The 56,175-nt window shown below is 42.5% G+C and carries 43 protein-coding genes (1 of these 43 cut by a window edge); 24 read left to right on the top strand and 19 right to left on the bottom strand.

Annotation, left to right across the window (positions count from 1 at the left end):
• The coding region (locus B2863_RS09100; protein ID WP_296209545.1) for an NADP-dependent isocitrate dehydrogenase at positions 1-212 on the top strand (212 nt) is incomplete at its 5' end.
• A 234-nt stretch (positions 213-446) separates the two neighbouring features.
• On the opposite strand, the gene icd is transcribed toward B2863_RS09100, so the two are convergent.
• Positions 447-1,706, bottom strand: a complete 1,260-nt coding sequence (gene icd / locus B2863_RS09095) for an NADP-dependent isocitrate dehydrogenase (protein WP_296209542.1) — start codon at positions 1,704-1,706, stop codon at positions 447-449.
• Between the two features lie 437 nt (positions 1,707-2,143).
• Between icd and B2863_RS09090 the strand changes: the two genes are divergently transcribed.
• Positions 2,144-2,758: a pseudouridine synthase gene (locus tag B2863_RS09090; protein ID WP_296209540.1), complete on the top strand. Its 615-nt coding sequence runs from the start codon at positions 2,144-2,146 to the stop codon at positions 2,756-2,758.
• Between the two features lie 213 nt (positions 2,759-2,971).
• Positions 2,972-3,835 carry a CopM family metallochaperone gene (gene copM / locus B2863_RS09085; protein WP_296209538.1) on the top strand — a complete coding sequence of 288 codons (864 nt, stop codon included), beginning with the start codon at positions 2,972-2,974 and terminating at the stop codon, positions 3,833-3,835.
• A 148-nt stretch (positions 3,836-3,983) separates the two neighbouring features.
• Here the strand turns inward: copM and B2863_RS09080 are convergent, their stop codons facing one another.
• A complete protein-coding gene (locus tag B2863_RS09080) occupies positions 3,984-6,014 on the bottom strand; it encodes a M61 family metallopeptidase (RefSeq protein WP_296209534.1) in 2,031 nt (676 codons plus the stop codon).
• Between the two features lie 324 nt (positions 6,015-6,338).
• Here B2863_RS09080 and B2863_RS09075 point away from each other — a divergent pair, with 324 nt between their 5' ends.
• Positions 6,339-6,824, top strand: coding sequence for an FKBP-type peptidyl-prolyl cis-trans isomerase (locus B2863_RS09075; protein ID WP_201568390.1), 486 nt, complete (start codon positions 6,339-6,341; stop codon positions 6,822-6,824).
• Between the two features lie 505 nt (positions 6,825-7,329).
• Here B2863_RS09075 and B2863_RS09070 read toward each other — a convergent pair.
• Positions 7,330-9,540 (bottom strand): carboxy terminal-processing peptidase, encoded by a 2,211-nt coding sequence (locus tag B2863_RS09070; protein ID WP_296209525.1) that lies wholly within the window; start codon positions 9,538-9,540, stop codon positions 7,330-7,332.
• Positions 9,541-10,004: 464 nt separating this feature from the next.
• On the opposite strand from B2863_RS09070, the gene nagZ reads away from it, so the two are divergent.
• A complete protein-coding gene (gene nagZ / locus B2863_RS09065) occupies positions 10,005-11,081 on the top strand; it encodes a beta-N-acetylhexosaminidase (protein WP_296209523.1) in 1,077 nt (358 codons plus the stop codon).
• 113 nt (positions 11,082-11,194) lie between these two features.
• Here nagZ and B2863_RS09060 read toward each other — a convergent pair whose 3' ends face one another.
• Complete coding sequence (locus B2863_RS09060; RefSeq protein ID WP_296209520.1) at positions 11,195-12,793, bottom strand: OmpA family protein; 1,599 nt, start codon at positions 12,791-12,793, stop codon at positions 11,195-11,197.
• Positions 12,794-13,108: 315 nt separating this feature from the next.
• Positions 13,109-14,743, bottom strand: coding sequence for a hypothetical protein (locus B2863_RS09055; RefSeq protein WP_296209517.1), 1,635 nt, complete (start codon positions 14,741-14,743; stop codon positions 13,109-13,111).
• Between the two features lie 414 nt (positions 14,744-15,157).
• Between B2863_RS09055 and B2863_RS09050 the strand changes: the two genes are divergently transcribed.
• From B2863_RS09050 to B2863_RS09025, 6 genes are all read left to right on the top strand, one after another.
• The gene (locus B2863_RS09050; RefSeq protein ID WP_296209514.1) at positions 15,158-15,766 is read left to right on the top strand and encodes a rhomboid family intramembrane serine protease; all 609 of its coding nucleotides are present in this window, start codon (positions 15,158-15,160) and stop codon (positions 15,764-15,766) included.
• A 103-nt stretch (positions 15,767-15,869) separates the two neighbouring features.
• Complete coding sequence (locus B2863_RS09045; RefSeq protein ID WP_296209511.1) at positions 15,870-16,826, top strand: metallophosphoesterase; 957 nt, start codon at positions 15,870-15,872, stop codon at positions 16,824-16,826.
• A 107-nt stretch (positions 16,827-16,933) separates the two neighbouring features.
• Positions 16,934-17,485 (top strand): 5-(carboxyamino)imidazole ribonucleotide mutase, encoded by a 552-nt coding sequence (purE, locus tag B2863_RS09040; protein ID WP_082624535.1) that lies wholly within the window; start codon positions 16,934-16,936, stop codon positions 17,483-17,485.
• A 197-nt stretch (positions 17,486-17,682) separates the two neighbouring features.
• Positions 17,683-19,059, top strand: a complete 1,377-nt coding sequence (locus B2863_RS09035) for a 5-(carboxyamino)imidazole ribonucleotide synthase (RefSeq protein ID WP_296209510.1) — start codon at positions 17,683-17,685, stop codon at positions 19,057-19,059.
• Positions 19,059-19,508: a YaiI/YqxD family protein gene (locus B2863_RS09030; protein ID WP_102093310.1), complete on the top strand. Its 450-nt coding sequence runs from the start codon at positions 19,059-19,061 to the stop codon at positions 19,506-19,508. Before B2863_RS09035 ends, B2863_RS09030 begins: the two co-directional genes overlap by 1 nt.
• A gap of 235 nt (positions 19,509-19,743) precedes the next feature.
• On the top strand, positions 19,744-20,385 hold the full coding sequence (locus B2863_RS09025; RefSeq protein WP_296209504.1) for an NAD(P)H-binding protein: 642 nt from the start codon (positions 19,744-19,746) through the stop codon (positions 20,383-20,385).
• 159 nt (positions 20,386-20,544) lie between these two features.
• On the opposite strand, the gene epmA is transcribed toward B2863_RS09025, so the two are convergent.
• From epmA to B2863_RS09010, 3 genes are all read right to left on the bottom strand, one after another.
• Positions 20,545-21,573, bottom strand: coding sequence for an EF-P lysine aminoacylase EpmA (gene epmA / locus B2863_RS09020; RefSeq protein ID WP_296209502.1), 1,029 nt, complete (start codon positions 21,571-21,573; stop codon positions 20,545-20,547).
• A 50-nt stretch (positions 21,574-21,623) separates the two neighbouring features.
• A complete protein-coding gene (locus tag B2863_RS09015; protein ID WP_296209811.1) occupies positions 21,624-22,733 on the bottom strand; it encodes a 4-phosphoerythronate dehydrogenase in 1,110 nt (369 codons plus the stop codon).
• 108 nt (positions 22,734-22,841) lie between these two features.
• Positions 22,842-23,969, bottom strand: a complete 1,128-nt coding sequence (locus B2863_RS09010) for an AI-2E family transporter (protein ID WP_201548554.1) — start codon at positions 23,967-23,969, stop codon at positions 22,842-22,844.
• Positions 23,970-24,828: 859 nt separating this feature from the next.
• Between B2863_RS09010 and B2863_RS09005 the strand changes: the two genes are divergently transcribed.
• Positions 24,829-26,520, top strand: coding sequence for an NAD+ synthase (locus tag B2863_RS09005; RefSeq protein ID WP_201548552.1), 1,692 nt, complete (start codon positions 24,829-24,831; stop codon positions 26,518-26,520).
• A gap of 213 nt (positions 26,521-26,733) precedes the next feature.
• On the top strand, positions 26,734-28,008 hold the full coding sequence (locus B2863_RS09000) for a hemolysin family protein (RefSeq protein WP_179798172.1): 1,275 nt from the start codon (positions 26,734-26,736) through the stop codon (positions 28,006-28,008).
• 46 nt (positions 28,009-28,054) lie between these two features.
• Here the strand turns inward: B2863_RS09000 and B2863_RS08995 are convergent, their stop codons facing one another.
• Positions 28,055-28,771, bottom strand: a complete 717-nt coding sequence (locus B2863_RS08995) for a YggS family pyridoxal phosphate-dependent enzyme (RefSeq protein ID WP_296209491.1) — start codon at positions 28,769-28,771, stop codon at positions 28,055-28,057.
• Between the two features lie 358 nt (positions 28,772-29,129).
• On the opposite strand from B2863_RS08995, the gene B2863_RS08990 reads away from it, so the two are divergent.
• Together B2863_RS08990 and B2863_RS08985 are read left to right on the top strand one after the other, a co-directional pair.
• Entirely contained in the window at positions 29,130-30,185 is a 1,056-nt protein-coding gene (locus B2863_RS08990; RefSeq protein ID WP_296209488.1) for a type IV pilus twitching motility protein PilT, read from the top strand.
• Between the two features lie 131 nt (positions 30,186-30,316).
• Positions 30,317-31,438 (top strand): PilT/PilU family type 4a pilus ATPase, encoded by a 1,122-nt coding sequence (locus B2863_RS08985; RefSeq protein WP_114701246.1) that lies wholly within the window; start codon positions 30,317-30,319, stop codon positions 31,436-31,438.
• 126 nt (positions 31,439-31,564) lie between these two features.
• Here B2863_RS08985 and fur read toward each other — a convergent pair whose 3' ends face one another.
• The gene (gene fur, locus B2863_RS08980) at positions 31,565-31,999 is read right to left on the bottom strand and encodes a ferric iron uptake transcriptional regulator (RefSeq protein WP_057758249.1); all 435 of its coding nucleotides are present in this window, start codon (positions 31,997-31,999) and stop codon (positions 31,565-31,567) included.
• A 317-nt stretch (positions 32,000-32,316) separates the two neighbouring features.
• On the opposite strand from fur, the gene B2863_RS08975 reads away from it, so the two are divergent.
• Complete coding sequence (locus tag B2863_RS08975) at positions 32,317-32,736, top strand: outer membrane protein assembly factor BamE (RefSeq protein ID WP_296209483.1); 420 nt, start codon at positions 32,317-32,319, stop codon at positions 32,734-32,736.
• 33 nt (positions 32,737-32,769) lie between these two features.
• On the opposite strand, the gene B2863_RS08970 is transcribed toward B2863_RS08975, so the two are convergent.
• From B2863_RS08970 to B2863_RS08955, 4 genes are all read right to left on the bottom strand, one after another.
• Positions 32,770-33,141 (bottom strand): RnfH family protein, encoded by a 372-nt coding sequence (locus tag B2863_RS08970; RefSeq protein ID WP_296209480.1) that lies wholly within the window; start codon positions 33,139-33,141, stop codon positions 32,770-32,772.
• Complete coding sequence (locus B2863_RS08965) at positions 33,129-34,262, bottom strand: hypothetical protein (protein ID WP_296209477.1); 1,134 nt, start codon at positions 34,260-34,262, stop codon at positions 33,129-33,131. The genes B2863_RS08970 and B2863_RS08965 overlap by 13 nt, the downstream gene beginning before the upstream one ends.
• Positions 34,263-34,616: 354 nt before the next feature.
• Entirely contained in the window at positions 34,617-35,285 is a 669-nt protein-coding gene (locus tag B2863_RS08960) for a c-type cytochrome (RefSeq protein WP_101205531.1), read from the bottom strand.
• Positions 35,286-35,603: 318 nt separating this feature from the next.
• Entirely contained in the window at positions 35,604-35,939 is a 336-nt protein-coding gene (locus B2863_RS08955; protein ID WP_296209474.1) for a c-type cytochrome, read from the bottom strand.
• A gap of 404 nt (positions 35,940-36,343) precedes the next feature.
• Here B2863_RS08955 and yihA point away from each other — a divergent pair, with 404 nt between their 5' ends.
• A complete protein-coding gene (yihA, locus tag B2863_RS08950; protein ID WP_102078084.1) occupies positions 36,344-37,114 on the top strand; it encodes a ribosome biogenesis GTP-binding protein YihA/YsxC in 771 nt (256 codons plus the stop codon).
• Between the two features lie 122 nt (positions 37,115-37,236).
• Here yihA and B2863_RS08945 read toward each other — a convergent pair whose 3' ends face one another.
• A complete protein-coding gene (locus B2863_RS08945; protein WP_296209472.1) occupies positions 37,237-37,944 on the bottom strand; it encodes an HAD family hydrolase in 708 nt (235 codons plus the stop codon).
• Positions 37,945-38,076: 132 nt separating this feature from the next.
• On the bottom strand, positions 38,077-39,087 hold the full coding sequence (locus B2863_RS08940; RefSeq protein ID WP_165598358.1) for an RluA family pseudouridine synthase: 1,011 nt from the start codon (positions 39,085-39,087) through the stop codon (positions 38,077-38,079).
• A gap of 1,186 nt (positions 39,088-40,273) precedes the next feature.
• Here B2863_RS08940 and B2863_RS08935 point away from each other — a divergent pair.
• On the top strand, positions 40,274-44,458 hold the full coding sequence (locus B2863_RS08935) for an Rne/Rng family ribonuclease (protein WP_296209467.1): 4,185 nt from the start codon (positions 40,274-40,276) through the stop codon (positions 44,456-44,458).
• 116 nt (positions 44,459-44,574) lie between these two features.
• Here B2863_RS08935 and B2863_RS08930 read toward each other — a convergent pair whose 3' ends face one another.
• Positions 44,575-45,516 carry a DUF808 domain-containing protein gene (locus tag B2863_RS08930; RefSeq protein WP_102090795.1) on the bottom strand — a complete coding sequence of 314 codons (942 nt, stop codon included), beginning with the start codon at positions 45,514-45,516 and terminating at the stop codon, positions 44,575-44,577.
• 405 nt (positions 45,517-45,921) lie between these two features.
• Between B2863_RS08930 and B2863_RS08925 the strand changes: the two genes are divergently transcribed.
• The 5 genes from B2863_RS08925 (at position 45,922) to B2863_RS08905 (ending at position 51,868) form a co-directional block, all read left to right on the top strand.
• On the top strand, positions 45,922-46,776 hold the full coding sequence (locus B2863_RS08925; RefSeq protein ID WP_296209463.1) for a DsbC family protein: 855 nt from the start codon (positions 45,922-45,924) through the stop codon (positions 46,774-46,776).
• 403 nt (positions 46,777-47,179) lie between these two features.
• Positions 47,180-48,520, top strand: a complete 1,341-nt coding sequence (locus tag B2863_RS08920) for a homoserine dehydrogenase (protein ID WP_296209461.1) — start codon at positions 47,180-47,182, stop codon at positions 48,518-48,520.
• A 109-nt stretch (positions 48,521-48,629) separates the two neighbouring features.
• On the top strand, positions 48,630-49,811 hold the full coding sequence (locus B2863_RS08915) for a thiolase family protein (protein WP_102090797.1): 1,182 nt from the start codon (positions 48,630-48,632) through the stop codon (positions 49,809-49,811).
• A gap of 398 nt (positions 49,812-50,209) precedes the next feature.
• The gene (locus tag B2863_RS08910) at positions 50,210-51,058 is read left to right on the top strand and encodes a DUF2382 domain-containing protein (RefSeq protein WP_191114655.1); all 849 of its coding nucleotides are present in this window, start codon (positions 50,210-50,212) and stop codon (positions 51,056-51,058) included.
• Positions 51,059-51,301: 243 nt separating this feature from the next.
• Positions 51,302-51,868, top strand: coding sequence for a YsnF/AvaK domain-containing protein (locus B2863_RS08905; protein ID WP_296209455.1), 567 nt, complete (start codon positions 51,302-51,304; stop codon positions 51,866-51,868).
• Positions 51,869-51,992: 124 nt separating this feature from the next.
• Here the strand turns inward: B2863_RS08905 and B2863_RS08900 are convergent, their stop codons facing one another.
• Together B2863_RS08900 and secA are read right to left on the bottom strand one after the other, a co-directional pair.
• Positions 51,993-52,526: a hypothetical protein gene (locus tag B2863_RS08900; protein ID WP_296209452.1), complete on the bottom strand. Its 534-nt coding sequence runs from the start codon at positions 52,524-52,526 to the stop codon at positions 51,993-51,995.
• 241 nt (positions 52,527-52,767) lie between these two features.
• A complete protein-coding gene (secA, locus tag B2863_RS08895) occupies positions 52,768-55,569 on the bottom strand; it encodes a preprotein translocase subunit SecA (protein ID WP_057758220.1) in 2,802 nt (933 codons plus the stop codon).
• A gap of 454 nt (positions 55,570-56,023) precedes the next feature.
• Between secA and mutS the strand changes: the two genes are divergently transcribed.
• Positions 56,024-56,175: the 5' portion of a DNA mismatch repair protein MutS gene (mutS, locus tag B2863_RS08890; RefSeq protein WP_296209449.1), read on the top strand. It continues 2,950 nt past the right edge of the window; only the first 152 of its 3,102 coding nucleotides appear in the window; the start codon lies at positions 56,024-56,026; its stop codon lies off the right edge, out of view.

Genomic DNA, 56,175 nt, shown 5'->3' with positions numbered 1-56,175 from the left:
TTGCAGCGCAAGATCAAGATAGCGAGCTAAAAGCGCAATTTACACCATTCGCGCAAAAGCTAAAAGAGAACGAAGAAGCCATCGTTAAAGAACTTAACCAAGCTCAAGGCAAGCCAGTAGACATCAAAGGCTACTACTATGCTGATGAAGAATTGGCTAAGAAAGCAATGCGTCCAAGCGCTTTGTTTAACGAGACGTTGGCATCGCTATAATTTTAAGCAACTGCTCTTAAACCATTAAGCCTAATCTCTTTTGGTTTTTATACCTAGCAGCGATTAAGCAAGTTTAAGTCTTAGTAAAAAACACCTCAACCGTCTTAGAACGTTGGGGTGTTTTTTTGTGCTGTATAAAGGCTCTATAAAGAGTGAAATAAAAAAAGCCACCTGTATAATCAGGCGGCTTTTTGTACATAATAATAAAATAGAATGATTAGAGTTTGAATAGTCTTATGCTTCCATATGCTCAATAATCGCCTTACCAAACTCCGAAGTACTCAGTAAGGTAGCATCTGGCATCAGACGCTCAAAATCATACGTGACTGTTTTATTGGCAATCGCCCCTTGGATACCACTGATGACAAGGTTAGCTGCTTCCGTCCAGCCCATATCACGAAGCATCATCTCAGCAGACAATATTAGTGAACCTGGATTTACTTTATTCTGACCAGCGTACTTGGGTGCAGTACCGTGCGTCGCTTCATAAACAGCGATCGCGCCGCCTTTATTTGCACCAGGTGCGATACCAATACCGCCTACTTCAGCGGCCAATGCATCAGAGATATAGTCACCGTTCAGATTAAGCGTTGCTACTACAGAATAGTCTGCGGGACGCATCAAAATCTGCTGCAAAAACGCATCAGCGATGACGTCTTTAATAATAATATCATTACCTGTTTTTGGATTTTTCATAGTCATCCATGGACCGCCATCTAATAACTCTGCACCAAAACGCTCTGCCGCTAGCTCATAGCCCCAATCCTTGAATGCGCCTTCAGTAAACTTCATGATATTGCCTTTATGCACTAGAGTCACGTTTGGCAAATCATTATCGATGGCATGCTGAATCGCTTTGCGTACCAGACGTTGTGAGCCCTCTTTTGAGACAGGCTTGATACCGATGCCGCAGTCTTCAGGGAAGCGAATACTGGTCACACCCATCTCATCTCTCAAGAAATTGATAACTTTTTTGGCATCATCGCTGCCCGCTTTCCACTCGATACCCGTGTAGATGTCTTCTGTGTTTTCACGAAAGATAACCATATTCGTCAGCTCTGGATGCTGCACTGGACTTGGCACGCCTTCAAACCAACGTACGGGGCGTTGACATACGTATAGGTCAAGGTTCTGGCGTACCGCAACGTTTAACGAGCTAAAGCCGCCACCCACTGGCGTGGTCAATGGACCCTTGATACTAATGACGTAGTCTTTTAGAATCTCTAGCGTCTCGCTTGGCAAATAGTCGCCGTCATATACTTTCGCCGCTTTTTCACCAAGATAAGTCTCCATCCAAATGATAGACTTCTTGCCGTGATACGCTTTATCAACTGCAGCATTGACTACTTTTATCATGATAGGCGTGATATCTACACCGATTCCATCACCTTCCACAAACGGAATGATCGGATGGTTGGGAACATTTAATGTTAAATCTGCGTTTACGGTCACTTTTTCGCCGTCTCTTGGCACGATAACCTTATCATATGACATCGATGATACTCCTTGGTTGTATGTTGGACGTCGCAAGCGAACTTAACACTTTGTTATGCTAACCGTTTTATTATAGTTGTAACGCTTTGGGCGCTTATCGGCTAAGCAAAGCTTTAATGAGTACGACACTTGCGGCATTGGTTTGAACAATGTTAAAAATAGCTCGAAGCTAAAAAATGAACATAAAGACCCAAATAATGATTGTCGCTTGCAGATAGTAGATATTTCTCTATCAAAAATATAAACACCACTATCGGAATGCGGATTTAGGATAACAGCAAATCTATACAAGCGCTGTCCTACTTTTGTAGCAGGTCATGTAGCATACAGCACATTAAATATATAGCCTTTAGTCTTGTCGCTTAATACTAGCTCTGCATCACAAAACATACGCTACAATGATTCATTGTCCATCAAAAACTAGGAAACACCTTTTTATGTCTACTTCTAGTCTCATCTTATTCAACAAGCCTTACGGCGTGCAAAGTCAGTTTAGAGATGACAGTAATAACGATCACACCACCCTATCGCAATACTTTACTGACAAGGCTTTACGAGTTGCTGGTCGGTTAGATGCTACTTCAGAGGGCTTGCTGATTTTGACCGATGATGGTCGCGTTAACAAAGCAATTACTCATCCGCCAAAAGCAAATGCAGGGCGCAAACAAGGTAAAACTTACTTAGTGCAAGTAGAAGGAATTCCTACTGCTGAGCAACTCAATAAGCTCAAACGTGGCGTGGTTTTAAAAGATGGTAAAACGCTACCTGCTGAGGTCAAACACGTCAGTGAAGATGAGCTGCCAATGATGCTTTGGCAACGTAACCCTCCAATACGTGAGCGTAAAAGTGTGCCGGACTCATGGCTAATGCTAACTATCTATGAAGGTAAAAATCGCCAAGTCAGACGTATGACGGCTCATGTCGGTCTGCCTTGTCTGCGTTTGATACGTTGGTCAGTTGCAGGGTTTGAGCTAGGTGAGTTAGCTGTTGGAGAGTTTGTACGCGTTCATTTGGATAGTGAGCGCTGTAAGCAGTTAGGTATTACTAACTAGTTTATATGGTTTTAAGTTTATATATTGTTGATTAATTCACACTGTTTGGCTATTTAGCCCCAAATATAAAGCTCTGACACTAATATATTACGACCTATTAAACATAGTGTCTCGAATGGGTAAGGTTTATCTGCTAACATTCAGCACGTAATTGATTATGTATAATAGGTATTGTCCATTTATCGTTTGGTTTTTTCGCAATAGGGATATGTCATGATTGCTTCTCGTCGTTTTCTTTCGTTGGTCACTAGCATTTCTGCGGCGCTTGTATTGAGCGCCTGTCAGCCAACGACTGAGGACAACCAATCAAATCCTGCGGAAGAAACCTCACCGCCCGTGACTGATATGCCACATGCTGAGCATGACGGTATGGCAGATGATACTCTAACAAATGACAGCGATAGCAGTGTCAGTGATGAGTCTCAAATGAGCGATATGCTCAGAGACTATACGAGATCGATGACTAGAATGCATGACGAGATGATGATTGGGATGGGTTATAACGATCCTGATACCGCTTTTGCTAAAGGCATGTTGGGACATCATCGCGGCGCGGTAGAGATGGCAAAAATAGAGCTCAAGTATGGTACTGATGAAGCGATGCGCCAACTTGCTCAAGATGTCATTACGGCCCAGCAAGCTGAAATCGATGTATTAAACAAGTGGTTGGCTAGCCATCCTGATGCTGCCAAACCTAAGCCAAATACTGTGGCAATGCAGCAAGCATATGCTAAAAACATGGAAAATATGCATGGCGAAATGACTTTGGGTGTGGCTGATCCCGTGCCTGATATGGCATTTGCACGCGGTATGCTACCGCATCATATTGCCGCTGTTGATATGGCAAAAGTTCAGCTCGAATATGGGACAGATGAAGAGATGCGTCAGTTGGCTCAAGACATCATTGATACCCAGCAAACTGAAATCGATGTGATGAAAAACTGGATTGCTGCGCTTGAGGCTGCAAGTAGCGAAAAAGACGATAGCTCTGTAGATGAAAATATTGAGTCCGAATTTACCGATGATAAGAACCTAGATAGCCCAGATAATCTAGACAACAGAGCCAAAGAGCAGTAATTGTATATCTCGCTAACCCCTGATTTGTTAATCACTTAGGTTGCTTAGACATATCAACAATATTATAGATTATAAAAAACCCTCTTCAAAGCAGTATTGCTCGGAAGAGGGTTTTTTGTATGGAAAGGTATTTTATATAGCATCGAGGCTATCGTTTCATAACATTAAGCCATGTCTCCCAACCTGCCTCACCTTTTAATTGCTCATTATCATTCTCTAAAGTCTTATCTCTTTTTGCTAAGCGTAGGCTTACTTTATGAGGAGGTACTGCTCCAGTCATGCCAGTTGTCTCATCTCGCGGCTCAACTTTAGTTGTCGTTTCGGGTTGAACCTGAACACACATCAGCTCATCACGACGGAATAAATAGCATTCAACAGGATGCTCTGTATTAACCAAGGTGGTAAGTTGTTTCGTATCTGCTTTGATGCCGTCAATCGCGATAATAACGTCATGCGCTGAAATACCAGCTTTAGCCGCAATACTACCTCGCATCACACGATTGACCTTGAGCCCAGCTGGCGTCTCATTACATCGCATACCCCAAGGCACATGCTTGTCAGCGGTTTCTTTGGTATTCGCCTGTATTTTGACACCGTTTGCCACTAGCAACGCTTCAATTGGCAGCTCTTCTACCCCATTGACGTAACGACGTTCAAAGTCTTCCCATTCTGCTAGCGGCATAAACTGCTCAATAACAGAGGCCATGTCATCACTACTGATACCAATCCGCTTACTATCGTTCTGCTTGGCCTGAGTATAAAAAGCTTTGACCACATCAAACAAACGATAACAACCATCACTATGCTTGAGTAAGATTAGGTCTAGACATAAAGCTACCAATGCGCCTTTATTATAGTAGCTGATACCCGCATTGCCTGTATTTTCATCGGTACGATACAGTTTAATCCAAGCATCAAAGCTCGACTCTGCCACGCTTTGATTGCCACGCCCTGGGGTTTGATAGTAGCGATTGATTTGCTCGGCTAGCAGTCGCAGATAATTGGCTTTATCAATCACGCCTGATGCTTGCAACATAAAATCATCGATATAAGACGTAAACCCTTCGAATACCCAAAGTAATGGCGTAAATGCCTCACGTCGTAAATCGACATCGATCATGACATCAGGACGTACCGTCTTCACCCACCATGAGTGAAAATACTCATGACTACATAATCCTAAAAATCGCTGATAATCTGTACTTGGTAACTTTGGCTCATTGGTGCTGGGTAAGTCATTGCGCGGGGTGATAAGGCTAGTAGAGTTGATATGCTCAAGCCCACCATAGTCTTGACCACTTGCAAAGGTCATAAACGTATAATCGTCAAATGGCGCATCGCCTAACCAATCTACGTAGGTCTGACAAATCTGAGTAATATCCTGCTGCAACCGACCTAGATTGGCATTCTGCTTACCTGACAGGTAAAAGCTATGATGTAGCGTCTGATGCTCATTATCATGAATAATAAAATTAAACTTTTCTTGTTCTGCGATTTCGAATGGATAATCAATCAGCTCGTGATAATTCGCTGCCTGTAACTTATAAATGTGCTGATGGTTCGATGGCTGACTGTCTTTTTGCTGCTGATCAATCTGCAGGTGCGTAGCGTCCAAACCACAGGCCAACAGTACTTTGCTACTTTCTTTGTCTGCAAAAAATGTCTCAGGAACGATTAAGCTAACTTGGGCAGGTGCTTGCTCTTGCCCTTCGATTGCAAGCGCAAGTGAAGTGAAATTGCCATAAAGTCGTTGCTGATCGACATAAGCTGTACGCACAGACAAGTCATAGCAATAGACTTCGTACTCGACGATGACCGTCTGCCCTGCTTGCACCGCTGGCAGCTGCCATGTATTTTTGTCAATTTTTTGTGCGCGATAAGTCGCTGGTTGCTTGTCACTATCCGCTGTTTTAGCCTCTAGTACTTGATAATGGACCGCCGTGATGTTTCGAGCAAACTCGCGCATCAGATAACTACCTGGTATCCACGCTGGTAACCAAAGCTGCGGCGCATCGGATACTGCTGTAAAGCTCAATGATACATCGACCAAATGCTCGTAGAAACGGGAGAAATCAAATTGATAGCTTATATCAGCTATCGTTTTAGCCTTAGTATCATGATGATTGGTTGAAACATCGCTCGCTGGTTGTTTAGTAGTGGTATTGGCAAATGCAGTCATCGTATCTCTCGTCCTTATTTTTATAATTATGCTAGAAGTCCTACTCTAAAAAAGCAACTCCTAAACCATGAATAGCCAATAGCTATGCATTAACTATAGAAAATAGCAGTTATTATTGTAAATTGTGGCATTAATTGGCATTTTTTATGTTTTTTGCCTTGAAAGTTATGTGGGCCATCTCAATTAAAGATGCTAACTGCTAAAGTTACTTTAATAAACTGATGATAATTGACTAATGACGTGGCCTTTTGGCTTGCAGATTGGCTTTTTTAGGTTTATTGCAACCGTATTTAATTTTTTACATAGATATATTTAGGATATTTTATGACTACTATCGCAAAAGACACTGCCGTCAAATTCAATTACACACTAAAAGACGACGAAGGCAATATCCTTGACCAGTCACCAGAAGGTCAGCCACTTGCTTATCTACATGGTCACAGCAACATTATCCCAGGCCTAGAATCACAATTAGAAGGTAAGTCTGCTGGCGAAAAAGTCAATGCAGTCGTTGAACCTGCTGATGGCTACGGCGAATACCAAGAGCAAGCAGTACAGCACGTACCACGTGACAACTTCCAAGGCGTTGATGACATTCAGCCTGGTATGCAGTTCCAGTCAGAAGCTGGCGGCCAAGTAATGTTGGTTACTGTGACTGCTGTAAACGATCAAGAAGTTACTGTTGATGCAAACCATCCATTGGCTGGCAAGCGTTTGACATTTGATGTTGAAATCCAAGAAGTACGTGCAGCAACTGAAGACGAACTAAACCATGGCCATGTACATGGTGCAGGTGGCGTTGAGCACTAATCTCTTCTAGAGTATAGTGAAAATAGTTAGATGGTAAGTTATTAGATTTATCATCTAATCTAAAAGGCCAGTAGCCGATCAGGTTACTGGCCTTTTTTATGCTTATTTCATGGTAAGTTTCGAATTAATATAAATATGATCAACTTGAGTACTATCTATTTAAAGAATCCGCTATAAACATTATTAATATCCAGACGTAACAAAGCCGCATAACGACAAGCGTCATGCGGCTTTTATTACCAACCATCCATGTTAGCGTTACATGATACCTAATCCCGGGGTATCTCATAACTGACAGGCATCCAGCCTTATCATCCTTAATCAGCAAACTACTTATCCCTAGTGCGACCTTTAAGATACCAATCCCTAGTATCAATGAACCGTTTCGTTCAATCGTGCCGTACAGTTATAGTCGCAGATTGACCCTTCGTTGGTAAGAGGTCTAAACGTCAATCTATGTAAGCATATGCTTACATAGATTACGTAACGCTATAATAACTTCACATTATAGCTTTTCTTCAGGGCTAAGCATTGTCTTAGGTTCAGCGCTGAGCATCAGGTAAGCTGCCTCATTGATAAACGCTTCATCCTCTGGTAATTCTGGACGTTCAGCTGCTTTCATACGGCTACGTTCTTCAAATTTTGCGTCCATCGCTGCTTGATAAGTATTCCAGTTAGAGTACGGACGCTCACCAGTTGCGATAAGGCGCTTGTTTTCTGCTTCTAATGAACGTTTTTCAATTAGTTGCATTTTAGCTCGGCGACTATTGATATCTAATCGAACAGGTTTCTTTTCATCATCCATGTTACGAATATCATTTAGCGTCGACAGATAAGTAAACTGCGGGTCTTGTTGTTGGCGAATCTTAGACTGTTGATTGAGCGTCGCCAATGTATCACTGGTAAACTTCCCTTCAGGCTTATATGGTGCTGTTCTGATAGTGTCCCAAGGCAATGCTTTTTTCTGAGCGCGCTCGCCAAAGGTCGCATCGTCATAGATATTGACTAGCTCAACGTCTGGTACGACACCTTTATTCTGTGTACTACCGCCAGTCACACGATAAAACTTACGCTGAGTTAAGGTGGCAGAGCCTAAAGCTAAGCTATCGAGCTGAATTTGCGCCGAGCCTTTACCAGTCGTCGTACTACCAACTACTAATCCGCGACCATAGTCTTGAATAGCTGCGGCAAAGATTTCACTGGCTGAGGCTGATGCTAAATTGGTAATAACCGACATTTTGCCATCATACAACTGCTCGCCGCCATCGTTGTCGCGATACACTTGAATGTTACCGCGATTATCACGAATCTGTACTAGTGGTCCACTCTTAATAAAGAAACCTAACATCTTGGCAACTTCATCTAATGAGCCACCAGGGTTATTGCGCAAATCAACCACTAGACCATCGATATTTTGTTTATTCAACTCTTTTAGTGCTTTTTCAGTATCGATACTGACGCTACGGTAGTCTTCACCATTACGACGTGCACGATAGTTTAGATAAAAGCTCGGTATCTCAAGTACGCCAATACGCTTTGGTGTCTTATCAATATTAGGACGCTGCACTTCTACCACTCGCTGAGTGACGCCAGATTCTTCTTGCTGAATAATGTCTCGTACTACCGTGACCGTACGGGCGCTAGCATCTGGCGTGTTGGGTTGACGTAGTTTCAGTGTGACCGATGTACCGCGTTTACCACGAATCAAGCTGACAATTTCACGCGTTGACCAGCCAACCACGTCCGTCATGGTTTCGCCATCTTTTGCGATACCAACGATCAAATCATTGGGCTTAATCTGACCTGACTTAGCGGCTGGACCACCATCGACCAAAGTCACAATACGGGTATAATCCGGATTTTTGCGATCTGGACGAATAGAGACACCAATACCTTCCAACTGAAGACTAGACTGGATTTGCAATTCCGTCGCTTGAATCGGTGCATAGTAATTACTGTGCGGATCATAGGTCAGCATCGCCGTATTTAAGATGGTTTCCATGATTTCATCATCTTTGAGACGCTTAAACTGCTCTTGTTGACGCGACAAACGATTTTGCAAAATTTCATTTGGCGTACGCTCATCGTTACGTACCAAGTCTTGTCCGCGAGTAATATCTGGGTTGCTTAAAAATACTTTCTCTTTGGCTTTTTCGTCTTCTTGACCCAGCGTAATGCTCATCAACTGAAACTTTAACTGACGTTCCCAGTAATCACGCTGCTCTTTTTTGGTTTTAAAATGACCGAGTTTTTCGCGATCAAGAATGATTGTGTCGTTACCTGTTAAATCAATGTCTGTCTTAAGCATCTTAGTGGCCATCGCAAAGTACTCGTTTGAGCGTTTGCGGTAACGATCAAACACCTCTACCCCTGCAGATAGATCACCTTGCTTTAGACGAGCACCAAAGTCTTCAGCGTGTTTTTTCTTAAGCTCGTCGACATCGGATTGTAAAAATAACGTATGATTTGGGTCAAGGCTATCGATATACATTGATAGGATTTCGCTACCAGTCTTACTATCTAAAGGCTGATTGAGATAATGACTGCGATCCAGCAAGGCGGCTACTTGGCGGGTGGTGACCTTTTGCTCAGGGGTCTGAACGAAACTTCCCGTATTGGTCTCGGCGACTGCAGTACCGTAGCTTTGGGTCAAGATAATACCGGCGATGCCCACTGACGCTGCACTGAGTAACCACTGTGCTGGTTGTTTTTTCATCATATGTACCTAGTTATTTGAAGTTAATAGTATTGGGTAATTCATCAGAATTAGAAATGCTCGAATCTGTTATGACCTATAAATGCTGTGTTTTTTATTCTTATACTTTATGCATCATTAAATACTGATATATAGTCAAAAATCAATCAATATTATCACGCGCATAAATACTGAACTGTCTCAAACTGTATAAGCAATCTTACACGCTACACCTGTACATACCAAACTTTCTATCACTTTTATCATACATAGCAATTGAGGGCTATCAACATCGATTTGATGACTGAATTTGATGGCTATTAGCAAATTGATTTGACCCTAATAATCTGCCACATTATGCTCAGTTAATAATAACTGTCATAATAAGACATCTGAAAAATGACTGATAAGCGATAAGACAGCCATAGATAGATAATCAGTCACCCTCATAATATAACCATATATAAAATAATAAGGAATACGCGATGTACGGCGTTTTAATGATAGATATCGATAGTACTGCTTTGACCGCTGAAGATGTCAGCTTGATTAAACAAGCACAGGTCGGTGGAGTAATATTGTTTGGTCGTAACGTCACAGATGCGACCCAAGTCAGAGCACTGTGCGACGATATACGTTATCACAATCAAGACATACTTATCGGTGTGGACCAAGAAGGGGGACGAGTCGCGAGACTACGTGAAGGCTTCACGCCCCTACCTGCTATGGGACGATTGGGTGAGCTATTCAATCAAGACCCAAGTCAAGCACTTAGCTGCGCCTACGATTGCGGTTATCTAATGGCAGCTGAAGTGCTGGCTGTAGGAATTGATTTGAGCTTTGCACCCGTACTGGATAGAGATGGTATTAGCCAAGTCATCGGTGATCGCAGCTTTCATCATGAGCCGCAAGCCATCACTGCGCTTGCAACACAGTTTATGCGCGGTATGAAAGCCGCTGGTATGGCAACCACTGGTAAGCACTTCCCCGGTCATGGGGCCATCGCTCCTGACTCGCACGTATCAGAAGCCATCGATACGCGTAGCTTGGATGAGATTATCAATAGCGACATGCAACCTTTTGCTCAAACACTACATAGTCTGGACGCTCTTATGCCAGCACATGTGATATTTTCGCAAGTAGACGACAAGCCAGCAGGTTTCTCCAAAATTTGGCTACAAGATATCATTCGAGATGAACTTAAATTTGATGGCGTATTATTCTCTGATGATTTATCGATGGCAGGTGCAAAGGCGGCTGGTGATGTCAGTGCTCGCGTAAAAGCGGCCATTGATGCTGGTTGTGATATTGCTCTCGTGTGCAACGACCGTGTGGCTGCTCATGAGGCTGCCAAAGCTGCGCAAGATCTGCCTTACCCTAACCAGCAACGTATCAAAACCATGCGCGGCAACATCCCAACATGGCAAGGCGATCTTGAATCTACCTGCCAGCAGTTTGAATACTGGCAGCAAGCCAAGCAAAATATTACTCAGACTTTTTTTAATGCGCAAGCTGATGCTCAAATTGCCAAAGAATCAACAGATCCTACTCTGTATAAGTAATAGCTTACTTAACTATCATCAAGCAGCATACGAAAAAACCGCACCTTTATAAGATGCGGTTTTTGTCATTTGGCTACTATAGTCTAACTATAATCAAAATAAGAACATGTAGATTAATTGGTTGGGTCTACCGCAGTACCTTGGGTAGCGTCATCGCCATCTGGTAATAAATCATCATTGTTACTATCTAATGGGTTCATATCTGGATCTAGCGAATCACCGTTTATCATCATGCCATCATTTGCACTGACAACTTCGTCATTGACCATAAACTCAATACGGCGATTGCGGAAGCGACCTTGTTCGGTTGAATTATCCGCGATTGGTTCTGATTCACCCATACCTTTGGTCGTTAGTTTACTGGCATCAACCCCTTTAGACACTAGATACGCTTTCACTGACTCAGCACGCTCCTGAGACAGCTCCATATTATAGGTATCAGAGGCTTGACTGTCCGTATGACCGACAATCATCAGCTTCATATCAGGTACGTTATTGATGATTTCTGCAGCACGGTCTAGCAGCGCCTTATTGACTTCAGGTATAACTGCTTCATCTACTTGGAAGTTAATCACCTGAATACTCAAAGCGCGGGCAACATCACGTGGATCTGGGTTTTCACCAAGATTGGTCATCGCCACATCTGCAGCAGCCAGACTATCATCAATCTCACCTTGCAAGTCTAATGGACCTTCAGCTTGCACGGTCATGGCAGGAGCAGCTGCTTGTAAGTCAGCAACCAACTTGTCCAATGCGGCTTTATCAGGAGCATTGACAGTGATGTTATCACCTTTAATAATCATACTCGCGTTCGGTACATTTTTAATAATTGGTAATATCGTTGCCAGTTGAGCAGATGCTGGCATATCTACTGCAAAGTTATCATCAACGTCAGCACGGCATGTATTGGCTTCATCACCAAATGCACCAGTCAAAGCATTCATAACATTGGTTTGTAATGTCTCATCACCTACGCTCATACGACAAGCATACAGCTCGCTATTTTCACCAGTTGCGATACTCAGTGATGCAGGTTCAATCGCGCCTGCAACCGCTAGTGCCTCATTACCTTGCACCCCTTGCTGCACTGTAGCCGCTGGTGTTGCTACCGGTTCAGGGTTTTCTTGACAGCCTCTGAGTAGAGCCCAAGCCAATGCACCCAAGATAATCAAACCAATAATAGGTAGCAGCGCTTTCATAAAGCTCTCTTTTGGCTCTTCTTCTTTTTGTAATGGCGCTGTACTGGTGGTATCAGAAATTGGTGTGCCAGCCGTAGTAGAAGTGGCAGCGACTGCACTAGCAGGTAAAACAGTACCCGCCCATGCAGGGATATGATGCTGGTAACTATTTAGGTTATCATTCAAAAATTGAGGAACGGGCGTAGTACCAGCCAAGCTTTTGATCTCATGAAAAGCCAATGGCGCTGCCATCGCAATCAGACCGCGTGAAGCGGTTGCATCGACATTATGCTTGCCTGCCAATTCGCGAGAGATTTGGTCGCGATGTGCTCCTTCTGTCCATACACGGTCATAAAAAGCATTGTCGTCACGGGCGATGTTTTCATTGGCAAAGCGGCTGAAAGTATCGTTGTCTGCAAGACGAGCAGCAAAAATGGCATAAAACTGCTCTAGTAGATTTTTCTTAGCTGGGCTACGGTCATCTTCCAATACGGCTGGGCTGACGGTGCGTGTCAAATGGCTAATAATATCCATAATATGGCTCTCCCCTTAATTTTTATTTATATCATTCGTTTGCTCAAAAAGCAGCTATATCATTCTTTTGTATTCAATCGTTATAGTAGTAGTCATGGTGGCGTAGCAGTCATGGTGACGATAAATTCATCAAACTACTTTATTTGGTTTTGATTATTATAAAATTCTTAAGCTGCTATTCACAGTCTGTACGTTGTTGTGCAAATGATACAGTAAGTAATGTTTCGGTTGGCACACGTAACTGTAGCTAAATTACATGAAAAGATAGGCCACATAAAAAAACACGCCATATGAAACAGCGTGCCTGATAAAAAACTACCTTACTTGAGCTGGTTCAGCAACGATGACTGTGTTTGCCATCTCATCCACTTCTGAAGGAGAAAAAGGGCCTGGCGGTCTGGTCGTTTGATTATTCGAAGGAAAGTTGTTGGGAGTATTGCTCGCGCCATTAGTAGGCAGATTGTTGGGCGCATTATTAAAGCTATTATTGTTAGGCAAAGGAGTTGGTATCACACGATCTCCAGTATCATCATCTGATGCTTGGTATTCGCCAGAGTTACTATTTAACCCATTATTATTGTATTGATTATTAATCCCCGCTCCATCATCTACAAACTGGTTATTTGCGTTTGCCATGTTGTTCGTAGCATCACCAATGTTGCTATTATCAGGCAATGGCAGTGGCGCTGTACTCTCGACTACCATTGCTGGTACTAAGCTTCGTATTTCTGTGACCAGTTTTTGCAGCAGCATATTGTCTGGCGCCTCCAGTGTAAGACGGTCATTTTGCACATGTAAACGTGCAAACGGTGTTGATCTAAGCATCGTCAATACATTGGGCAGTGTCTCCGCAGGCATATTAGCGATTGAGGTTGCTACCCCATCCTGTATGTTCAATTCACAAATACTTGCCTGCTCACCAAAGCTTGTATTGAGCGCCTGTTGCAACGTGCTTTGCAGTGCAGTATCGCCAACGGTCGCACTACAAGTGTACAAGTTTCCGCCGTTGTCTACACCGACAATAAGCTCAACAGGAGTCGTTGTTGGTACAGGAGGCACGGGTGCTGGCGGTGGTTCAACAGGTACTGTGGCTACAGGTTCTACTGGTATTTCATTATTGGGTTTCACTAATAATGCCCATGCTGCTAGTGCAAGCGCAGCCAAAGCTACTATTAATAAAAATACGCGTATTAGTAGATCGTTTCGTTGATTACGAGTACGCACTTGTGCATGCTTTAAATTACTGTTTTCTGCCAAATGGTAGGCTGCTGGATTGGCATGAATAGCATTACTATTGGCAGTCGTATCGTTATCTAACGCTTCAGTGCTCGTGCGCTCAGCAGTTGATATTTGCTCTATATTTTCTGCATCAGTGTTCGTTATTGGTGCAACTATGCCAGTATCTAAAATAGAATCATCTTGCCTATTCGATATGTCGTCACTTACTGGCACATGTACTTGCACATGGTCATCATCTGAATTGAAGCTTGTTTGTATTTGCTGACTAACGCCTTGAGTAGCCGTAATCACAGTGGCTGCCCAGATAGGTAAATATGGACGTAAAGCAGCCTGTTTGTCTTGTAGAAATGCTGGCAAGAACTGCCCATTGGCCAATACTTTTAGCTCACGATATGCCAACGGCGCGGCACTAATTAGTAATTGCTCAGTTGTCTGTTCATCAATATGATGGGTAGCTGACAATTCTTGGATGATAGTCTTTTGCAGGCTTTTATCTTGCCATATTTGTTCAAATAGAGGGCTTTCATTATTGCTGCTAGTAATTACTTGATCAGTACGCAGCAACTGTGAGTAAACCTGTGGCACAGCTAGGCGCGCAGCCAAAACAGCATAAAACTGCTCAAGTAAACTGACATAGGCGACATTATTGCTGTCATCATTACCCATTACAGCTGGGGTTACCGTTTGTTCTAGCTGGTCAATAATGTTCATATTCCACTGCCTCTATCAGCCTTATTTGAATGTGCAAAATTAAGCACTTATTTTATTTTTATCCATGTCACTTGTGTACGTTGCTTCTTTGTCTAAAAGATTCATTGCAGCGCGGATGAATGAACACTACTCTCGTCTTTAACCTTGCTTTAAAAGTTTCACTTATGTTGCATGGTACACTGCTACATTATTCACTATAACCGCATAAAAAAGCATCGTTTTGTCACACAATAGGTATTCGCGTTATCGCAACTGCTGTTAGTATTAGTCTATTGCTAATGGTTAGTACCTAATACGGATCAGACGTCAAACTTATTTTTTACTCAGCCGTAACGCTTAGGCTTTGAATATTGTCATTTGTAGCTTGACATTTGTAACATTGTCACATATCAGGCACGGCCTAAGGATTTTCCTTTGTTAAACCATACGACGCTTATTATCATTATTACCGTTATTGTCAGCTTATTGGCTTGGCAAAACAAGACGCTGTTTAATCGATTGATTTTTTACCCGCCAGCAGTCAACAATGGGCAATGGGATCGCTTTGTGACCCACGGCTTTATCCATGCTGATAGTATGCATTTGCTCTTCAACATGTTTACTTTGTATTTCTTTGGGCGTGCTATCGAAGGACTATATCAGCCGTTTTTATTCGGCTACGGTTTTGTGGTTTTTTATGTATTGGCGATTATCGTTGCCATGATTCCAAGTTACGTGAAAAATAAGAACAACGCCAGTTATTTGAGTTTAGGTGCATCAGGCGGTGTATCAGCTGTGCTATTTGCTTTTATCCTGCTAGCACCATGGGAGAGAATTTACCTCTTTGCCGTGATCCCTATTCCGGCGATACTATTTGCTGTGGCGTATATATTTTATAGTATCTATGCTGATCGACGCGGTGGCTCAAATATCAATCATATGGCTCATATGTGGGGCGGCGCATTTGGCGTCATAGCCACAATTGTTTTGGAACCAAAAGTACTACCGCACTTTGTCAATGCGTTGCTATCACCGGGATTTTAGACATTTTTACGTATAGTAAAGCTAGCACTTTAAACACAGCTATACTTTATAAACTCTATTTTGCGCAGGGTACACTTCTACATTTGAGATTTAGTAATACATTATGATTATAGATATTATCGGTGATATACATGGTTATGCAGACAAACTGGTCGGTCTGCTGCATCAGTTAGGCTATAAGCATAACGGTCAGCATTTCGTGCCACCAACAGGTCACAGGGCGTTGTTCATCGGCGATTTGATCGATCGTGGTTCGCAGCAATTAGCCACGTTAGAGATTGTCTTTGCAATGCTAGATGCCGATGTAGCCGATGCAGTGATGGGCAACCATGAATATAATGCATTGGCATATGCCACGCGCGATCCCGATAATACCAGCCAGTATTTACGCTCGCACAATGATATCCATAGACGCCAACACGAGGCGTTTTTGGCAGAGATACCATTTGGCTCAGAGCAACACGAGTACTGGTTGCAGCGTTTATACGAAATTCCATTATGGATTGAGACCGACTATGCGTGTTTTGTACATGCTTGCTGGGATACAGATAGCATGGCAATATTAAAGCCCCTTCTGACTGACGATAACTGTCTGACTCCAGCAGGTTTAATCGCGACGGCTAAAGAAGATACCATCGCCTTTGACGCTTTAGAGCGAGTGTTAAAAGGGGTTGAAACAGGCTTACCTGACGGCATTGTGATGGTAGACAAAGAAGGTACTGAGCGTACGCGAGTACGAGTACGCTGGTGGCTAGATGAGTTAAATACACGCACCCTGCGTGAAGTGTCTCGTGCTCCATCGTCCGCATTGGCACAGATACCGTCTGACGCGTTGGCTGAAAATATTGAATTTGCGCTAAAAACTCATAAACCTGTATTTGTCGGGCATTATTGGCTCACTGGTACGCCTGAGCCACTCAGTCCACAAGTTGCCTGTACTGACTACTCTGCAGCAGTAGATAGCGGCTATCTAACATGCTATCAGTTAGATACCGAACAACCATTACCATTGACGGTCAATCATTTTGTTCAGCATTATCACGATGAAAAACATATATAAAATCGTGATATCAATACAATTAGCGCCATACCAGTATTAAAAGTCAAACTTGGCTTTACGAGTGTAGCAAAATTTTTGTATGATGGTCTTTTTGAGGATATCCAATCATGAGCACCACGAATACTGCTGCTAACCAGAACGGTCCAATCACCTCCCCTGCTGGTCAGCCAAAAGTCGGCATTATAATGGGTTCGCAGTCTGACTGGGCAACTATGAGTGCTGCTGCGCAATTGCTTGCAGACTTTGACATTGCTTTTGATTGTGAAGTGGTCTCTGCACACCGTACGCCTGATAGATTATTTGATTATGCCAAAAGCGCAAAAGACAATGGTCTACAAGTAATCATCGCTGGTGCAGGCGGTGCCGCTCATCTGCCGGGTATGTGTGCCAGCCAAACGCCGCTACCTGTCTTTGGTGTCCCCGTAAAGTCATCTATGCTAAGCGGTTGGGATAGTCTACTGTCTATCGTACAAATGCCAAAAGGCGTAGCTGTTGGTACTTTGGCGATTGGTGCTGCTGGTGCTTATAACGCCGCCCTACTTGCAATTCAAGTACTGGCATTGCATGATGATACGATTGCTACTAAGCTCGATCAGATGCGCCAGTCTCAGACTGAGACCATTCTCGCTAGCCCAACACCAGGTATTATCAATCCTTAAGTAAATATAAAACGACCTACTTTTATAGCAGCGTCTTTTATATTTATAGCTTAACTATTGAAGCTATCACTGTATATTTTTAAGCAATTCCGAGTAGAGATAAGGTGCATACAGTGCACCTTTTCCTATTTTCACCCATTGAGTTTTAGATTTTCATATACTAAACACCTTATTCACTTTTATTCAAAGAGCCTGCCATGACTACAGCAAACGCTTATCCTGTTACCCAAACCATTCGTACCATCGGTATTTTAGGCGGTGGTCAACTTGGTATGATGCTTGCCGAAGCCGCTATGCCATTGGGTTACCAATGCGTATTCTTAGAAGACAATCCAGAATGCCCTGCCAGCTTATACGGTCGTGTCTTTCATAGCGATCAATTAGAAGACTTTATCGCAGCAGCGGATGTCTTTACGTTAGAGTTTGAAAACACGCCAACGTCTACGGTTGAGCAACTGGTTAGCTTGTCAAAATCTGGCAGCAAGCAAGGCATGTTCCCACCACTGATTGCGCTTGATATTGCCCAAGATCGTCTAAAAGAAAAGCAGATGTTCAACACGCTTGATATTGCAACCGTGCCATTTATGGAAGTCAATTCTGAAGCTGAGCTCAAGCACGCTTGTAAAGAATTGGGTCTACCTATCGTTCTAAAAACCAGCCGAGGTGGTTACGATGGCAAAGGACAGTTCGTTATCAAGAAAGACAGTGATATTAAGGCTGCTTGGCTAGATCTAAAAGACGCCATCAGCGGTAAAGGGTCACTCACGCCAACACCTGCGCCTTTAATTGCTGAAGGTTTTATTAACTTTAGTCGTGAAGTCTCTATTATTGCAGCAAGAGCGCAAAATGGTCAGGTACGCTGTTACGATTTGGTCGAAAATCATCATCACAACGGTATTTTGGCCAAAACTCAAGCGCCTGCTGTTGGCACGAGTCATCTGTTTCAACAAGCAACAGACGCCATTACTAAAGTCATGAACCACTTGGATTATGTCGGCGTTATGGCGCTTGAATTATTCGTCACCAAAGATGCTCGCGGTCACAACGCAATATTGGCGAATGAAATCGCACCACGGGTACATAACTCTGGACACTGGAGTATCGAAGGCGCTATTACCAGCCAGTTTGAAAATCATATCCGTGCCGTGGTTAACTTGCCGTTAGGCGATACAGATAACGTGCATCCTGCGATTATGGTAAATGTACTGGGTCAATATCCCGATATCAGTGCGGTACTAAATATCGATGGCGCTCATTACCATAGCTATCATAAGGCTGAGCGTGACGATCGTAAGATTGCTCATATCACCTTGATGCCTAATGACGTGACTGATTTAGAGCCTGCTATGGCAAAATTGGTTGCTATCTTGCCAAACAAGGTTGGCCTAGATAAAGAGTATGCAAGCGTGGATACTCAGCCTAGTAAAGCAGATGTCGATGCTAAGATTAATGCTAAAAACAGTACTCAGAACAGTGTTCAAAATGATGCCACAGCTGATGTTCTAGACAATAAAGACAGCCAAGCAGATAGCCTGTCTGCTCCTTCAGCAAAATCTGAGAAGGCCAAGAAATAATGCAGATTTGGGTGGACGCAGACTCGGTACCATTGATTGCCAAAGATTTGATTATCAAAACGGCTGAACGTACCAAGACCATGGCTATATTTGTGGCCAATCAGCCGATCAAATTACGCAAGTCGCCCTTACTTGTCATGACAGTCGTGCCATCAGGGTTCGACAAAGCTGATGATTATATCGTCGAGCAGATACAGGCTGGTGACTTGGCTATCACTAGCGACATTCCTTTGGCCAATGACATTTTGGATAAAGGTGGTATGGTATTGACGACGCGCGGCGTGGTCTACGATAAGAACAACATCAAGCAAAAGCTCAATATGCGCGACTTTATGGACACCATGCGCGGTACTGGCGTCCTAGAGTTACAAGAAATGAGCGGGCAAAAGCCCTATGGTGATCGAGATAAAAAAGCCTTTGCTGATGGTCTCAATCGCTTGGTTCGTTAGTGCTTTTTATCGTTCTATCTGACGCCTACCCATCCTGTCTTCTATTAAATAACATTATCTAGCCAATGTTTACTTCCTTGCAAACGGTATACACTCTATAACCAAACACTATTCAATCAGCACGCTTTATAACGAAGCGTGCTACCTATCTTTGTTACTCTATATTCGGTTTTTAAGATAAATAAACTTACTGAATAATTCAAACAATAGAATTTAAATAAAAATAGGAATGATTATGAAAATTTTAGTCGTTGGTGCAAGTGGTCGAGTGGGCGGTGATTTGGTTAAGCAGTTATTGACTGATGACCATCAAGTTATTGGCACGACTCGTCAGAAAGAAAAACTATTTGATAATGACAACTATACCCAGCTAGATTTAGATATTACAGCCAGTAAAGACTCTATTGAAAAACAACTGGATCAGGATATCGATGCCGTTTACTTTGTAGCAGGATCTGGTGGTAAAAACGTCTTAGAAGTTGATTTGCACGGTGCTGTGAAAACGATGCAGGCTGCACAAGATAAAGGTATCAAACGGTACATTATGCTGAGTTCGGTCTTCTCATTAGAAACTGACAAATGGGATGAAAACCCAGGTATTGCAGATTTAAAAGAATACTATATCTCTAAACACTACGCCGATCACTGGTTAGTGAATAACAGCTCGCTAGATTACACTATCGTACAGCCAGGCGCATTAAAAGAACGCGCTGGTACAGGCAAAATCACTATTAACGATACCAGCTCTGGCGAAAATGCAATCGAAGATGTAGCGACAACGTTAGCAGCAGTATTAACCGCAGATAACACCATAGGTAAGGTATTCAATCTACACAATGGTGACATTGATATTAATGAAGCAGTTGCTACCGTATAAATAAGTTTAGTATTAACAGAATTGGTTGTATCTGCTAAATTTTAGAAGCAGCCAATACAAAAGGTCGTTGTCGATTCGCCAATATCTAATTGGTAAATCAGTAACGACCTTTTTATTATGTATTTAGATTACAACTAATCCTAAAAAAAGCTCATTCAATTATGCTTGCCCACTGGGAAAAAGAATGACTTCTTCCAAGCTGCTTGCACCTGTTACAACCATTAGCAATCTATCCATACCGACTGCGATACCGCTACATGGCATCAAATCATTGGAGGCAGCTAATAGATGCTCATCGATTGGCATTTGAGGTAGATTATGACGCGCACGTAATTGATTGTCTTGTTCAAAACGGTCACGTAATGCTTGACCATCTGCTAGCTCATCATAAGCATTGGCGATTTCAATGCCATTGATATACAGCTCAAAACGCTTTGCAATTTTATTACCGTCTTTATCCCTAGCTGTCTTCGCTAATGCAGCGGTCGCAGGTGGATACTCTATAATTAATGTCGGCAAATCATGGCCTAGGTTTGGCTCTACGGCATGACTGAATAACAAATCTAACCAGCTCTGACGACGGTTTTCTTCGCTATCATCAGCATTATTAAAATCAAATCCTTTCAAACCCATATCTTCTGCCACGGCTTGCAATGCACTTAAACTCGCTGTCAACGGATGGATGCCCACAAAGTCCATAAAGGCATCGACATAGCGATAATGACTCATCACAATTGAATGACCATAAAGTGCCTCTAACAACTCATTAAGCTCAGTTGCCATCTCGTCCAGACTATAATTCGGTTGATACCATTCAAGCATCGTAAATTCAATATTATGACGCGTGCCTATTTCGTTATCACGAAAAACAGGACAAATCTGATAAATAGGTACTTGCCAGCTGGCTAATAAACGCTTCATCGCAAACTCAGGCGAGGTATGCAAATAATAAGTGCGTGGACGGTCTTGATAGGTCACATGAGCTGCTACAGACTGTAAAAAAGTGTCTGTATTGCCTGCTTGGGATAATAGCGGTGTCTGCACTTCTAGCACTTGTCGACTGACAAAAAACTGACGAATATTGCTGATAAATTGCGCGCGCTTTTGTGCCATCGCAAGTGTCATGGTTGGCGCGTAGCTAGGCTTAGAAGTAATAAGCTGCGAAGAAATGTTATTTGCTTGAGTCATTGGGCTCTACTGCGACTGATGAATAATTGGTTGCTCAGTATCTTGTTTAATTAAAACTGCCACTCACGACGCAAGTGGTAGTCACGTCTCAAACCGTCAAAGTCAGCACCGTTTACTTGCCCATCCACTGCTTTATTTCGCAACGAGGTATCATCCTGCATAATGTCATAAAACTTTGGCAGTCTATCTGGATATGATTTTAGTTCAGACCATAAGAACATATTTAGCGGTAGCAGATTGGACATAGATTGAGTGGGAGGTATCGATAATTTTTCACACAAGGCATTATAAATAATTTGTGTGCCACGTAGCTTACCTTCTAGCGTATAGCCAGCGATATGCGGTGTGGCAATAGCAAGTTTGGATAGCAAGCTTACTGCAATCTTTGGCTCATGCTCAAACACATCTAGCACCACTTGACGTCCAGTACGCTCAATATCTGCTTTAAGCGCACTTTCCTCAATTACAGGCCCACGTGCACTATTAATCAATATCGTATCGGCAGGCATCATTGCCAATGCAGCTGCATTAATCAGATGACGTGTTGGGTAGTCACTACCTTTAGGATTCGTCGCATTCTTTTCATTGGTCAAAGGTACATGCAGACTAACCACGTCACTTTGGCTAAGTACCTGCTCTAAGCTAGCATTGTTAGTTTTAGAGGTTGGTAACAAGGGATCATAACCTAGCACCTGCCAACCCAAATCATAGGCATATTGAGCAAGCGTACTACCGATATTACCAAGGCCAATAATACCTAAGGTTAATGACGCCGATTGCTGCCAATACTGCGGACGCAAAGTTAAGATAGCCGTCAATACATATTGAGCCACAGAATGCTTACTACAACCAGCCGCATTGGCGAAAGTGATATTGCGAGATGCTAGATAATCTTGATCTACATGGTCGGTCCCAATAGTCGCAGACCCGACAAACTGCACACTGTCATTATTAGCCAGTAAAGTCTTACCTACTTTTGTCACCGAGCGTATCAGCAATACATCTGGCTGCACATCGGCAAGTAGCGCTGCATCAATAGCTCGACCAGCGACAGTAATGATATCGACCGTATACTCAGTCAGCTGACCAAGCGTAGAATCATTAAAAAAATCATTCAGACTGGCGATGTTGCTGTCCGCTAAAATAGTGATATTTTTAATCGCGCTTAACTTATCGATCTTATTATTCGTCGATTCTGCCATATTTTTACTTGTCATTATTCATCGTCTCTATCGATAATTTTTTACATTGTATTTGCTAGTGACTCGTTATTCTGGTTCGTGCACAGGATCTATCGCACGAGAGTCAGAAAGCATCACCTCTTGCTGAGCAAATATCTCATTCTTATGCTGCGATATCCACTCGCGCCATACTGCAAGCCCGATAGCCAATACGACAGGTCCAATAAACAAACCAACAAAGCCAAACGCTGTCAGACCACCTAGTACACCAATAAAAATAATGATAAAAGGAATTTTGGTCGCGCCGCTAATGACGATAGGACGAATCAAATTATCCACCCAGCTAATCACCAGTACACCCCACAGTGCCAAGCCAATACCCTCTGCAGTATGCCCTTGGCTCAATAGCCAAATCGATACACCGCCCCAAACGAATGGTGTGCCAAAGGGAATTAAGGCAATAATAAAAGTAACAATGGTTAATAAGATAGGACTTGGCGCACCAGCGAAGTAATAGCCGATACCAGCCAATAATGCCTGAGCCAATGCCGTCAGCCCGATGCCGTACACCACAGCGCGCGTAGTTGTACCTACAGAATCAATGTAACCGTCGATGCGATTGCCGATAATATTGCGCAGCGCTTGACGAATCTGCCGAACCAGACTGGTGCCATCTCGGTAAAAGAAGAAGAGCGTCATTAACGCCATACCGAGTTTGGCCAAACTACTGAACACCACATCAAATGCTATTTTGCCATAATATAAATGCGACTGAACCCAAATGCGAAAAGCTTCTAGCGTCCCTTCTGGGTTTTTATTGATACGCCATAGTACGTCTTTTACTTGCTGACCGATGATAGGCAAATCTTTGAGAGAGTCAGGCACATCTAAGTAACCTACCTTGATACGATAAATCAAGTTGCTGATCAAGCTCAAAGCTTCTTGCTGCAAGATAAACACACCGATGACCAGTGGTACGCCTATTATCAGTGAGATACTCACCGTCATAATAGCAGCACTAAAATCTGGGCTCAGCTTTACCTTTTCATGGAAGAAATTATAAATAGGAAAAGTCACATAGGCCAAAATCGCTGCCCACAGCGCTGGTACAATAAAAAACTGCACCACTTGAAAACACAATACGAACAGCACCACTAGCAACGTAATTGCCAATAAGCGCTGAATAATAAATTCTTTTGTCCAGTTTTCAATCATAGCGTATAAACCAAAAGCGGACAGCAAAAGATAATTTTGCTGGCGAGTTTATAAATGTGTGATGAATATCAACTCTTAGACACTGTCTGTAAGCCATATCCATTAGCGAGAGTTGCGAGTCGTACAAAAAAGCATTGCGTCGGACTTATGAAGTCATATGACTATTAAGCAATATGGCAATTAAATAGTATGACTATGTCCAGTTCTATACTACAAATTCATAGCCATTTATTATTGTAGATAAAATAATAAAAATGCAGCTAGCACACTTTATTATGCAATAAAGCGTGTGAATTATATAACGCGTTGTTGTAATCTTTACTTACAACTTTGTCTATGCAAGCTTACTAGATGACGACGATAATGACTAGCGCATAATGCATGAATTTAGTGTGTAAAAATGATGTATCGAAAACTACTTTTATGTTCAGCTTTTAAACTGTTATCTTATAAGGGAATCCACTGGTGCGTTCTATTTGTCGCGACAATTGATGTTATACTAAAGCAATTATTTTAAGCTTTTCAGTGTAGTTAAGTTTATTTGCACATATTTATTTACATCGTCATACAGACATCGAATCCTCTGAGCCAGATTTCAACACTCGCTTATATCGTCTTCTTTTAGACTATCATAAGTTCTAATTTTAGGGTGTCGCTATCATTTAGAGTGAGTTACTTGAGCAAAATCATAAGTCTTTTATAAAGGCTTATATAAGATTTAGACTCAGCATATCAGCTCAATATTTGAGCTTGATATGCCAGAGCGCAGTTTTGAGTTAATTTCGGATTTACTTTGATTTTATTTGAAATCAATACAGACACACCAAATTTTAATAATATATCGATAGGAACAATAACAATGTCAAAAGACACTGATAACCCCAACTCTAACACCTCAAACGAAGCCAGTAAGACCAATAAACCACAAGATACTGTCACTTTTGCCTTAGCTCAATCACATTTTTTGGTCGGTGATATCGCAACCAATGTCGAAAAAATGCGTACCCTAGCATTACAAGCACGCGAACAAGGTGCTGACGTAATCGTATTCCCAGAGTTAGCTCTTTTGGGCTACCCTCCACAAGATTTATTGCTACGTCCAAGCTTGTCAGGTCGCGTTAAAAGCGCTTTGTCTACTTTGAGTGATATCGATGATATCGTCATGATTGTCGGCTATCCGCATGTCGATCATCACGGTACTTTTAACTCTGCTGCCATCCTACATAATGGTCATCAAAAAGGCTTTTACCATAAGCAAATTTTGCCAAATTATGGCGTGTTTGATGAGCGTCGCTATTTTGATAAAGGTCGCAATCAAGTTTTATTTGACTATAAAGGCATTACTATCGGTCTGCTTATCTGTGAAGATTTGTGGGAAAAAGGGCCTATCTCTGAGCTTAAAAAACAAGGTGCTGATTTAATCGTAAGCTTAAATGCCTCACCTTTTGAGATTGAAAAACAAGACAATCGCAAAACCATGCTAGCCAAGCGTAGCCGTGAGAATAAGCTACCTATCGTCTATGTCAATGCAGTGGGCGGGCAAGACGATCTAGTGTTTGATGGTGGCTCTATGGCTGTACAAGCTGACGGTAGCATTGCTCATGAAGCACCACGCTTCATGAATCAATTACTATTGGCCACGTTAGATGTAAAAACTGCTAAATTTAACGAGCAGACCAAAGCACCTCTAACTTTGAGCCGTGAATCTGAAATGTATCAAGCGTTAGTCGTCGGTCTACGCGACTATGTTAACCATTCAGGATTCTCTGGCATTATTGTCGGGTTGTCAGGTGGTATTGACTCAGCATTGACACTCTGTATCGCTGTTGATGCGTTAGGCGCTGACAAGGTATATGCAGTCATGATGCCATACGAATACACCTCTCAAATCAGTTTAGAAGATGCTCAAGCACAGGCACGTCGCTTAAATGTTTCTTACACCGTCTGTCCTATCTTTGATGCTGTCGAAGGCATTCGTCATACGCTAGCGCCGTTATTCAATAAGTCACCAGCAGATACGACTGAAGAAAACATCCAAGCGCGCGCTCGTGGTGTTATTTTAATGGCCTTGTCTAATAAATTCGGTCATTTAGTTATCACGACTGGTAACAAGTCAGAATTGGCAGTTGGTTACTCAACATTATATGGCGACATGGCTGGTGGCTTTGACGTATTAAAAGACGTATACAAGTCTCAAGTATATAAATTGGCGAGCTATCGCAACCGTTTAGAAGATACGCCTGTGATTCCTGAGCGCGTTATTACTCGTCCGCCATCAGCTGAATTACGTCCAGATCAAAAAGATCAAGACAGCTTACCGGACTACGATGTGTTAGATGGTATCTTGACGTCATATATCGATGAAGATATGGGCTATCAAGAGATTATTGATAAAGGCTTTGATGCTGAGATGGTCGCCAAAGTTATCAAAATGGTAGACAACAGCGAATACAAACGCTTGCAATCTCCTATCGGTACTAAGATTAGCCACAAAGCTTTCGGACGTGAACGCCGTTACCCATTGGTTAATAAGTGGTCAATCAAAGGCTAATTACTACATACCTCTCAACTTCTACTATCTATAAGTTGAGAGGTACTAGTTAGCCAGTTTTACAAGATATCGAATTTTTTACTATTAGCTGGGTGCTTGCCCAGCTTTTTTGGTTTTTATCCACCAACAATTTTTACACCTAGCCCGATTCTTTTCCACACAGCTTCACCAACTATTTTGCCTCAATTATCTTTATTTTTTTTCGAGTACGTCATGAGTTTGCTAACCGCTAGTGTTTTTCTTCTTTTACTGCTTGCCTTAAGTACCTTTGTCTCTGCTGCTGAGATTGCCATCGCTGCAGGCCGCAAAATCAAGCTTCAAATTATGGCAAAAGAAGGCGATGTTCGCGCACTTGATGTCCTCAATATGCAGGAGCATCCTGGTAGTTTTATCACCGTCGTACAAATAGTGCTAAATGCGGTCGCTATTTCAGCTGGTGCCGTCGGTGAGTCAGCCATTAGTCCTTATCTCGAGCAGTTATTGAATAGTGAAACGATAGCATCGGTCATATCGTTTGTACTTATCACGAGTTTATTTTCGCTACTTGCCGACCTAATGCCTAGGCGTTTGGCCATGTCAAATGCTGAGACGATAGCGGTACGGCTCGTACGCCCGATGATGTTGTTGATATTTATACTAAAGCCCATTATATGGGTGTTCGATGGGGCTGCAAATATCCTGTTTAAGCTTTTTGGCATCTCAACCATACGTCAAGATGATATGACACCAGAAGATATTTATGCCGTTATGGATGCTGGTGCCGAAGCGGGTGTACTAAAGAAGCAAGAGCATCACTTGATTGAAAATATCTTTGATATGCAGGAGCGTACCGTCACCTCAGTGATGAATCCTCGAGAAAATATCGTTTATTTTGATACCAAGACAAGTACCGAAGAAGTCGTGAATATCATGATTGAACAGCCACACAATAAGTTCTTGGTCTGCCATGATGACGATTTAGAGCATATCATTGGTTATGTAGAATCTCGTAGCTTTTTAGCTTTGGTTTTGAACCAACAAGAAGTTAGCCTGACGAACAAGACTCTATTGAAACCAGCACTTTTCGTGCCTGATACGTTGTCTTTGTTTGAGGTATTAGAGATGTTTAAATCTACTGGCGCTGATTTTGCAGTCATCGTGAATGAATATGCCCTAGTCGTTGGTGTTATCACCTTAAAAGACGTGATGAGCATTGTGATGGGTGAGTTGGTAACGCTAGAAGAACAACCTATTGTCCAGCGCACTGACAACTCGTGGCTAATCGATGGCATGACCCCTATTGAAGACGTGATTCGCGCATTAGATATTGTCGACCTACCACGCAGTCAAAATTACGAAACTATCAGTGGATTTATGATGTATATGCTCCGAAAAATTCCTAAAAAGACCGACACGATTGAGTATGCCAATTATCGATTTGAGATTATTGCGACTGATAATCTTAAAATTACGCAGATGCTAGTAACCAAATTAGAAGATGTCATTTAATTTACTGGCTAGTTAAAGGATGCTTAATTAGCCTATTCATATCGTTTTAAGCACGCTGACCAAAGATAGCGGTTCCGACACGTACCATCGTTGTGCCATTTTCTATTGCTTCTGCCATATCACCACTCATGCCCATACTAAGCGTATCCCAGCTATCTAGCTCTGGATAGTCAGCTTTAATCTCTTCAAACAACTGCTTAGTTCGAGCAAAGGCATCCGTATTTGCTTTGGCAGGAATAATCATCAGACCACGTAACTGTAGACGCTCGTAGCCTTTAATCGCTGTTATCAGCTCTGGCAATTGGGCTGGCAGACATCCTGACTTGCTGTCTTCATTATCAATATTTAGTTGGATCAACACATTCAACGGTGGCAGGTCAGCTGGTCGTTGGTCATTCAAGCGTTTGGCGATAATATCGCGCTCAACCGTTTGCACCCAATCAAAGTGCTCTGCAATGTCACGTGTCTTATTACGTTGGATACTACCGACATAATGCCAAACGATACTTTTGCCTACAGGCTGAGCTTTAAGTTCAGTAATTTTTTCGATGGCCTCTTGTAGATAGTTTTCACCAAAATCACGCTGTCCCTGCTTTGCTAAAGTTGCAATCATGTCAATAGGTTTCGTTTTTGAAACAGCCAACAACATAACATTATTAGCCTTTCTGTCAGCATGACCACACGCTTGCTTCATCTGCTTATGAACTTGCTGCCAGTTATCGATAAGTGTCACTTCATCAATATTTTGATCTTTTTCTTTCATATTCGGCCTTTAATACTTATTAGGTTTCCAAAACTTCTTCAAAAAATAATTACTCGATATTTATGACTATTTTATGCAGAATCGTTTAATGAAGATTGATAAAAGATTATTTATATAAAAATATCTTTATTAAAACTAATTTTGAGTTTTATTAACTTAGTAGATGGTTAAATACTCACAGTCTTGTTATGATATTGTTACATGCTTTAACATATGCTACTGAATGTGCTAGCGATAGTAAAAAAAATTGGTTATCTCTTCAACGTTTCTTGTTCAGTTGAAATTGCTGATAGATAGTTTACCACGTGTTTTTGTAGTGTTCTGTTTTACCCGAACTAAGTGATAGGAATATCAAATTATGGCTGAAAAAAATAATCTAAGTATCGAAGATTTGCTGCGTTTTACTGTTAAACATAAGGCATCAGATTTACATATTTCAGCGGGTATGCCGGCAATGATACGTGTCGATGGTGAAATGACACGTATCAATATGCCAGAGATGACCCATCAGGTTGTGCATCAGCTTATTTATGACATCATGAATGATAAGCAACGTGCCGACTTTGAAGAGTTTTTTGAAACGGATTTTTCTTTTGAAATTCCTAATCTAGCACGTTTTCGTGTCAACGCTTTTAATCAAAACCGCGGTGCAGGCGCAGTATTTCGTACCATTCCTTCTAAAGTATTAACGATGGAAGACTTAGGTATGGGCGATGTCTTTAGACGCGTTTCTGACTTTAAGCGTGGTGTGGTACTGGTAACGGGCCCAACAGGTTCAGGTAAATCGACAACGCTTGCGGCGATGATTGATTATATTAACGAAAGCCGTAAGGAGCATATTCTAACCATCGAAGATCCGATTGAGTTTGTTCATGAATCAAAGAAAAGCTTGATTAACCAACGTGAAGTTCATCGTGATACTTTGGGTTTCGAACCAGCATTACGCTCTGCTCTACGTGAGGATCCTGATGTTATCTTGGTCGGTGAGCTACGTGACCTTGAGACCATTCGCTTAGCATTGACGGCAGCAGAAACTGGTCACTTAGTATTCGGTACCTTACATACTAGCTCAGCCGCTAAGACAATTGACCGTGTCATCGACGTGTTCCCTGCTGCTGAAAAAGACATGATTCGCGCTATGCTGTCAGAATCATTGCAAGCCGTTATTTCACAGACCCTGTTACGTCGTCAAGCAGGTGGACGTGTGGCAGCCCATGAGATCATGTTAGGTACCCCCGCTATCCGTAACTTGATACGTGAGAATAAAATTGCTCAGATGTATTCTGCTATTCAAACTGGTGCGGGCGAAGGCATGATTACGCTCGATCAAACATTAAAGAACTTGGTAGGCAAAGGTACTATCAGCAAAGATGTGGCGCGTCCTTATGCAAAACAGCCTGAAGCGTTTCTATAGTATATATAGAAAGACCATTAGAAGTGAATAATTGGTGATATCCACTATTATTTAATAGCCTTCTACTTACGAACTTTACAGCATGATTTTAAATATTTTCTTAATTGATTTACATCTAGTGCAGGTACGATATGGACATTGATAAACTATTGCAGTTAATGATTAATAAAAATGGCTCTGACCTTTTTATTACTGCTGATGTAGCGCCTTCCATGAAAGTCAATGGAAAGATACTGCCTGTTGGTAAAACGCCCTTGAGTGCTGAGCAAACCATGAGGTTGGTCAAGGGTGTGATGACGCCAAGCCAACGAAAAGAGTTTGAAGATACCAATGAGTGTCAGTTTGCTATTGCTGATGAGGCGCAGCAAGCACGTTTTCGAGTCAGTGCATTTATACAGCGTGATATGGCAGGAATGATTTTACGGAAAATTGAAAACAACATTCCAACGGTCGAAGAATTACGTTTACCGCCAGCGCTAAAAGAGCTGTCCATGAAAAAACGCGGTATTATTCTATTAGTTGGCGCAACGGGTACGGGTAAATCCACTACCCTTGCTGCAATGATAGGACATCGCAATCAAAATTCTCATGGTCATATTATTACGATAGAAGACCCTATCGAATTTGTCCATAAACATCGCGGCTGTATTATCACCCAACGTGAAGTTGGTATCGATACCCATTCATTTGAAGCGGGCCTAAAAAACACGCTACGCCAAGCACCCGATGTTATCTTAATCGGTGAGATTCGTAACCGTGAAGTCATGAGCTATGCTATTCAGTACGCAGAAACTGGCCATCTAGTGTTTGCAACGTTGCACGCAAACAACGCTAACCAAGCAATCGATCGTATCATTCACTTCTTTGAAACCAGTCGCCATAACCAGTTGTTTATGGATTTGTCGTTGAACCTGCAAGCTATTATCGCGCAGCAACTTATCCCCACACCTGATGGTAAAGGAAGACGCGCTGCTATTGAAATCTTGCTAAATTCGCAGCTGATCAGTGACTATATCCGTAAAGGGGAAGTTCATGAAATTAAAGATGTGATGACACGCTCACGAGACAGTGGCATGCAAACCTTTGATCAGGCACTTTTTGATTTGTACGAACAAGGAGAGATAACGTATAAAGAAGCGATTCTACATGCCGACTCCCCTAACGATCTACGCCTCAAAATTAAGCTAAGTAGCAAAAACGGCAAGGCTAATTTAGATGAAGGTGCTGATAGTTTATCGTTAGATGTGAGCTAAGTTATTGAGTTTCCCATACAGAATAGACATATATAAAAACCCTCGTTATAAATAACGAGGGTTTCTTTTATTGTTCGATATCGTAGTACTGGCAGAAACAATCATTGCTAGTGATATAGCAGAAAGTTATTTCGCGCTATCTCTACAGGCTTGATCCGCACAAATGCCATATAGCACGAGAGAGTGCCCAGACAATTTAAAGCCATGTTTTTCTGCCACTTTTAGTTGTTCTTCTTCAATGACTTCATTATGAAACTCTATAATCTTGCCACACACATCACAAACTAGGTGATCGTGATGCTCTTCTTGGGTAATCTCAAATACAGATAGATTGTTTTCGAAGTTATGACGCTCAACAATACCTGCTTGTTCAAACTGTGTTAGGACACGATAGACAGTGGCAAGACCTACGTCTTCACCTTGCTCAATAAGCGCCTTGTACACTTCTTCTGCACTCATGTGATGCAGCTCTGCGCTTTCTAATAGCTCTAAAATTTTGATACGAGGTAACGTGACCTTGAGTCCTGCTCTACGTAAATCTTGATTGGTAAAAGAAGCCATAATATCCCTTTTGACTGTGACAGCCTTAACAAATAGAAAATATGAGATAAATAATCAGCAAAGATTATTTTTATTTAATATAAAGTAAATGATTAATAATAAACTGATGAAACTTACGCAGACATCTCTCTTATTATTTTCTAAATATCGAGATGCAAGCCTATGAATTTAAAATATAATTAATCTAACTATTCAGATTGTGTTTGGTAAATAATGTCGTAAGTGGTAGGCAATTGCAAGTAAATGACGTATCATTTGTCCAAGATTGTCGGTCAGACTGGTACCACCTAACGCTGGCCACACCTAATTCATTTCTTATGAGTCATCTTACCATGATAAAGACATTAAATTTCCGTCCGTTAAGCCACACAAGCGCATTACGTAAGATCGTTATCACCAGTATGCTTAGCGCTACTGTTGCTATGTCTGGCTGCTCATTATTGAGTGTTTATAAGATTGATTTGCCACAAGGCACAGCGATTACTCAAACCCAAGCCCAGAAGCTAAAAGTGGGGATGAATCGAAACCAAGTTCTTTATACTCTTGGCAGCCCTGCGATTCGAGATACTCTTGAGCCTAAACGCTGGGATTATATCTATGACTACAAAGCAGGCACTGAAGGTAGCCGTAAAGGCATCGCAGATGTCAAAAACGCCAGCCAGCATTTAGTTGTTTACTTTGATGATAATGGTTTGGTCACGCGCATCGAAGGTATTGAGAGTCTGCCAGCATCATAGTTAGCGAAACCTATTAGCTTAGATAGTTAACGGTTAGCTACGAGATTTATTTTTGCGCTGAGACATAGGATCAGCGCTTAAACTGCGATATACCTCGATACGGTCAAAAGGCTGTAGCAAATAGCTTAATGGCTGTTTCTGTGCATAAATCCCTACATGCCAACGTTTCGCAGTTGGCGTGGTGATATCTATTACTTGCTCACACCACTTTGCCAGTTCTACAAATTTCTCAAGCCATCCTGCTTGCGCCAATGCTTCACGCAAACTAGTACCTTGTCTAACCTGCAAAGCTAGATAATGCTGGCGCTGCTCATCTTCAGCATACGCCAGATATACGGTCATTAGATTGGCTTGCGTAGACTGTGGCACACTGCTGTCACGACCTTCGACTGTTAGCTCAACCACTGCATCACCCAACCTATCAATGCTAGCAGCAATGCTAATGGTACGACTAAACGTATCGCCACTCGCCACAAGTTATAAACTGCTTCATTACTAAAATTTAACGACTTGCGTAGATGGCTAATCTTCATCTGCCAACCCGCAAATACTGATAATAATAGTACAGCAATGCTACTAATAATGACCAAGATGCCAACTAACCATGCTGTCGGAATCGCAACCACTAATAATAACGCTACAGCAAAAGTGATTATCAAACTAACTAACAATCCAAATTTATGCGTTAACTGTTGCGTGCTGTAATGTAGCAAGTAACTGGCTACAAATAACACCCCACCCCAATATAACAGCTGTCCAATTGGTGGTAGCGACATACCACTAGTAAATAAAGCCACTACTCCTATCAGCAGTTGTAACACCCAAATCGGTAACACTAGCTTGGTTGCACGGTACTCACGAGTAGCCGCTCTGTTTTTTACTTGCTGATTGTTTGCTTCTACCGCTGTGACTGTTTGCTTACTCACCAAGTTCTGACCGAACCAGTATAGTCCTGTACCTGCACCGACACTCACTAACGCTAACGCGACTGCGCGTGCCCATTCCGTCAAACTGACATCAGTCATAGCAAAACCAGCACTTGGCACACCGTTTGCGAACCCTAGCAGCAACCCTATTACCATCAAACCCAAACCAATAGGTAGAGGCGCAACACCCAGCAAGCTTAAAAGTAACGCAATGACCATCAGGCCTGCAGCAACTGCGAAGCTAGGTACATCAGGTATGCTATTTAGCTCAGTTAACGCAGACAATATGCCCGTACTTGCACCAGATATAACTAATGCTGCAATCACAATAGAAACCAGCGCCGCTAACCAACCAAAGCTACGCCAGATCGGACTGACATCTGCTTCACGAGTGAGCTTTTGCATACCCGCTAGAGGGCCTTCGACACTGCGATAGGCCAATGCTATCTCAGCGTAAACAACTGGCAGCGCAACCAATACCATGGCTAATAGCCATAGTAACCAAAAGTCAATCTCACCAATTGACGCAGGTGCAAACCAACGAAATAGCAATAACGGTAGTAGCGCCGCGATAAAATAAGAAGCATAACGGATCATCATAATTTCAATCCAAACGATCTAATACCATTCACAAAAACTGGATTAGCAAACAAAACAAGTGCAAGTACCACGCATAGTAGACTGAACATGTTTGAAAAAGCCAATCGTATTTTGGAAATTGGTATAAAGTGAATAACGATAATTTATAATTATACAGAGCAAAGACTGGCCTCTGTAAATGAATTCATCTAAATATTGTCTTAATATAAGGGACAAACAGTTATAAAAAAACCCCGAAATCGGGGTTTAGTCATTCAGATATAATCAATATGCGATTCAATACTCAGTGGCTTTACTCAATAGCCTTCTATGCAAAGCAAAACGTGTATCAGATATTGAATCAGTGCGAATCAATTAGTGAATAGCACTTACATAGTCTGACAGGATACGAATGTCACGATCTGATAGTTTAGATGCAACCGTTTGCATCATACCCATCTCGCCTTCTTTGGCTGCATCATTAACTCGTTTTTGATCATCACTATCGATATCATCAACACGTCCAGCGGCACGGAATAGTTTTAGCTGAGTAGCAATATACTGAGCGTGCTGTCCGCCTAGCTTTGGAAATGCAGCCCAAGTGTTACCTGCAGCGTCTGGACCATGACAGCCGGCACAACCAATGACGCCGCGCGACTTGTCGCCACCCAAGAATAGCTTAGTCGCTTCTTGGTTGGTTGCAGGATTGCCGTAGCCAACGCCCCAAGGCGCTTGACTGGCGTAATAACCTGCTACGTTGGCTAGGTCTTGCTGAGACAGATTAGCAACTTGTGACTGCATGATACCGTTTTTGCGATAGCCTGCTTTAAAGTTGACTAGCTGTTTATATAGGTACTTTACGTTTTGGCCGCCAAGGTTTGGCTGTGCAGGAACAATGCTGACGCCATTAAGACCATGACAAGCGGCACAAACGGTTTCTGCAACTTTTTGACCTGCATTGACGTCATATTCAGGAACAATAATAGCAGCTTGTACGCTGAAACTTGCAACGCATAAGCTGGCAGCAGCGATTAACTTTTTCATTGATACAAATCCTACTAGCTCGGCGTAAGCATTATTTAGAGTGATTGCACTGATAAGATACCTGATATAGCCGCCTCTTTAATCATGAGAATGGCGTATATTTTGAGGTCTTGGACACAAGCAGTCTGAAAGTACTTACTAACATCAGGGTTTATTTTCGATTATTATAGCAAGACTTTGTATCATTTGCCTACTTAATCATAGTATCCATCAGTTTTCTGACAACACAATATACAATATGACGCAAAAACAAAAAGCGCAGATAGGTTGTTAAACCAGCGCTTTATTTTATATATTTAAATTATATTTATAAGTCGATTATTTGCTCATATATTCGATAAGTTTACGATAATCGTCATCACTACATTTGTCGCAAAGACCACCTGCTGGCATCTGTGGCATACCACCTTTGACGGACTTGATAAGCGTCGGCATACTTTTTTGTTTAATCAGCTGTTGCCATTTGGCACTATCACCTTTTTTAATGGCATTTAGCGCCCCACTATCGTGACAGGCTGCACATGAGTTATTATAGGTAGTGGCGATATCCGCCGCACCTGCGCTGCTAATCATAATGCCACTTAATAATATTGCAGCACTGCTAGCCGTTATAGCGCGATAACTCGTGCTAAGAAGTTTACTGATTGAAAACATAGAGCACCTCCTCGTGATATTTCACGTGTCTCATCAATCGTTCTATTAAACGTCTCTCGTTAAACATTGTAACAATATATGTCATATAAACATAGGTAATTTGGATATGGCTTTTTTAAAGCTGAGAACTTGTCTTAATGACAGGCCAACTTTAATGTTATCCTACTATTTATATGATGCTAATCGCAGTTATTTCAATAAGTAAGACACGGAATAGTATAGAATAGCCAGTAATATTAAATAGCTACTTTTATGATTTGCACATAACTGTATTGATAAAGAACAGCCTTTTACCTTGATTTACCTATTTCTTGACCAATTACTTGACCGCACCGATGACCTGAATCATCAGGTGACTAAAATTTTATAATCGCATCCAATTTTTTAAGATTAATGAGCCATTTATGAGTACCCCGTTTAACGATGTCGCCGCTGAACATGCCTTGTTCAATACCAAATCTCGTCAAAAAATTCAGCAAACTGAGTTTATGATGTCAGCACCTACCTTTCGTCTCTGTCCGCCTGATATGGGATTGGAAGTCGCTTTTGCAGGTCGCTCAAACGCTGGCAAATCATCAGCCATCAACGCCTTAACCAATCAGCGTCAATTGGCTCGCTCGTCTAAGACACCTGGACGCACGCAGATGATTAACTTTTTTAGTATCGGTGATACTGACAGACGTTTGGTTGATTTGCCTGGTTACGGCTACGCAGCTGTTCCGCTAGAGATGAAAAAAGAATGGCAGGTTGAACTAGAAGAATACTTGGTGTCACGCTCAAGCCTTGCAGGTCTGGTATTGATGACAGATATTCGTCATCCGCTTAAGTTTTTTGATGAGCAAATGTTACACTGGGCAAACGATGGTGAGCTACCAGTACATATTCTGCTGACCAAAGCAGATAAACTGAAGTACGGTGCTTCTAAAAACGCCCTCCTTGAGACTCGTAAACGCCTGAAAAAACTGGGCTTAAACTGTACCATTCAGTTGTTTTCGGCTCTCAGAAAAGAAGGTCTCGATGAGTTGGCTGGAATAATGGGCAACTGGTATGAGTATCAGCTTGATGCAGATAAAATTATCGAATCTTCTTTTGCGTTGCTAGAAGGCGCTGAGTTAGAAGACGCTATTGAAAAAGAAAGCGGTGAAAAAGAGAGCGTTGATAAAGAAAACAAATAAATATCGTTGTCTTTAATAAAAAGGGTTTATCGCTATTACGATAAACCCTTTTTATTGTCTGTTTATTCACTCATTACTATTATCGGTGTGATATTAAAATAATAAGAATTATAAAAGTAGCTCTACCCGCATAGCAAATCCACTAGCGCTTGTGGAGTATCAACTTGGTAGGTTGGATTTTGCTCCGCAAGCTCTGCACTCGTTGCCGTACCATAGTTCACCGCTATACTGGTCATACCCAATGCTGTTGCCATTTGAATGTCATAGATACTGTCGCCGATAAACACAGCATCAGAAACCTGCTGCTGCGTATAATCCAAGATATCGGTCAACATCTGCGGATCAGGTTTTGAGCCTGACTCATCAGCACAACGCGTAATCGCAAAGTAATCATGGCTATCTGAGGCATCTAATACACGATCTAGCCCTTTTCTTTTTTTACCCGTTGCTACGGCGAGCGTTTTGCTTTGCTGTTGCAAAACTTGCAACATACCCTCTATTGGTTCAAAGAGCGGCGTACTGTGACTATTAGCAACATAGTATTCTGCATAGGTTTGCTGAATCTCACGCAACTGCGTATCGTTTGCCTGCGGATATAAAATCTTAATGCCATTCATTAAGCTCAGACCAATAATATTTTTTACGGCTTTATCAGTCGTCTCAAACCCGTGTGTTTCCCCAGCCACATGCATAGAATCAACAATCAGGCCGATTGAATCCATTAGGGTGCCGTCCCAATCAAAAATAATCAACTTCTTATCAGACAACCGATGTTCTGCTGATGGTTGAGTATTTATGATGCTTTCTGAAATTGTAGCTGGTTTGGTCATGGGTTTACCTTGATAAATAAAAGTAATAAATAGCAGATACTAAAACGTCACGGTGGCTTATTCGTAAAAATAAGATATCGTGACGTTTAGGAAAGTACAAAAATAGTTTGGCTTAAGAGTTTATTTAAAAAACTATTCAGGCAATTTCGTTGTTTCTGGTAGCCAATCTGCCATATCGTCTGGCAATGGCGCAGTAATGGTCTTGTAGCCTGGAATGTCTAAGCGCCATGCATGTAAACACAGACGATGGACGCCTGATTTATCATGGACGTTGTATTTGTCATCACCCAAGATGGCATGACCGATATGCGCTAAATGCACACGGATTTGATGAGTGCGACCCGTCAATGGCTTGGCTTCAATTAAGCTGACTGGCTGACTATTAATCATAAAGCGATCATGAATAATAATATCAGTCTGGCTTTCTTTCGCTTGTGGGTCTTGGCTATCTACTTTCACTCGGCGCTCACCACTTGCAAGCGTGTAACGTAGCAATGGCGCATTGATACGCTGCTCATTAAGCGCAGGTTGACCTTTGGCAAGACATAGATAGTGCTTTTGAATGGTCTTATCTACCAAATGCTGCTGCAATACTTTGAGCGTTGAGCGTTTTTTGGAAATCATCAGTAGCCCTGATGTGTCTTTGTCGATGCGATGGATCAGCTCTAAGTATTTTTTACCTGTCACTTCACGCATGGCTTCGATAACCCCAAAGTCCAAGCCGCTACCGCCATGCACAGCGATACCAGAAGGCTTATTCAGCACTAGCAAACCGTCATCTTCATAGACCACGCGCGCCAGTAAGCTTTTGGCAAATTCGGTACTAATAATTGGTTTTTCGCGCGTTGCTAACTCTACAGGGGCAATACGTACCACATCTTCACGCTGCACTCTATCGTGTGCTTTACAGCGCTTATTATTGACGCGTATCTCATCTGAGCGAATCATTTTATAGATATGTGATTTTGGCAAACCTTTTAAACGGTTTAACAAAAAATTATCCAAGCGCTGGTCGTGTTGATGGCGCGTTACTTCAAGGTAGTTCACCTTGCCGAAGTTGCTAATCTCATCGTCAGCGCTTTGTGGGCGTGTTTTGCTATTAAAAATAGCAGGGGCTTCATGGGTAGTAGCGTCGTCAGTCATTTTTGAGTTTGTCATTTTTAGTTAGGTATTTACACAAAGATTTGCTATAGTTTAGCATGTTGAGCGACAATTAAGCAGAGGCGACAGCAATAATCATTGTTGTTACAAATAGTTGACCACCATTTTATTGCCTGTTAGTTTTCTACTACTTGCCAGTAAAGAGGTAGACACTATTTATCCTGCTGACCTGACACGTTTCATCTGATTTTAGGGCGCATTTTTATTTAGAGGTATTACTTACCAAATATAGCCCTACAAATTAAAAATACTGTACTGAATGTTATTCGGTACCATAAAATAAATAGTGACACTCAATACCATCGCGTCAATAACGCTGATAATAAATCAGCTTATTAACCGATTACAACACAACACTGACTCACTAATTGCATGACAACGACCGTACTCGATAATCAATCATTATTTAATGACTATTTATCTGATGGTTCTTTATGCCAGCATAGTTGAGCAAGTATGGGTAGTTTAGCGTTAGGATCGAAAAGTATATCGATAGCTGCCTAAGTATTGGTGGTCAAACAGATGACGATAGCAATGTAAATACGATACCACGCTGACAAGCTGGTCCATTACTCTGTTTGCCAAGTACGCCCCGCTGATAACAAAAGCTGCGACACCTAACCTTGAGACACCCAAGATATTATTGACGTTATACAAAGAACGATAAACAAAGAGTAACCAATTGCTTCACCTGAATAAACAACCGCTGAATGACACCACTATATAGTAGTAATCATGACCGCGATATTATTGTTAGACTTTGATGGATGAATGGCAACAGCACCATGCCTTTTTAATATCAGTATTTTTTAGAGATGTAACTGACCCTCGCCCACGCTTACAACGTGCGCTGAAATCACTACCAATAGAACGTACTGAGAATAAGAGCGCTTTGACTCGCTGACCCAATCATATATGTACCAAGTTTACTGATGATAAAATATAAGTACCGTAGCCTTACACCCTATATTACTGATATTAACGTGAGCGCCGCCATTATTTCAGGTAAAAAAGAAGCCATTGAAAAAGCCCTTGTGCTTTATAAACCCACGATTTACGTTCTACCGTTAATGAACATCTACACACGCTAATCACAATATTAGCCACACTTGCCACTATGTCCTAAAGACTGTCTTATCGTTGTCATGCGTACTCATAGGATACAAATATGAAACGCATTTTGATCAACGCCACGCAAAACGAAGAGATTCGTGTCGCCTTATGTAAAGGCAACCACCTGTACGATTTCGACCTAGAAAACCGTACTCGCGAGCAAAAAAAATCTAACATTTACAAAGGTCATGTGACCCGTGTCGAGCCATCGCTCGAAGCAGTATTTGTCGAATATGGTTCTCAGCGTCAAGGTTTTTTGCCAATTCGTGAAATCTCTGCTGAATACCTAAGCGGCAACCCACGTGACGAAAACATCAAAAAACTGATCAAAGAAGGCGACGAGCTAATCGTCCAAGTCGAAAAAGAAGAGCGCGGCAATAAAGGCGCTGCCCTATCAACGTATGTCTCATTAGCCGGTCGTTATCTGGTATTGATGCCAAACAACCCTCGCGGTGGTGGTATCTCACGTCAAATCTCGGGCAAACTGCGCGAAGACATGAAACGCATGCTAAGCAATCTTGATTTACCAAAAGGCATGAGTGTCATCATTCGTACTGCTGGTATTGGTAAAACTCAAGAAGATTTACAGCACGATTTAAATCACTTGCTCAACATTTGGCAAGCCATTCAAGAACAAAACCAAAAATATCCTTCACCGCGCTTAGTTCACCAAGAAGCGGGCGTTGTCACACGTGCTGTTCGTGATTATCTGCGTGATGATATCGCTGAGATTTGGATTGATAACGAAAACGCTTACATTGAAGCGGCTGGGTTTATTGATGCGGTAATGCCAAAACAAGCTGAAAAGCTACGCAAATATACTGATTATGAGCCGATGTTTTCGCGCTTTAATATCGAAAAGCAAATCGAAACCGCTTATCAGCGCGAAGTTCGTCTGCCATCAGGTGGTTCAATCGTTATTGACCAAACAGAAGCACTGGTCTCTATCGATATTAACTCAGCTAAGTCAACCAAAGGTTCAGACGTTGCTGAGACCGCTTACCATACCAACTTAGAAGCAGCCGATGAGATTGCTCGTCAGCTTCGTTTGCGTGATATGGGTGGTTTGATCGTTATTGATTTCATTGACATGAATGACAATAAGCACCAAAAAGAAGTAGAAAAACGTCTGATTGATGCGACCAAATATGACCGTGCACGCGTTCAGTTCGGCGATATCTCTAAATTTGGTCTAATGGAAATGAGCCGTCAGCGTCTACGTCCTTCCTTAGAAGAGTCAACTGGCTATATCTGCCCACGTTGTCACGGCAACGGTATGATTCGTGACTTGCGCTCATTGTCACTATCTATCATGCGTCAAATTGAGCAAATCGCTCTAAAAGAACGTCAAGGTGAAGTACAAGCAGAGGTCCCGACAGACATCGCTGCATTCTTATTAAATGAAAAGCGCGACAGCTTGGTTTATCTTGAGCAAGACAGTGGCACGCGTATCACTATTTTGCCACACGCGCATTTAGAATCACCAAACTTTAAGCTCCATTTCAACCGTGATGGCTTTGCACCATCGAGCTATGAGCGTATCACTGATACTCAGCAACAAGAGCATAGTGACCTTGGCTACAACGTTGACTGGCAGACTGCTGAAAAAGAGCGCCCTGAACAGCAGCCTACTCGCCAGCCTCGTAAAACTGCAGATGATAAGCAGAGCCGCTCAAACACACAGCAGAATGCAGCCACGCAAGCACAGAACGATACGGTAAATCATAGCAATGATCGTCGTAATCATAAAAACACCAACGATGTGTCGCCTGCACATGCACCGCAAGCTAATAAAACTGCTAGTGTTGCCGCTCCAGTAGCGCCGCAGACACAGAGTGTCGAAGCTACTGCTCAACCAAAAGCCGTTGCGTGGTTATCAAACCTATTTGCTCAAGCACCGCAAGCCACTACGACACCTAGTGTTAGTAGCCGAGATGCCGCTGAAGCAATCGAAGCGCTAGTAAACACGGGCGCGCAAAGCTTAGGCTCGTTTGGTCAAGTTGATAGCAATGCATTGAATAGTGCAGCTGCAACTAGTGAGCAGCCAACTCAGCAAAGTAACAGTCAGAAAAATGACAGCCAACAGTCAGATAATAACACTAACCGTCAACAGGCGCGTCGTAATGACAGCGATGCTGACGACAGCAGCAATGAAGACAGAAGAAGACGTAAGCCGCGTAAGTCTAGATCTTCTAAACCGCGTCAAAGAAAAGAGACAACTGACGAGAATACTGGCAACGTAAACAGTAGTTCAGAAAGTTCTGGCTCAAACAATGCTGATGACAAATCGTCTGATACTCAAGACCAAAGACAGCAAGACAAGCGTCAGAACGATAACAGACGCACGAACGATCGCAATCGTAATAACCGCCAAGATAGCAATCAACAGAACAGCAATCGTAACGCAAGCGAGCGCAGTGATGCTGATAACGAAAACAGCTCTAAAGCAGATGAGCAAACTCGTACTAAGCGTAAATCGCATAGCCAACGCGGCTCACGCGGTAAGCTAGAGCGCGGTGAAACACTAACGGCTGACAGCGTTAAGCACAGCAAGCAGCAGAACGCTAGAAACCACGATGCTGCCAATAGCAAAAATCAACATAGTGCACGTCGCAATCAAGACCCTAACGAGGTCGTGCTACAGGTCAATGAAGCGCCAACTGAGCTAAAAGCGCCTGAAGTGGTGCATCTATCTTTAGATGATAGCAAATCCACACAGGCAAAAACTCAGCCTAGTGAGCAGCGAAGCGCGACAAATAACGTAGCAAAAGATGAGCGTTCAAACGAAACAGCTGCTCAAAAACCTACTGATAAGCACAGTAGCAATGAGCAGAACACTGATAAGCAAAACATCAGTGCTTCGAATGCTGTTAAGAAAAGCGATAGCGAAAAAAGTACGGTGGAAGCAAATGCTAATCAGGTAAATGATGATAAGCGTGCATCTACCGAACAAGCTAAGGTACAAAACGATGTACCTAAGCATGAGCAGGCTGCTGAAGAGAAAAAAGCACCTGTAGTTGTAGAAGCTCAATCGACCTCTACGAGTAACACCGAAAGTAAAGCGGAAGCTCCAACGTCGGTAACTACTGACGTAGAAGAAACTAAAGAAACTCAGACTCCAAAACAGCAGGAAACCAGGACTGCTGAAAATATGAGTAAGAGTGATGAAGCTCAAAATACTCAGGCTGATAGTAATAGTGCAAGCACAAGTAATGTAAGTAACTCAGCACTTGAGCTAACCCATGAAGCACTATTTGGCGCACGTTACGTGACTGCTGAGAAATTTGGTCAAGCGAGTAACGATCCTCGTGTAGTACTCGCTCAGCAAGCCGCTCAAGCGGACAAGCCAGCTGCCACTAATGTGCCAGCAATACGTGGTACGGTTGGTGAGTTTATTCGTGCCACGCTACCAGAGGCTCAAACGCGCTTAGCAGAAGAAGGCATTATCAACTGCTTTATTGCGACTATTGCGTTGCATAATGAGCAATCTCAGAGTACTGATAATAGCTCTGATGCTGCTAGCAAGAGCTTTGACTTTAGCAACTATGGCTATCAACCATTGGCTACCGACTACCTTGCACGCTTTGAAGCGATGACTCAAGCCGTTAGTCAATTCGCAGCAGCACAAGGTAAGACAGACGTTGAGCCACGTGCTATCACTAAGCGTGCTAGCAACGATCCACGCGGACAACACCCTGATTATCAGGAATCTGCTGTATTGAGCGTACCTGCTGAACAAGTAAGTGACGCGGAACCAGCTATCACTGAGCAAGCCGATAGCGAATTCAATGCGCATGACGTTGAAGCAACTGCCCTCGCCAATCAAGCTCAAACTGATGATATCAGTGTTGATAGTGAGCAATTGCTAGAAGTCGAGCGTGCTCAGTCAGAAGCTAAGGATGCAGAAGTCGAAACCTCTACAGAGCAAACTGTCAATGAGGTAGAAGATGCTGCAGAAAACATAGCTGCAGAGACTGAGCAGACGACTGACTCGGCAGTAGAAGAATCTACTAAAGAAGCTAGCAAAGAAGACAGTCAGGCAGCTAAGTCTAAGACGACTATAGCCAGCTATAAAAACATGATCGAAAATGTGGCTGAGCAATTACTACCACAGACTGGTATGTTTAATCTAACTACGCCAAAAGTACCAAAGGCGCGCAGTCGTAAGCCTAAGACGGAGCATAAGAAGCCGACGCAGGCTGAAAAGCTCGCATCTGATGATGTAGACAGCGACAGCTAGTCATATAAGCTCAAATGTAAAAGCCCCAAAGCTATTCGTAGCTTTGGGGCTTTTTATTTTAATACAGCCAAACTTACTTGCTAATTCAAACGAGAGACAATAGAAAGCAGATAAGCTTAGTGTGCAGAAGACGCTGTGTCATCTTTACCACGCATTTTGCCAATAGTAGTAACAATAGCTACTACAATAGCGCCAACAATCAGTCCGACTAATCCATTTAACAATGACGCGGTTAACCCTTCAAATACCCCAGTAAGATGGGCAATGTCTTCTACACTGTGATGCAAAAAGCCGATACCGTGAACGATAATACCACCGCCCACCAAGAACATCGCAATCGTGCCTGCTATGGATAAAAACTTCATAAGCTTTGGCGCAGCCGCAAGCATAAACTCGCCAAACTTGCGCTTACTGTCACCTGCTTGTGAGTTTTCAATCAAATGCAGACCCGCATCATCAATCTTTACGATGCCTGCAACTAAGCCGTAAATACCGACGGTCACGACAGCAGCCACTATCGAAAGTACGATGCCTTTTTGGACAATATCGCCACCAGCTGCTGTAATTGCGCCTAAAGAGATAACAATAATCTCAGCTGATAAGATAAAGTCTGTACGTATGGCACCTTTGATTTTGTCCTTTTCAAACGCGACCAAATCTACCGACTCATCTGCGTTGGCTTTTAAACGAGCATTTTGCTCTTCATCATGAGGCAACAACTTCGGCCAAAACTTGTGAATGACCTTCTCAGCCCCTTCATAACTCAGGTATAACCCTCCGATCATCAATAGCGGAGTAATCAACCACGGTATAAAATAACTGATCAATAGCGCCGCTGGTACTAAAATCACTTTGTTCACGGCAGAGCCTTTGGCAACTGCCCAAATGACGGGGAGCTCACGATTTGGCTTAACCCCTGTGACCTGCTCGGCATTGAGTGCTAAATCATCACCAACTAAACCCGCGGTTTTTTTGGCGGCAACTTTGGTCATGACGCTCACATCATCCATTAAGACGCTGATGTCATCGAGTAAGGTTAATAAACTGGCACCTGCCATGTGTGCTCCTTAAAGCAAATTTGTTAAAGTAAGTCGTTCTCAAATAGTTTATACAACGCATTTTATATAGATTTTTATAAAAACAATGCGATTAGCCTTAGACTACAAGTTCAAGCAACTATGTTAAATAGCACAAATGTATCTTGTTTTTTGAATTTATGTTGATAGCTATTCTTTAAAGTTGGCTTTGTTGATACTTCTTGGCAGTCTTCCGTTCGCTATTATTTGGCGTAAATATGGTAATATGAAGGCTGTTACTACCTATCTTTTATTATCAATAAGTTATAAAAACTTCTTCAATGTTAGACCTTTAAAACACTGCCAAGACACATTACTATATAGACAAGTTTATAGTGCTTTTTATAACGAACTCATGATTAGGCGCGACGCCTATAGGAAACCCGTATGCCGTTCCCCACTATCAAAAATACCACCTTGCGTAACCCTCTTTCTCGTACCGTTCTATCTCGTTTTATGATGAGTGCGCTGTTAGTTGGTATCGCTGCTGGCTGCTCAAACAATGCCGCTGATGCAACCAGCAATACCAGTGTTGTAAACGCTGCACAGACAAAATCCACTGCTACTAAGCCTTCAGCTGGTAATGATACAACCGTGGTGAAGGCGTTACAGGCGAATCTAAAGAACTCTGGTATCGAGGAAACTATCGTTTCAGCTGTACCGACAGATATGGATGGTATTTATTGGGTGACCGCTGAAGGTCTACCTTCTTTCTTTACTGATAAAGCTGGCAAGCATATTATTCAAGGTCAGATCATTGCTGTGGGTGATGCCGCTCCAGTTGATATCAGTGCCGCCCTAGTTGCTACGACAGCACAAGAAGCGCTAAAAGCCGTCGATAAAAAAGACATGGTGATTTATCCAGCAAAAGGTGAAACTAAAGCCGTCATCTATGCCTTTACCGATGCAGACTGTGGCTACTGTCGCAAACTACATTCAGAAATGGATGATATCAATGCGCGCGGTATCGAGGTTCGTTATCTGGCATGGCCACGCAGTCAAGAGTCTGTACCAAAAATGGAAGCTATCTGGTGTAGTCAGGATCGTAAAGCTGCGATGGATCAAGCAAAAATCGGTGCCAATGTACAAGCCCCTAGCTGTACTAACCCTGTACAAGAGCATATGGCTCTAGGTTCAAGACTTGGTGTGCGCGGTACGCCTGCGGTGTTTACCGAAACAGGACAACAAGTAGGTGGCTACTTACCTGCAGCAGAATTGGCACAAGCAGTAGGTGCTAACTAATCATATGAATTACCAGTATTAGTAACTAATATGAGTAATCAAGCATAAATGACATATGCATATGCCAAACAAGATTGAAGCTACTGCTTTTTTATAATCGTAAGCTGATATAACCTTGATGACGTTGTCTTTATAACATTGGCCTTTATGATATTAGCCTTTAGAACATTGGCTTTTATGAGATTGTATAGACGGCACAATGCCTTGTCGGTATGATACGATAAAGCGCGATGCAAAATGAGCAACACCCTTTTTATTTGAGCTTTTTTTATTCAACTACGATGAAGTAGATAGGCAGGTAGCACTAGACAATGCGCACAGACATTCTGTTTGATGTCGCAGACTCACTTGACACTGTCACCGCTTATACTGACTTCATTGTATTTAACCTCTTGAGGATACTGTGAGTAATTCCATCAAACTAGCGATACTTGGTCTGGGCACCGTCGGAACGGGCGTGATCAATCTGATCAATGACAATTTAAATGAGCTAAAACGCCGTAGCGGACGCGACATTATTATTACCGAAGTTGGTACGCGTCGTCAGCGTGATGATATTGATGCCAATATCATGCAAAACAGCGATCTGATGGCAATTGCCGCAAGCGACAACGTCGATATTGTTATCGAAGTGATTGGTGGTACCACCTTAGCCAAAGACGTCATTATGCAGGCCATCAAAAACGGCAAGCATGTGGTTACGGCAAACAAGGCTCTACTCGCTGAACACGGTAATGAGATTTTTGCTTTCGCTGAAGAAAACAATGTGCATGTTGCTTATGAAGCAGCGGTAGCAGGCGGTATTCCAATTATTAAGGTAATGCGTGAAGCACTTGCTGCCAACAAAATCGACTGGCTCGCGGGTATCATCAACGGTACTGGTAACTTTATCATGACTGAAATGCGTGATAAGGGCCGTCCGTTTGCCGACGTATTAAGCGAAGCACAAGAGTTGGGTTACGCAGAAGCAGATCCTACTTTTGATGTTGAAGGTATTGATGCTGCTCATAAATTGGCGCTACTTGCCTCAATAGCATTTGGTATCCCGCTACAGTTTGATAAAGTTTACTGTGAAGGTATTACTGGCATTACCCTGCAAGACGTGAACTATGCCGAAGAGCTTGGCTACCGTATCAAGCATTTAGGGTTTGCAGTACGCCGCGATAGCGAAAACGATGGTGATGCAGGGGTTGAATTACGCGTACACCCGACACTTATTCCACAAGATGCGCTATTGGCGAACGTCAATGGTGTGAAAAACGCAGTATTGGTTAACTCACATCCACTTGGGCAGACACTCTATTGCGGCGATGGCGCTGGTGCTGGTGCAACTGCTTCTGCAGTGATGGCCGATGTCATGGATTTGGTTCGTGTACTGGGTAGCAAAGACCGCGACGATCAGAGCAATACTGGACATCATGTTCCACATTTAGCATTTATTCCTGACCAGCTATCGGACACACCTATATTGCGCGCTGATCAGATGGTAACTGGATATTATTTGCGTGTGCATGCTTATGATAGCCCAGGCGTATTGGCAGATATCACGCGCATCCTAAGTGATGCTGGTATCAATATTGATGCAATCTTGCAAAAGCCTGCGCATAAAGTAGGTCAAGTGCCGGTGATTATTCTGACGCTACCTGTGGTCGAGAGTCAGATGAATCTCGCTATCGAAAAAATTGAAAAGTTAGAGACCATTACTGATAAAGTGGTACGCATACGATTAGATGAGCTAGCATAAACCACATACTGAAGAAGACAGATGCTTATAATATAAGCAAAAGCTAGCCAATCGGCATCTGGTTTCTTGGTAGATACTTAATCAAAACGCACAACAAGGAATAATAACGATGTCAAATGATGCAATTGTAATCCTAAACGGCGCACGTACACCAATGGGTGGCTTTCAAGGCGCACTAAAAGACATGAGTGCTACCGAACTGGGTGCCGCCGCTATCAAAGCTGCTGTCGAACGTTCAGGTGTTAGCGCTGACAGTGTTGATGAAGTGATCATGGGTTGTATCTTGACGGCAGGTCTGGGTCAAGGCCCTGCTCGTCAAGCCATGCGCAAAGCAGGTCTACCGGATGCGACTGGTGCTGTCACTATTAATAAGCTTTGTGGTTCAGGCTTAAAAGCAGTCATGCAAGCGCATGATGGTATCAAAGCGGGCAGCTTCAACGTCGCTGTTGCAGGTGGCATGGAGTCAATGACGAATGCACCGTATATCATGCCAGGTTCACGTGGCGGCTATCGTATGGGTCACAAAGAAGTCAAAGACCATATGTTCTTAGATGGCCTAGAAGATGCTGATACTGGTAAGCTTATGGGTATGTTTGCTCAAGAAATGGCTGATGAAAAAGGCTATACACGTGAGCAAATGGATGAGTTTGCTATTGAGTCATTGAACCGTGCGCTAACTGCGATTAAAGATAACCACTTTAAAGATGAGATCGAGCCTGTCACGTTTGCCACTCGCAAAGGCGAGCAAACTGTTGATACCGATGAGCAACCTGCCCTTGCCAACGCTGATCGCATTCCTACTTTGCGTCCAGCATTTGCTAAAGATGGTACAATCACTGCCGCAAACGCTAGCTCAATCTCGGACGGTGCTGCAGCAGTCGTCGTGATGAAAGAGTCACAAGCGAAAGCTGAAGGCCTTGATTATCAAGCTCGCATTGTTGCTACTGCCTCAAACTCACGTCACCCAAGCGAATTTACTATTGCGCCAATCGGTGCCATCGAAAAAGTATTAGCAGGTGCTGGCTGGTCAGTAGATGATGTAGATCTGTGGGAAATTAACGAAGCCTTTGCGATGGTTACTATGGCTGCGATGGACGAGTTAAAACTTGACCATGCTAAAGTAAATATCGAAGGCGGTGCATGTGCCCTTGGACATCCAGTAGGTTGTTCAGGTGCTCGTATTCTAATTACGCTTATTAACTCTCTAAAACGTACTGGTGGCAAAAAAGGCATCGCAACACTATGTATCGGTGGTGGTGAAGCGGTAGCCGTTGCTATCGAGCTTGCTTAAATAAAGCAGGTTTAACTGACTTAAAGTAAGTTAGCTGAATAATAGTTATATAGTCGTTATTTATTGAGAAACCGCATTGCTAATGGTAATGCGGTTTTTTTGTGTCTGATCTTTATCGATGAATGTTAAATATTACTCTGTGTAAAGACTCGTTAACTTCTACCCCCTCCTATGTTATGCCACTTACAGCCTATTACACGCAATTACTGCAAGCGCACACTTTGCTACCTTGCTCATATATCTCATCAAAAATCACGGTGTTAGGATAGCTACAAGTTGATAGGGAAGCTATTCATTTGGCTTACCATTAACTGTAATAAATATGGTTTTACCAAAAATTAATAACAACACTAACCATTACATTATAAAAAATAAACTCGCAAAAAAGGAATATAACAATGAGTCAACTAATCCGTTTAAAAGATATTCAAGCTACTCATCAAGATTTAATTGGTGATGACTATTATGATCCAACGCACAAAACTGCTTACGGTATCAATGAAGAGAAAATCGGTAAGATCGAAGGCGCCCTAGTCGAAGATACGACTGGCCGCATCCGTTACTTAATCGTAGACGCAGGCGGTTGGTTTAGTTCAAAAGAAGTACTAGTACCAGCAGGTCTAGCACGTATCGTTGGTGATGATGTCTTCTTTGATAGCTTGACCAAAACACAAGTAGAAGCCATGGAAGTATACGATCACGATTACCAGTACAGCTATAAAGAGCAGTACGAAAGAGATCGTCAAGCATTTACTGCCGATACACTCCCTGTAGAAGATCGCGTTGATATTGCCGATCATTCTTATGACGCACCAAATACGCTAGAGCTATTAGAAGAGCGTCTGACAGTCAACAAAGACCGTATTGTTGCTGGTCTAGTAAAAGTAGGTAAGCATGTCGTCACTGAAGAACGTAATGTCGATGTAGATTTAGAAGAAGAACATGCCAATATTCAACGTACTAGCGTAGATCGTCCAACAGACCGCCGCATCGGCGACCTCGATGCTACCGAAACAGTTGAAGTCGAACTACAAGCCGAACGTGCTCGCGTTAGCAAAGAAACCTATGTTTCTGAAGAAGTAAATGTCGGTAAAACGACCGATCACCATACTGAAACCTTAATTGAGACTATTCAACGCGAAGAGCTAGATGTTGATGGCGACGGCAACGTGGTTGACCGTGAAGGTAACTTAGTAGACCGTGATGGTATCACAGCAGAAGATGTACGCCGTGCTCGTGGCATGTAATATGCTAATATGTCATAGTTTAACGACATAAGTTTCCTATATCGTCAGTTGAACATGGTAGTAATAAGTAGCTAAGCTCATCTGTTTAGCCATTAAGATCAGAGCATGTCTCTGGTCTTTTTTGTATTCATAATATGAGCGAATGGTTTATAGTATTCAATGTAGCTAGTTAATATATGTAGTTGGCATATAACGTTTTAGATTGTTGAAAACTCATCATTTTATAATTATAAAGGAATAACAATGACTACTGAAAATGGAAACAGCCTTTACCAAGATGACTTGGATAAAGAACAAAATATCTCAACGAAGCAGACGAATAATACCGTCAATGTTGGACATTTAGAGCTATTAGAAGAACGTCCTGTGATTAACAAAGAACGCTTAGATGTGGGTAAAGTGACCGTTACCAAGCATTCACGCACTAAAACTGTCGAAGTGCCAATTGAGTTGGTAGAAGAATATATCACCATTCGTACTGAGTACCATGACGCGGAGAGCCAAGATTTACTCTCTGGTAACTATGATGAGAAAGACATATTGCGCCACGTCGAGCCTTCTTTGGATAGCAAAGCTGTAGTAACTATTAATGGTAAACAAATAGAGATTGGCGATGCACCGATTGATATTGTGCTATCTCGCCAAGTGGCTACCATTACCAAAGATACCTACGCTATCCAAGACATCGAAATCAATAAGAGCACTCATGTACATACTGACAGCATTCAAGTAGAGCTCAGACATGAAGAGTTAGATGTGACTGAAGAAGGTCTATTAGCTCATGATTCTGATACGACTAAGTTGAAATAAGCGCTTATAGTTTAACCACTACGAGCTTGTATGATTGATCAAGATTATTTCACAACATAAAGAAGCAACGCTATCTTAGCGTTGCTTTTTTAATGCTTATCACTTACTAAGTATTGAAGACCAACTATGAGGCTTCATTACACTCGAATGTATTAACATTTGACTCATCTGCACCCGCAGTACGCATGACGCCAGTTTTACGAGCTTCGTGCCCTACGCGCCACTGTGTGAAGCCTTGACCACCATCAATTGCGGTCGCCACTTCAAACACTTCAGGATTACTACCTTCATTGGTCTGGTTCAACGTTACTGTACCCATGTCGGTTGCGACAACAACTTGATTAGCATCTTCTTTATAAGTCGCCTCAACTTTTAGTTCAGGTGTACATAGATACGACATCTGCTTGACGGCGCTATTTACTGAAGCAGTAGTATCACCTTCTACTTCGTTAAGCGAAGCGTCTTCGGTATCGACGACGACATCACTAGGTTCAGCAGGCTCCGCTGACATTGGAACGGACTCTTCTGTATTAGCACCTTCTTCCATTCCCGTCTCTGGCTCTGACTGTTGCTGACAAGCACTAACCGTCAAGGCGCCAGCCAACAAACTTGTTAAAACTACTGAGCTGCGTACTTTTTTTAAGAATTCTACACTCATGACACTCTCCCAAATAAATATGTTAAACACTATAGCGTGTCCATAAATTCACGCCTATGCTGAATTTGTAAGTAATCAATACAAAGTGTTTGTTGGACTTAGTCTAGCAAGTTTTAAGTTTGCATAAGTTATCTAACAGATATGAAAAAGCCCCTATCTACTTAAGATAAGGGCTTTTTTAGGTAAGAGCTTGCTTTAATAGCAGTTCAGTAAATAGCTAATGACTTGCTATGACTAACGACTAGATTTTACCATGACACTGCTTGTACTTAAGACCTGAGCCACAAGGGCAAGCTGCATTACGACTGATATTCATACCTGCATATGGGTTTGGTTCATTAGCATTACTACCGTTACCTGCTATAGCAGCACCAACGCCAGCTGCGGCAGCACCGCTGTTTAGATTGCGGCTTTGTGGTTGCGGCTGAGCAGCTGAACCACTTGCATTGCTATCCAAGTTATCTACATCGTCATGCTCGAACTGCATTTGCATATGGGCAGCGTTCTCACGTTGCTGGATTTCTAATGCTTCCAGTTCTTCCTTGGTTGGGATATGCACACGTGACAAGTCTTGTACGGTCTCAGACTTAATCGCACCAAGCATCATCTGGAACAATTCAAACGACTCACGCTTGTATTCCTGCTCAGGGTTCTTCTGTGCATAACCACGTAAATGAATCCCTTTACGTAGCTGATCCATTTGCGTTAAGTGCTCTTTCCAATGCTTATCTAGACTCTGTAGCATGAAATGACGCTCAAGCTGAGCGGCATCCTTTTCACCCATCTGCTCACGGCGACTATGATAACGATCTATCGCTGTTTGAACGATTTTCTCACGCAGCCCTTCTTCATCCAGACGACGATCTTCATCCAACCAATCGTTAATCGGCATCGAGATTTTGAACTCGTCTTCTAACTCGTCTTCTAAGCCGTCAATATTCCATTGATCATCAATAGAGCCAGGCGGAATAAACTGATTGATCATCGCGTTATATACTTCATGATGCATCACTTCGATGGCTTCTAATAAATCCATCTCTGCTAATAAATCATCACGCTGACCATAGATAACTTTACGCTGCTCATTGGCAACATCATCATATTTCAGTAAGTTTTTACGAGCATCAAAATCGCGACTCTCAACTTTACCTTGGGCGTTTTCGATCGATTTAGAGACCATTTTATGTTCGATGGCTTCATCTTCTTTGAGGCCCATCGCACGCATCATATTGACCACGCGATCACCTGCGAAGATACGCATCAGATCATCTTCAAGCGATAAGAAAAAGCGTGACATACCAGGGTCACCCTGACGACCAGCACGACCACGTAACTGGTTATCGATACGGCGTGACTCATGGCGCTCAGAGCCGATGATATGTAAACCACCAGCTGCTACAACTTGGTCATGTTTGACTTGCCATTGAGATTTTAGACGCTGCATCTCTTCTGGACTCACCGCATCAATATCTTCGATAAACGACTGCCAGTTACCACCAAGGATAATATCCGTACCACGGCCTGCCATGTTGGTTGCGATCGTGACTGATTTTGGGCTACCTGCCTGTGCAATAATTTCTGCTTCACGCTCGTGCTGCTTAGCGTTTAGAACGTTATGCTTAACGCCTTCTTGGTCAAGCAAGTAAGACAACTCTTCACTAGCCTCAATCGTCGCTGTACCAACCAGTACTGGCGCGCCCTTGGCTTGAATTTCTTTAATTTCGCGAATGATACCTTTGTATTTGCCTAACTTAGTTAAGAAAATCTGGTCATCCATATCGATACGAGCAATCGGCTCATGCGTTGGAATCACGATGACATCTAGATCGTAAGTAGATTTGAATTCTGCCGCTTCGGTATCAGCGGTACCCGTCATACCAGACAATTTGTCATATAGACGGAAGTAGTTCTGGAATGTCGTGGTTGCAAGCGTTTGGTTCTCTGCTTGGATCTCAACGTTTTCTTTCGCTTCTACTGCTTGATGCAAGCCTTCTGACCAGCGACGACCCGGCATGGTACGGCCTGTATTTTCATCAACGATGACCACTTCGCCTTCATCGACGATATAGTGAACGTTTTTGACAAACACGTGATGCGCACGGATGGCAGCTTGAACGTGAGCCAAAAGTGGCAAACGACTTGGGCTATATAAGCTTTCGTTTTCACCCAGCTCACCCACTTCGATTAAGAAGCGCTCGATTTTTTCGTAGCCTTTTTCGCTGATCTCAATTTGGCGATTCTTTTCATCGATCCAGAAGTCTTCTTCTTCGTTATTCTTGTTTGCTTCTTCGTCTTTTGAACGAATCAGCACAGGAATAATCGTATTAATCAACGCGTACATGCGTGAAGAATCTTCAGCTTGACCCGAAATAATAAGCGGCGTACGAGCCTCATCAATCAAGATCGAATCAATTTCATCGATAATACAAAAGTTTAGCGGGCGCTGTTTTTTCTCAGCAAGACTAAAGACCATGTTATCGCGCAGATAATCAAAACCGTATTCGTTATTGGTACCATAGGTAATGTCGGCTTGATAAGCTTCGATTTTTTCTTGTGGTGGCTGCTGTGAGTAAATCACACCAACAGTCATACCCAAAAACCCAAACAACGGACGGTTTAGCTCAGCATCGCGTGCGGCCAAATAATCATTGACCGTGACCAGATGAACCCCTTTGCCGCTGATCGCATTTAAGTACATGGCCAAGGTTCCCATTAGGGTTTTACCTTCACCAGTTTTCATCTCAGCGATTTTGCCTTCGTGCAAGGTGATACCACCGATCAGCTGCACGTCATAGTGACGCATGCCATTGACACGCAATGATGCTTCGCGGCAGACAGCAAACGCCTCTGGCAATAATGCATCTAAGCTTTCGCCTTTTTGATGTCTGGCTTTAAATTCTTCAGTTTTTTGTTGTAGTTGCTCATCAGACAGGGCTTGTATTTCAGCCTCTCGTGCGTTGATCTTGCTGACCACTTTACGCATGCGTTTTAATTCGCGGTCATTTTTAGTGCCAACCACACTGCCTATAATCTTTGATAACATAATTTTTTGACCTATGGAATATTCGATAATTAGTGCGCATTAGCCAAAGCTTAGCTCTCTGCCTTGTCATCACCCGACTAAGTACTACCTAATTTAGTATCGCCCAATTAAGTGTGCCGTCATTATATATGGTTATGACGCTGATGGATACAAGGGCAGCGAGTAGATATTTGCCACAGTAAAAACCTAGTAGGACGTGTTAAAATAGCGAATACCTTCTTAAATTTCTTAGCTTTTTTAGCGACTTTATTATTTTTCACATTTTGATTTTTATACGTTTGCTACCACTGCATCTTGGCTCAAAATTTGTCGTGGAACCATTTATCTATAAGTAACTGGCATATTGATAAAGCCAAAGCTATATATCAAACTCATATATAAGACAAATGACCCTTTAGTATCTCTATCACAAAATACTCATTACAACCCATTAAAGTACTATAAGAGACTCTGCATGACCGTAAAGCCATCTGGACAAAATCAGTCGTCAAATCCTACTTCATCAGAAAAACCATTACCAAAACAAGAGACCTCTGACTGCTTAAATATAGGCGATGCCGTCTATAACCTAGCAGACCATACACCGATGATGGTCCAATATCTAAC

The organism is Psychrobacter sp. UBA3480, assembly GCF_002377945.1.
Lineage (GTDB): Bacteria > Pseudomonadota > Gammaproteobacteria > Pseudomonadales > Moraxellaceae > Psychrobacter.
The sequence above is the reverse complement of the archived record's forward strand: the minus strand, read 5'-3'. Positions and strand labels throughout refer to the sequence as shown.

Coding starts and splice junctions, on each gene's coding strand:
- icd (WP_296209542.1), bottom strand. CDS start 1,706: ATGTCATATGATAAGGTTATCGTGCCAAGAGACGGCGAAAAAGTGACC.
- B2863_RS09090 (WP_296209540.1), top strand. CDS start 2,144: ATGTCTACTTCTAGTCTCATCTTATTCAACAAGCCTTACGGCGTGCAA.
- copM (WP_296209538.1), top strand. CDS start 2,972: ATGATTGCTTCTCGTCGTTTTCTTTCGTTGGTCACTAGCATTTCTGCG.
- B2863_RS09080 (WP_296209534.1), bottom strand. CDS start 6,014: ATGACTGCATTTGCCAATACCACTACTAAACAACCAGCGAGCGATGTT.
- B2863_RS09075 (WP_201568390.1), top strand. CDS start 6,339: ATGACTACTATCGCAAAAGACACTGCCGTCAAATTCAATTACACACTA.
- B2863_RS09070 (WP_296209525.1), bottom strand. CDS start 9,540: ATGAAAAAACAACCAGCACAGTGGTTACTCAGTGCAGCGTCAGTGGGC.
- nagZ (WP_296209523.1), top strand. CDS start 10,005: ATGTACGGCGTTTTAATGATAGATATCGATAGTACTGCTTTGACCGCT.
- B2863_RS09060 (WP_296209520.1), bottom strand. CDS start 12,793: ATGGATATTATTAGCCATTTGACACGCACCGTCAGCCCAGCCGTATTG.
- B2863_RS09055 (WP_296209517.1), bottom strand. CDS start 14,743: ATGAACATTATTGACCAGCTAGAACAAACGGTAACCCCAGCTGTAATG.
- B2863_RS09045 (WP_296209511.1), top strand. CDS start 15,870: ATGATTATAGATATTATCGGTGATATACATGGTTATGCAGACAAACTG.
- purE (WP_082624535.1), top strand. CDS start 16,934: ATGAGCACCACGAATACTGCTGCTAACCAGAACGGTCCAATCACCTCC.
- B2863_RS09035 (WP_296209510.1), top strand. CDS start 17,683: ATGACTACAGCAAACGCTTATCCTGTTACCCAAACCATTCGTACCATC.
- B2863_RS09030 (WP_102093310.1), top strand. CDS start 19,059: ATGCAGATTTGGGTGGACGCAGACTCGGTACCATTGATTGCCAAAGAT.
- B2863_RS09025 (WP_296209504.1), top strand. CDS start 19,744: ATGAAAATTTTAGTCGTTGGTGCAAGTGGTCGAGTGGGCGGTGATTTG.
- epmA (WP_296209502.1), bottom strand. CDS start 21,573: ATGACTCAAGCAAATAACATTTCTTCGCAGCTTATTACTTCTAAGCCT.
- B2863_RS09010 (WP_201548554.1), bottom strand. CDS start 23,969: ATGATTGAAAACTGGACAAAAGAATTTATTATTCAGCGCTTATTGGCA.
- B2863_RS09005 (WP_201548552.1), top strand. CDS start 24,829: ATGTCAAAAGACACTGATAACCCCAACTCTAACACCTCAAACGAAGCC.
- B2863_RS09000 (WP_179798172.1), top strand. CDS start 26,734: ATGAGTTTGCTAACCGCTAGTGTTTTTCTTCTTTTACTGCTTGCCTTA.
- B2863_RS08995 (WP_296209491.1), bottom strand. CDS start 28,771: ATGAAAGAAAAAGATCAAAATATTGATGAAGTGACACTTATCGATAAC.
- B2863_RS08990 (WP_296209488.1), top strand. CDS start 29,130: ATGGCTGAAAAAAATAATCTAAGTATCGAAGATTTGCTGCGTTTTACT.
- B2863_RS08985 (WP_114701246.1), top strand. CDS start 30,317: ATGGACATTGATAAACTATTGCAGTTAATGATTAATAAAAATGGCTCT.
- fur (WP_057758249.1), bottom strand. CDS start 31,999: ATGGCTTCTTTTACCAATCAAGATTTACGTAGAGCAGGACTCAAGGTC.
- B2863_RS08975 (WP_296209483.1), top strand. CDS start 32,317: ATGAGTCATCTTACCATGATAAAGACATTAAATTTCCGTCCGTTAAGC.
- B2863_RS08965 (WP_296209477.1), bottom strand. CDS start 34,262: ATGATGATCCGTTATGCTTCTTATTTTATCGCGGCGCTACTACCGTTA.
- B2863_RS08960 (WP_101205531.1), bottom strand. CDS start 35,285: ATGAAAAAGTTAATCGCTGCTGCCAGCTTATGCGTTGCAAGTTTCAGC.
- B2863_RS08955 (WP_296209474.1), bottom strand. CDS start 35,939: ATGTTTTCAATCAGTAAACTTCTTAGCACGAGTTATCGCGCTATAACG.
- yihA (WP_102078084.1), top strand. CDS start 36,344: ATGAGTACCCCGTTTAACGATGTCGCCGCTGAACATGCCTTGTTCAAT.
- B2863_RS08945 (WP_296209472.1), bottom strand. CDS start 37,944: ATGACCAAACCAGCTACAATTTCAGAAAGCATCATAAATACTCAACCA.
- B2863_RS08940 (WP_165598358.1), bottom strand. CDS start 39,087: ATGACTGACGACGCTACTACCCATGAAGCCCCTGCTATTTTTAATAGC.
- B2863_RS08935 (WP_296209467.1), top strand. CDS start 40,274: ATGAAACGCATTTTGATCAACGCCACGCAAAACGAAGAGATTCGTGTC.
- B2863_RS08930 (WP_102090795.1), bottom strand. CDS start 45,516: ATGGCAGGTGCCAGTTTATTAACCTTACTCGATGACATCAGCGTCTTA.
- B2863_RS08925 (WP_296209463.1), top strand. CDS start 45,922: ATGCCGTTCCCCACTATCAAAAATACCACCTTGCGTAACCCTCTTTCT.
- B2863_RS08915 (WP_102090797.1), top strand. CDS start 48,630: ATGTCAAATGATGCAATTGTAATCCTAAACGGCGCACGTACACCAATG.
- B2863_RS08910 (WP_191114655.1), top strand. CDS start 50,210: ATGAGTCAACTAATCCGTTTAAAAGATATTCAAGCTACTCATCAAGAT.
- B2863_RS08905 (WP_296209455.1), top strand. CDS start 51,302: ATGACTACTGAAAATGGAAACAGCCTTTACCAAGATGACTTGGATAAA.
- B2863_RS08900 (WP_296209452.1), bottom strand. CDS start 52,526: ATGAGTGTAGAATTCTTAAAAAAAGTACGCAGCTCAGTAGTTTTAACA.
- secA (WP_057758220.1), bottom strand. CDS start 55,569: ATGTTATCAAAGATTATAGGCAGTGTGGTTGGCACTAAAAATGACCGC.